The 49,691-nt window shown below is 66.1% G+C and carries 43 protein-coding genes and 3 pseudogenes; 20 read left to right on the forward strand and 26 right to left on the reverse strand.

Translation table 11 applies throughout. The features are described 5' to 3' along the window. On the forward strand, positions 1-629 hold a 629-nt coding region (locus M511_RS15325; RefSeq protein WP_139824608.1), incomplete at its 5' end, for a biotin/lipoyl-containing protein. A gap of 4 nt (positions 630-633) precedes the next feature. Here the strand turns inward: M511_RS15325 and M511_RS15330 are convergent. Continuing rightward, positions 634-825: a hypothetical protein gene (locus M511_RS15330; protein WP_139824609.1), complete on the reverse strand. Its 192-nt coding sequence runs from the start codon at positions 823-825 to the stop codon at positions 634-636. 121 nt (positions 826-946) lie between these two features. On the opposite strand from M511_RS15330, the pseudogene M511_RS15335 reads away from it, so the two are divergent. Beyond that, positions 947-1,504: pseudogene (locus tag M511_RS15335) on the forward strand (amino acid ABC transporter ATP-binding protein); the annotation flags it as partial. A 140-nt stretch (positions 1,505-1,644) separates the two neighbouring features. On the opposite strand, the gene M511_RS15340 reads toward M511_RS15335, so the two are convergent. Further along, positions 1,645-2,160 carry a DUF1697 domain-containing protein gene (locus M511_RS15340; RefSeq protein ID WP_085502658.1) on the reverse strand — a complete coding sequence of 172 codons (516 nt, stop codon included), beginning with the start codon at positions 2,158-2,160 and terminating at the stop codon, positions 1,645-1,647. A gap of 162 nt (positions 2,161-2,322) precedes the next feature. Here M511_RS15340 and M511_RS15345 point away from each other — a divergent pair, with 162 nt between their 5' ends. The 8 genes and pseudogenes from M511_RS15345 to M511_RS15380 form a co-directional block, all read left to right on the forward strand. Continuing rightward, positions 2,323-3,465 carry an ABC transporter ATP-binding protein gene (locus M511_RS15345; RefSeq protein WP_010397881.1) on the forward strand — a complete coding sequence of 381 codons (1,143 nt, stop codon included), beginning with the start codon at positions 2,323-2,325 and terminating at the stop codon, positions 3,463-3,465. Further along, positions 3,456-4,424, forward strand: coding sequence for an ABC transporter substrate-binding protein (locus M511_RS15350; RefSeq protein ID WP_010397883.1), 969 nt, complete (start codon positions 3,456-3,458; stop codon positions 4,422-4,424). The genes M511_RS15345 and M511_RS15350 overlap by 10 nt, the downstream gene beginning before the upstream one ends. Positions 4,425-4,430: 6 nt before the next feature. Further along, complete coding sequence (locus M511_RS15355) at positions 4,431-6,152, forward strand: ABC transporter permease (protein WP_085502659.1); 1,722 nt, start codon at positions 4,431-4,433, stop codon at positions 6,150-6,152. Continuing rightward, complete coding sequence (locus tag M511_RS15360) at positions 6,140-7,258, forward strand: MBL fold metallo-hydrolase (protein WP_085502660.1); 1,119 nt, start codon at positions 6,140-6,142, stop codon at positions 7,256-7,258. Before M511_RS15355 ends, M511_RS15360 begins: the two co-directional genes overlap by 13 nt. Continuing rightward, a complete protein-coding gene (locus M511_RS15365) occupies positions 7,191-7,775 on the forward strand; it encodes a protein-tyrosine phosphatase family protein (RefSeq protein WP_010397890.1) in 585 nt (194 codons plus the stop codon). The genes M511_RS15360 and M511_RS15365 overlap by 68 nt, the downstream gene beginning before the upstream one ends. Before the next feature lie 39 nt (positions 7,776-7,814). After that, positions 7,815-8,063, forward strand: a complete 249-nt coding sequence (locus M511_RS19300; protein WP_254901066.1) for a plasmid pRiA4b ORF-3 family protein — start codon at positions 7,815-7,817, stop codon at positions 8,061-8,063. Positions 8,064-8,131: 68 nt separating this feature from the next. Beyond that, positions 8,132-9,118, forward strand: a complete 987-nt coding sequence (locus M511_RS15375) for a serine hydrolase domain-containing protein (RefSeq protein WP_085502661.1) — start codon at positions 8,132-8,134, stop codon at positions 9,116-9,118. A gap of 174 nt (positions 9,119-9,292) precedes the next feature. Beyond that, positions 9,293-9,433 (forward strand): annotated as a pseudogene (locus tag M511_RS15380) (VirB8/TrbF family protein); the annotation flags it as partial. Between the two features lie 416 nt (positions 9,434-9,849). On the opposite strand, the gene M511_RS15385 reads toward M511_RS15380, so the two are convergent. The 7 genes from M511_RS15385 to M511_RS15415 all read right to left on the reverse strand — a co-directional run bounded on the left by M511_RS15385 (position 9,850) and on the right by M511_RS15415 (position 18,860). Next, positions 9,850-11,355, reverse strand: coding sequence for a GMC oxidoreductase (locus M511_RS15385; protein WP_085502662.1), 1,506 nt, complete (start codon positions 11,353-11,355; stop codon positions 9,850-9,852). Positions 11,356-11,362: 7 nt separating this feature from the next. Further along, entirely contained in the window at positions 11,363-12,460 is a 1,098-nt protein-coding gene (locus M511_RS15390) for an ABC transporter ATP-binding protein (RefSeq protein ID WP_074991250.1), read from the reverse strand. A 5-nt stretch (positions 12,461-12,465) separates the two neighbouring features. Continuing rightward, the gene (locus M511_RS15395; RefSeq protein WP_074991252.1) at positions 12,466-13,344 is read right to left on the reverse strand and encodes a carbohydrate ABC transporter permease; all 879 of its coding nucleotides are present in this window, start codon (positions 13,342-13,344) and stop codon (positions 12,466-12,468) included. Next, positions 13,334-14,230 carry a carbohydrate ABC transporter permease gene (locus M511_RS15400; RefSeq protein ID WP_074991253.1) on the reverse strand — a complete coding sequence of 299 codons (897 nt, stop codon included), beginning with the start codon at positions 14,228-14,230 and terminating at the stop codon, positions 13,334-13,336. Before M511_RS15400 ends, M511_RS15395 begins: the two co-directional genes overlap by 11 nt. Before the next feature lie 84 nt (positions 14,231-14,314). Continuing rightward, positions 14,315-15,514, reverse strand: coding sequence for an ABC transporter substrate-binding protein (locus M511_RS15405; RefSeq protein ID WP_240547668.1), 1,200 nt, complete (start codon positions 15,512-15,514; stop codon positions 14,315-14,317). 122 nt (positions 15,515-15,636) lie between these two features. Continuing rightward, the gene (gene hisD, locus M511_RS15410) at positions 15,637-16,944 is read right to left on the reverse strand and encodes a histidinol dehydrogenase (RefSeq protein ID WP_085502664.1); all 1,308 of its coding nucleotides are present in this window, start codon (positions 16,942-16,944) and stop codon (positions 15,637-15,639) included. Positions 16,945-17,057: 113 nt separating this feature from the next. Beyond that, complete coding sequence (locus tag M511_RS15415) at positions 17,058-18,860, reverse strand: thiamine pyrophosphate-binding protein (RefSeq protein ID WP_085502665.1); 1,803 nt, start codon at positions 18,858-18,860, stop codon at positions 17,058-17,060. Between the two features lie 152 nt (positions 18,861-19,012). Here M511_RS15415 and M511_RS15420 point away from each other — a divergent pair, with 152 nt between their 5' ends. The 4 genes from M511_RS15420 (at position 19,013) to M511_RS15435 (ending at position 23,087) form a co-directional block, all read left to right on the forward strand. Next, positions 19,013-19,855, forward strand: coding sequence for a helix-turn-helix domain-containing protein (locus M511_RS15420; RefSeq protein ID WP_085502666.1), 843 nt, complete (start codon positions 19,013-19,015; stop codon positions 19,853-19,855). 123 nt (positions 19,856-19,978) lie between these two features. Further along, complete coding sequence (locus tag M511_RS15425) at positions 19,979-20,674, forward strand: hypothetical protein (RefSeq protein WP_085502667.1); 696 nt, start codon at positions 19,979-19,981, stop codon at positions 20,672-20,674. 19 nt (positions 20,675-20,693) lie between these two features. Next, on the forward strand, positions 20,694-22,061 hold the full coding sequence (locus tag M511_RS15430; protein ID WP_085502668.1) for an aspartate ammonia-lyase: 1,368 nt from the start codon (positions 20,694-20,696) through the stop codon (positions 22,059-22,061). Between the two features lie 24 nt (positions 22,062-22,085). Further along, positions 22,086-23,087 (forward strand): glycoside hydrolase family 3 N-terminal domain-containing protein, encoded by a 1,002-nt coding sequence (locus M511_RS15435; protein ID WP_085502669.1) that lies wholly within the window; start codon positions 22,086-22,088, stop codon positions 23,085-23,087. A gap of 318 nt (positions 23,088-23,405) precedes the next feature. Here M511_RS15435 and M511_RS15440 read toward each other — a convergent pair whose 3' ends face one another. After that, entirely contained in the window at positions 23,406-24,995 is a 1,590-nt protein-coding gene (locus M511_RS15440; RefSeq protein ID WP_085502670.1) for a GMC family oxidoreductase, read from the reverse strand. A gap of 191 nt (positions 24,996-25,186) precedes the next feature. On the opposite strand from M511_RS15440, the gene M511_RS15445 reads away from it, so the two are divergent. Beyond that, positions 25,187-26,068, forward strand: coding sequence for a sugar phosphate isomerase/epimerase family protein (locus tag M511_RS15445; RefSeq protein ID WP_085502671.1), 882 nt, complete (start codon positions 25,187-25,189; stop codon positions 26,066-26,068). Positions 26,069-26,196: 128 nt separating this feature from the next. Here the strand turns inward: M511_RS15445 and M511_RS15450 are convergent, their stop codons facing one another. Genes M511_RS15450 through M511_RS15475 form a run of 6 tightly spaced genes read right to left on the reverse strand, consistent with a single transcriptional unit; the run spans position 26,197 to position 32,131 of the window. Continuing rightward, positions 26,197-26,955 (reverse strand): FadR/GntR family transcriptional regulator, encoded by a 759-nt coding sequence (locus M511_RS15450; RefSeq protein ID WP_010397930.1) that lies wholly within the window; start codon positions 26,953-26,955, stop codon positions 26,197-26,199. Next, positions 26,955-27,971 carry a four-carbon acid sugar kinase family protein gene (locus M511_RS15455; RefSeq protein WP_028714566.1) on the reverse strand — a complete coding sequence of 339 codons (1,017 nt, stop codon included), beginning with the start codon at positions 27,969-27,971 and terminating at the stop codon, positions 26,955-26,957. Before M511_RS15455 ends, M511_RS15450 begins: the two co-directional genes overlap by 1 nt. Before the next feature lie 11 nt (positions 27,972-27,982). Continuing rightward, on the reverse strand, positions 27,983-29,092 hold the full coding sequence (locus M511_RS15460) for an iron-containing alcohol dehydrogenase (protein WP_176224566.1): 1,110 nt from the start codon (positions 29,090-29,092) through the stop codon (positions 27,983-27,985). Further along, on the reverse strand, positions 29,089-30,000 hold the full coding sequence (locus M511_RS15465) for a dihydrodipicolinate synthase family protein (RefSeq protein WP_028714568.1): 912 nt from the start codon (positions 29,998-30,000) through the stop codon (positions 29,089-29,091). Before M511_RS15465 ends, M511_RS15460 begins: the two co-directional genes overlap by 4 nt. After that, the gene (gene pdxA / locus M511_RS15470) at positions 29,997-30,947 is read right to left on the reverse strand and encodes a 4-hydroxythreonine-4-phosphate dehydrogenase PdxA (RefSeq protein ID WP_028714569.1); all 951 of its coding nucleotides are present in this window, start codon (positions 30,945-30,947) and stop codon (positions 29,997-29,999) included. Before pdxA ends, M511_RS15465 begins: the two co-directional genes overlap by 4 nt. Beyond that, positions 30,944-32,131: a sialidase family protein gene (locus tag M511_RS15475; protein WP_085502672.1), complete on the reverse strand. Its 1,188-nt coding sequence runs from the start codon at positions 32,129-32,131 to the stop codon at positions 30,944-30,946. Before M511_RS15475 ends, pdxA begins: the two co-directional genes overlap by 4 nt. Before the next feature lie 245 nt (positions 32,132-32,376). Between M511_RS15475 and M511_RS15480 the strand changes: the two genes are divergently transcribed. Genes M511_RS15480 through M511_RS15500 form a run of 5 tightly spaced genes read left to right on the forward strand, consistent with a single transcriptional unit; the run spans position 32,377 to position 38,290 of the window. Beyond that, positions 32,377-33,258 carry a DMT family transporter gene (locus M511_RS15480; protein ID WP_240547669.1) on the forward strand — a complete coding sequence of 294 codons (882 nt, stop codon included), beginning with the start codon at positions 32,377-32,379 and terminating at the stop codon, positions 33,256-33,258. Between the two features lie 28 nt (positions 33,259-33,286). After that, complete coding sequence (locus tag M511_RS15485) at positions 33,287-34,789, forward strand: ABC transporter substrate-binding protein (protein ID WP_010397940.1); 1,503 nt, start codon at positions 33,287-33,289, stop codon at positions 34,787-34,789. Between the two features lie 53 nt (positions 34,790-34,842). Beyond that, on the forward strand, positions 34,843-35,757 hold the full coding sequence (locus M511_RS15490; RefSeq protein ID WP_010397943.1) for an ABC transporter permease: 915 nt from the start codon (positions 34,843-34,845) through the stop codon (positions 35,755-35,757). A 3-nt stretch (positions 35,758-35,760) separates the two neighbouring features. After that, a complete protein-coding gene (locus M511_RS15495) occupies positions 35,761-36,675 on the forward strand; it encodes an ABC transporter permease (RefSeq protein WP_085502674.1) in 915 nt (304 codons plus the stop codon). Beyond that, a complete protein-coding gene (locus tag M511_RS15500) occupies positions 36,668-38,290 on the forward strand; it encodes an ABC transporter ATP-binding protein (RefSeq protein ID WP_085502675.1) in 1,623 nt (540 codons plus the stop codon). The genes M511_RS15495 and M511_RS15500 overlap by 8 nt, the downstream gene beginning before the upstream one ends. 280 nt (positions 38,291-38,570) lie before the next feature. On the opposite strand, the gene M511_RS15505 is transcribed toward M511_RS15500, so the two are convergent. The 10 genes and pseudogenes from M511_RS15505 to M511_RS15550 form a co-directional block, all read right to left on the reverse strand. Continuing rightward, a complete protein-coding gene (locus M511_RS15505) occupies positions 38,571-40,529 on the reverse strand; it encodes a GmrSD restriction endonuclease domain-containing protein (protein ID WP_085502676.1) in 1,959 nt (652 codons plus the stop codon). A gap of 112 nt (positions 40,530-40,641) precedes the next feature. Beyond that, the gene (locus M511_RS19480; RefSeq protein WP_254901065.1) at positions 40,642-40,773 is read right to left on the reverse strand and encodes a hypothetical protein; all 132 of its coding nucleotides are present in this window, start codon (positions 40,771-40,773) and stop codon (positions 40,642-40,644) included. Positions 40,774-40,795: 22 nt separating this feature from the next. Next, a complete protein-coding gene (locus tag M511_RS15515; RefSeq protein WP_441339022.1) occupies positions 40,796-41,041 on the reverse strand; it encodes a hypothetical protein in 246 nt (81 codons plus the stop codon). Beyond that, positions 41,038-41,712: a YcbK family protein gene (locus M511_RS15520; RefSeq protein WP_085502678.1), complete on the reverse strand. Its 675-nt coding sequence runs from the start codon at positions 41,710-41,712 to the stop codon at positions 41,038-41,040. Before M511_RS15520 ends, M511_RS15515 begins: the two co-directional genes overlap by 4 nt. Before the next feature lie 122 nt (positions 41,713-41,834). Continuing rightward, complete coding sequence (locus M511_RS15525) at positions 41,835-42,143, reverse strand: hypothetical protein (RefSeq protein ID WP_043132951.1); 309 nt, start codon at positions 42,141-42,143, stop codon at positions 41,835-41,837. A gap of 32 nt (positions 42,144-42,175) precedes the next feature. Beyond that, the gene (locus M511_RS15530; protein ID WP_085502679.1) at positions 42,176-44,101 is read right to left on the reverse strand and encodes a DUF2793 domain-containing protein; all 1,926 of its coding nucleotides are present in this window, start codon (positions 44,099-44,101) and stop codon (positions 42,176-42,178) included. A gap of 21 nt (positions 44,102-44,122) precedes the next feature. Next, a pseudogene (locus M511_RS15535) lies at positions 44,123-48,121 on the reverse strand (baseplate multidomain protein megatron). Positions 48,122-48,130: 9 nt separating this feature from the next. Continuing rightward, positions 48,131-48,565 carry an NlpC/P60 family protein gene (locus M511_RS15540; protein ID WP_085502680.1) on the reverse strand — a complete coding sequence of 145 codons (435 nt, stop codon included), beginning with the start codon at positions 48,563-48,565 and terminating at the stop codon, positions 48,131-48,133. A gap of 112 nt (positions 48,566-48,677) precedes the next feature. Beyond that, positions 48,678-49,382, reverse strand: coding sequence for a DUF2163 domain-containing protein (locus M511_RS15545; protein WP_240547670.1), 705 nt, complete (start codon positions 49,380-49,382; stop codon positions 48,678-48,680). Positions 49,383-49,528: 146 nt separating this feature from the next. Continuing rightward, a partial coding sequence (locus M511_RS15550) for an ATP-binding protein (RefSeq protein WP_176224555.1) occupies positions 49,529-49,691 on the reverse strand: 163 nt, incomplete at its 5' end.

Genomic DNA, 49,691 nt, shown 5'->3' on the forward strand with positions numbered 1-49,691 from the left:
AGGCCCCGCTGACCGCCCGCCCGGGCGCGGCGATGCCGCCCGTGGATCTGGAGGCGACGCGCGCCGATCTGAGCCGTCAGCTAGAGGGCAAGCATGTCGATGATGAGGACCTGAACGGTTACCTGATGTATCCCAAGGTCTTTCTCGACTACATGGGCCGTCACCGGCAATACGGCCCGGTGCGGGCCCTGCCGACGCGGACCTTCTTCTATGGGATGGAACCCGGCGAAGAGATCGAGGCCGAGATCGATCCCGGCAAGACGCTGGAAATCCGCCTGCAAGCCATTGGCGAGACTGACGAACAGGGCGAAGTCAAAGTCTTTTTCGAACTGAACGGCCAGCCCCGGGTAATCCGGGTGCCGAACCGTCTGGTCAAATCGCAGACCACCTCGCGACCCAAGGCCGACCCGGCGAACGAGGGCCATCTCGGCGCCCCGATGCCCGGCGTCGTCGCCTCGGTCGCGGTCACCCAGGGGCAAAAGGTCAACCCCGGCGACCTGCTGCTGACCATCGAGGCCATGAAGATGGAAACCGCCATCCACGCCGACAGAGAAGGCCTGATCAAGACCCTCCACGTCCGGCCGGGAGAGCAGATCGACGCGAAGGACCTCATGGTCGAGGTGGAGTGAGCATTCAATGATCCGAATAACGGGAGATAGAACAATGTCGAAGGTTGAAGCTTTCAACGACCTTTTCGGCACTGTCGTGCTGCGGATTTCGGGTGATGCCCCAATGCCGAACCTCACCTCCTCGCTCACCACGCGCAACGGCGACAGAGATCGACGCCTTATGGACGTCCAGCCCGATAAACGTGTTATTCTCCATGTGGTCTCTCCCCCATTCTTGAGGCTCGGCGCCAGCCAATCTGGTGCAACCCTCGAACGGAGAATGCCGCGGGAGAGGCCGCCGACCCACTCAGCTCACACAGAGATCATGGGGGTGGATCAAAATCCTGGTCGACGGCCACCGCCTGACCGGGGACACCAAGGATGTCGCCGCCATTCGCCGCGAGGTCGGCATGGTCTTTCAGAGCTTCAACCTGTTCCCGCATATGACCATCCTGGAAAACTGCACCATCGCCCCGCGCAAGTCGCGCGGCCTGGGCAAGGCCGAGGCGGAAGAGCGCGCCATGCATTACCTGACCAAGGTGCGCATTCCCGACCAGGCCGGAAAATATCCCGGCCAGCTTTCCGGCGGCCAGCAGCAGCGCGTCGCCATCGCGCGGGCGCTGTGCATGCAGCCGCGGGTGATGCTTTTCGACGAGCCGACCTCGGCGCTGGACCCCGAGATGGTCAAGGAGGTGCTCGACACCATGGTGGAACTGGCCGAAGAGGGCATGACCATGCTTTGCGTCACGCATGAGATGGGCTTCGCGCGGCAGGTCGCCGACCGGGTGATCTTCATGGATCGCGGTGAAAAGATCGAGGAAGCGGCGCCCGGCGCTTTCTTCACCAACCCGCAAAGCCCGCGCGCGCGTGAGTTCCTGCAACAGGTCATTCACTGACCTGAGCGACCACTGCCGATCCGCGCCTTCGCGATCGGCCCCGAAGCGACGACGTGCAGGCATCGGCCGGCCCCGGCACCGGAAAGCGGCGGACAGGGAGGCCCGAGCCTGTTCCGTCGTTGGCGGCTGGTCCGGGCATCTTATATCGAAGCCGCAAGTTCGGCGAGTTTTGCGATGGTATTCATGTTGCGAGCGGTGCCATCCGCGGCTGCGGGAATCGCCAGCTTCGAGCGGCCCATGCCCGCCGCGCCATAAGCCACATAGATTTCCCGCTTGCCCAGCCGAACCTCTTCGTCCTTCCGGTGCTTCATCGTTTCGAGCGTGCCGGCGGGTGGCGGGCTGTCCAGAAATATGGCGACAGTCCCGCTGGGCGGGGCGTCAGGAAACGGGTTCGCCTTGAGAACGTCCGCCATCTCTTTCGCGGTGCGCAGGATGACGCCGACCGGCTTGCCGGCATGGTCTTCCAGACGTTTCTCAAGCGCCCGCTTGACCTCCAACGCGGGCCGGTCGGACGAGAATACGACATTGCCGCTGGCGATATAGGTGCGGACCTTGCCGAAACCCTCGGCGGCGCACATCGCCTTCAACTCCGTCATCGGCAGCTTGCCTGTTCCGCCGACATTCACGGCGCGCAGCAGTGCAACGTATGAGACCATCCGATCTTCTCCCCAGCGTCGGCAAGGCAGTGGCTGGCTGAATGCGCCAGCATCGTGCATCCGAACCGCAAGGTTCATCAAGATTTTACAGAACGGCCACGCTCATGTCATGCCGCCGCTGCATCAGTCGCGCCGGAAATGACAGGAAAGGGACAGCGCGGCATGACGGGTTTGCGGCTGTCGAACATCGGCAAGAGCTATGGCGAGACCAGGGTTCTGTCGGGTATCGACCTCGACATCGCGGTGGGCGAATTCGTGGCCGTGCTTGGCCCCTCGGGCTGCGGCAAGAGCACGCTGCTGCGGCTGGTTGCAGGCTTTGACCGTCCCGATGAAGGCACGATCACCCTGGGCGACCGGCAGGTGGCGGGTGGAAATGTCATGGTGCCGCCCGAAGGGCGCGGCATCGGCATCGTGTTCCAGAACTACGCGCTGTGGCCGCATATGTCGGTGGCGGAAAATGTCGGCTATGCGCTGAAGGTGGCGCGCCTGCCCCGGGCCGAACGCGAGGCCAGGGTGGCCCGGGCGCTGGACACCGTCAACCTGGCGCCCTTTGCCGGCCGTCGCCCGGCGGATCTGTCGGGCGGGCAACGCCAGCGGGTCGCGCTGGCGCGCTGCCTGGCCGCCGGTTCGGATCTGGTGCTGCTAGATGAGCCGCTGGCCAACCTGGATGTGCATCTGCGCGCCACGATGGAAGACGAGTTCCACCGCTTCCACCGCGAAAGCGGGGCGACGCTGGTCTATATCACCCATGACCAATCCGAGGCGATGGCCCTGGCCGACCGCATCGCGGTGATGGACAAGGGCCGCCTGCTGCAATGCGCCAGCCCCCGGCAACTGTATCGCGAACCTGCCGACGCCACGGTGGCCGGTTTCATCGGGGGCGGGCTGGTGCTGCCGGTCGAGGGCCTGCGCCCCATGGGGAACGGGCTTGCCATGGCCGATCTTCTGGGAACGCGCGTCCGGCTGCGCTGCCATGCCGGGGAAACCGCACGGCCATTGGCCATGGCCTCCACCCATCCCGCCGATATCCAGCCCGTCCATCCGGGCGAGGCCGGCATCCCCGCCCGTGTCACCGCCCGCAGCTATCGCGGCGGCAGCTGGTCCTACGAACTGCGCCCCGAGACGGACCCGTCCCTCCGGCTGCCCATGGTGCTGCCCGACACGGCCACGCCGCCCGAACCGGGCGCACGCCTCGATCTGGCGTTCCGCGACCTCTGGGCCATCCCGCTTCCCGGCGCCCCCGCTCCCGGCGCGGCACCGATCCCTTCCTCCTCGCATCTCACGGAGCAATTCCAATGCGCCTGACTGTCACCACCCTTGCCCTGATGCTGTCCGCGACCGCGGTGTCGGCGCAGACCACGCTGACGCTCTACACTTCGCAATCGCCGGAAATCGCGCAGCAGACCGTCGATGCCTTCATGGCCAGGCATCCCGACATCACCGTGGAATGGATGCGCAACGGCACCTCGCAGCTGATGAACATCCTGACCGCCGAGCAGCAGGCCGGTGGCATCAAGGCCGATGTGCTGCTCGTTGCCGACAGCATCAATCTGGGCACTCTGAAAAGCCAGGGCCTGCTGCTGGCCTGGCCCGAAGCGCCGGTCGAAGGCATCGACCCGCTGATGTACGATGCCGACAAGACCTTCTTCGGCACCAAGATCTCGTCCACCGGCATCGTCTACAACACCAAGATCGCCGCGCCCGTCGCGGGTTGGGCGGACCTGTTCCAGGATGCCAATGCCGGCCAGATCGTCGCCCCGAGCCCGCTTTATTCCGGCGCCGCGCTGGTCCACATGCATTCGCTGCTGCAGGATGCCAGCCAGGGCTGGGACCATTACGAGCGTCTGAATGCGCTTGGCGTGGTGCCCGAGGGTGGCAATGGCCCGGTGCTCAAGGCCGTGGCCGGGGGCCAGGTGAAATATGGCGTCAACATCGATGCCGATGTGCTGCGCGCCAAGAAGGCGGGCTCGCCGGTGGAATTCGTCTATCCGGCCGAAGGCGCCACCTTCTTCACCGAGCCGGTGGCGATCCTCGCCGGCACCGATCAGGTCGAAGCGGCCCAGACTTTCGTCAGCTTCGTGCTGTCGGAAGAGGGCCAGAAACTGGCCGCCGAACAGGGCTACATGCCGGTCGACCCCAAGGTCGCCTCGCCCGAGGGGATGCCGGCGCTGTCCGAGATCAAGCTGATGCCGCTGGATGCCGACCGCGCGGTGGCCGAGGATGCCGAGGCCCGCGCCAGGTTCACCGAAATCTTCGGCGGCTGACCGGGAATGACCGTCATTCCGCAAAGCAAGGGGGCGCCGCGCGCGCCCCTTTTCCGGCTTTCCTCGGAAAGCATTGTGCTGGCCCCGCTGACCGTGCTGATCCTGTCAGTGTCCGTCGCGCCGATGCTGCGGCTGGCGCAGGCGGCGCTGTTCGATGACGGCGGGCTGGCGGTCGAGCGGCTGGCAAAGCTGTTCTCGCGCCCGCAGACCGGGGCCGCGATCTGGAACACCGTCCAGATCTCGCTGGCCTCGACCCTCGTTTCCGTGCTGGTCGGGACGATCTTCGCGGTCATCATGGTGCAGACCGATCTGCGCGGCAAATCGGCGCTGGTCTTTGCCTTCGTGCTGCCGCTGATGATCCCGCCGCAGGTGACGGCCATGGCCTGGATCCAGGCCTTCTCGCCCTCAAGCCCGGTACTGGGCCTTCTTGGCCTGTCTATGGAGGCGGGCACGCGGCATCCCCTGTATTCCAAGGCCGGGATCATCCTGCTGCTGGGGATCTACAATGCCCCGCTGGTCTATCTGGCGATGCAGGCCAGCCTGCGCCGCATTCCGCTGGACCTGGCCGAGGCGGCGCGGGCAGCCGGCGCCAGGCCGGGCCGGGTGCTGCTGACCGTGATCCTGCCCCTGGCGCGCGGCGGCATGGTGGCGGCGGCCAGCCTTGCCTTCGTCTCGGCCATCGGGAATTTCGGCATTCAGGCCATGCTGGGCATTCCCGCGCGGGTGCCGACGCTGATCACCCAGATCTATCAGCAGATCAACGGGCTGGGGCCAAGCGCCCTGCCGAACATGGCGGCATTGTCCCTGGTGCTGACCGCGCTGACCGTGGCGGGCGTGCTGCTGGCCGCGCGCGATCGCAGCGATACCCGCGTCGATCTGGGCAGCCGGCCCCTGATGCTGCCGCTGGGACGAAGCGGAGCCGTGATCGCAGCGCTGCTCTGGACCTATCTCGTCGTCTCGCTGCTGCTGCCGCTGTCGGCGCTGATGCAGACGTCGCTGGTCACCGCCTACGGCCTGCCGCTGACGGCAGAGACGATGACGCTGAAGAACTACGTCTCGGCGCTGTTCCAGCAAGTGTCACTGCGCGATGCCTTCGTCACCTCGCTGTGGCTGACGCTGGTCACCATGGGCTTTCTGATGCTGGCCTCGGTTTTCCTTGGCTATTTCCTGACGTGGCGGCGCGGGCCCTTGGTGCGGCTGCTGCATTTCGGGTCCGAGGCCGCCTATACCCTGCCCGGCATCACCCTCGGCGTCGCGATGATCCTGCTGTTCCTGCGGCCGTTGCCGGGGATCGGGGTTTCGATCTATGGCACGCCCTGGATCATCCTGGCGGCCTATGTCGCGGGCTTCTTTGCGCTGGCGCTGCGCCCGGTGCTGTCGGGCTATGCCCAGATCGACCGCGCGCTGGAAGAGGCCGCCCGGGTCGCGGGCGCGGGCTTCCTGCGCCGGATGCGCGACGTGATCTGGCCGCTGATCGCCCCGACCGCCATCGCCGCCGCTGTAATCGTCTTCATGACCGCGATCAACGAGATCCAGACCTCGATCCTGCTGATCTCCTCGGGCACCCGCACCATCGGGCCGATGATCATCTTCCTCGAGGAAGGCGGGGCCTCGACCCTTGCCGCCGCCGTTGGGTGCCTGATGATCCTTGGCGTGCTGGCGCTGATGCTGCTGTCGACGGCGCTGTCGCGCTTTCTGCCGAAAGGCGTGTTGCCATGGCAGTTCTGACGGCATTCAGCGGGTTGGGCGGCAAATCCCCGGCGGCCTTCCTGCTGGAGATCGCCGGGCGGCGCATCCTGCTGGACCTGGGCGAGGGGCCGACACCGGGCCAGCGCCCGGATATGGACGGCATCGGACGGGTCGATGCGATCTTCCTGTCCCATGCGCATATCGACCATGTCGGGGCCATCGACCTGTGGCCGCGGCTGGGCTGTCCGCCGGTCTTTGCCAGCCGAGCCACCTTCGACGCCCTGCCACTGCTGGGCCGGCATCTGCCGCCCGAAGCCTGCCGCGCCCTGCCGCTCCAAGGCCCTGCGCAATTGCTGGGCCTGCCTGTCTTGGTCGGGCGCAGCGGACATGCTATCGGCGGCATCTGGCTGCATCTGCCGCAGGAGGGCGGCGCGCTTTACATGGGCGACTGGAGCCGGGAATCCGGGCTTCTGCCCTTCGATCCCCCGCCCCGGGCAGATCTGGTGATCACCGATCTTTCCTATGGCGACCGCGATCAGGCGTTGGCCGAGCAGGGGCCGGCGCTGGCGGACAGCATTGTCCCCGGCACGGTGCTGCCGGTCCCTATCCTCGGGCGCGGCGCGGATATGGCGCTGCGACTGTCCGCCCTTGGCCTATCGCCGGTTGTCTGCCCGCAGGTCCGGGCCGAGCTGCGGGGGGCGTTGCCCGATCTGCGCAGCGTCACCACCCCGTCGGAGGCTCGCGAGGGCGATGTGATCATTGCCGCAGATACCGAGCGACTCGGCGATCTGGTGTCATGCCTGATTGCCGATCCGCGAGGCTGGCGCGTCATCTTCACCGGTCATGTCGCCCCCGGCAGTGCGGCGGCGGGGCTGATCGCCGAGGGTCGCGCCAGCCGGCATCCCTGGAACGTGCATCCCCGTGCCCGCGACCAGATCTGGCTGGCCGAAATCACCGGCGCGAGGCATCTGGTTCCCGCCTTCGGGGCGTTGGACGATGCCCCTGAGCTTGCGCTGGCCCTGGCCCCGATCTGGCGACCGGACCGGATCTGTCCCCCGACAAAAGAAAGCCCAATCCATGCTGATCAAGGAAACCACCCGCGAGCGGGCCGAGAACGACACCACGATCCTTGTCCCGGTCCATGACCTGGTCCTGCCCCAGGGCCGGATCTGCCGCCTTTATGTCGGCAACCTGACCGGCGCCAGCGACGGCGCCGCGCTGCTGGCCGCAGGCATCACCTCCTCGCTGAATGTGTCGTTGAACATCGACGTCGCGCCCCTGCAACTGTCCGACGGCACCCATATGCGCCGCGCCAAGGTGGGCCTGATCGACGGGGCGGGCAATACGCCCGCCCACCTCGCCGCCGCCGTGCTGGCGCTGGAAGGGTTGGTCACGCAGACCAGCCCCGGCAAGCCGAACTATCCCGCCCATCGCGCTGGGCATGTGCTGGTGAATTGCCGGGGCGGGCGGTCGCGATCGGTTATCGTGCTGGCGATATACCTGCATCTGCGCGCGCCCGGGACGTTCCCGACACTCGACAGCGCGGTGTCCCATATCCGCAGGGCGCGCGGCAATTCGGACACCTACCCGCTGCCCCCGATGCTGGATCTGGCGCGTGCGGTTCTGGCCAGCGGCAGCCTGCCCGCCCTGCTGCGCGGTTAGTCTTTCTCGTCTGAGATCATTGCCGGAGTTTAGGGGCGCCTGGTCGCTCCCTCCGACTGGACGCTGGACCGTCTGCATCCGGTCCTGCAGGCGGCGTTCGGCTGGATCGACAGCCATCTGCACGAATTCCGCATCGGCGGGTTGCGCTATGGCGATCCGGCCCTGCTGGACGATGGTTTCGCCGGACCCTGCACATTCGGCTATACTGAGGTCCGGTTGCAGGATTCGTCGGGCGCAACGACAGTTTCAACCATGTCTACGATCTCGGAGATGACTGGCAGCAGTTGATCTGGATCGAGATGGCTGGCGCTCGATCCGCCTGACACCTGCACGGTAAACGCGAGGGACGATTGCCAATGCTGAGCCGACGGGCCTTTTCGACCGCTCTTCTGACCACACTGGCCGCCCCGCTCGTCAGTCGGGCGGCCGCTCAGACCGCAAGCGATATGGGTTCGCTCGCCGGAGAGCTGCCTCAGCTGCATGCGATCATGGTGCAGCGGGGCGAGGATATCGTCCTTGCGGAGGCCTTTCGCGGCCCCGGCCTCGACCGGGTCGCGAATATCAAGTCCTGTTCGAAAAGCATCGTCGCGCTGCTTGCCGGCAGTGCTATCTCGCAAGGAGCGATTGCCGGCGTGGATGCGACGCTGGGTGCGGTCGCGCCCTCGATCATTCCATCGGATGCGACTCCCGGTGCCGCGGACCTGACCATCGAGGATCTGGTCACGTTGCGCGCCGGCCTTGAGGGGACATCGGGCGGCAATTACGGCGCCTGGGTCAATTCCGGCAATTGGGTTGCCTTCGCCCTGCGCCGGCCGATGGTCGCCGCGCCGGGCGGGCGCATGATCTATTCCACCGGCACCACCCATATCCTTGGCGCGGCCCTTGCGGTTGCGACGGGCGACAGCCTGCTCGAGCAGGCGCGCGCGGTTCTCGGCCGCCCGCTTGGCATTGAGATCCCCGCCTGGACCCGTGATCCGCAAGGCTTCTATTTCGGTGGCAACGAGATGGCGCTGACGCCGCGCGCCATGCTGCGCATCGCCGTTCTCATGCGTGACGGCGGACGGTTCGAGGGCCGGCAGGTCGTTTCGACCGACTGGATCCGGGCCTCGGTCCGGCCCCGTACCCGTTCACCCTGGTCAGGGCTCGACTACGGCTATGGTTGGTTCCTGAGCGAGAGCGGCTTCATCATCGCCCGCGGCTATGGCGGCCAGATCATCGCCGCGCATCCCGAACGCGATCTGGCTGTCGCCATCACCTCGGACCCGAATGCGCCTGCCCGGTCGGACGGGCATTTCGGGCGTCTGATGGAGCTGCTCGAGGGACCGCTGCTTGCAGCGCCCTGACCGACGGTTGACGAGGGAAGCGCTCGCGGTGAGGCCGTGCGAGGCATCGAGACGGGCTTGATCCGGAGGAGCTGGGGACGCGACCCCGACAATTGTCAGGACTGACGGAAACGTCACTGCGAGTGTTCCGGTGGAAGATTCAATGTGCCTGCGGGTATCCGACTGCTTGTTGTCGGCCCGCTGTCTGCGACGGAACGCTGGACCGCCATCCTGACCGTGATGCTGCAGACGTCCCGCAGCGCCGAGGCCCTGCGCGCCAATCCGCTCGGCATCTACGTCAATGCGATCTCATGGTCGCGGGAGATAAGCCAATGACCGTTGTTCTCTTCGCAGGAATGATCGGCAACCCGGCGAGAAGCTTGCCCGATCCATGCTGGCCGTTGTCCTGCTATCGGTCATCGTGCTGGCGGGCTGTGCCACTAAGAACGCGCCGTAGTTCAGCTATGACGACCATGTGCCGCCGCTGCCCTCGCCTCCCGCTGCCGTCACCGAGCCGGAGCCAAAGCCGCTGCATGTGCCGCCGGACTGGATGCCGGCGAAGGGCGGCAATGCCGCGCAGAGCTGCAACCCTCTGCCATTCCCTATTCTATTGTTTCCTATACATATCCTTACTTTACCCGGACGCAATAAAGCTCATAGCTTGCCGGGGCCAGAGCCTGCACCGGAATGCGCTAAGTTGCGATAAACGCAGCATGGAGCAACGCTTCGTTGGCATATCCGCAGCACGCTGATCAGATTATCTCATTCTTCATCGCCTCGCCTGCCTTGAGGGCTAGCGCGGCGATCGTCAGGGCCGGGTTTACCGCGGCCGAAGTGGGAAGGACCGAGGCGTCGGTGATCCATAGATTGGGAATGTCATGGCTCCGGCAGTCCAGATCGACAACCGACTTGTGCGGATCGGCACCGAGGCGCGCGGTGCCGCATTGATGCGAGGTGGTCTTGTTGCCGAATATCCGCACCATCACCACCGGGAATCCCGCGCGTTTCATCACCTGCCTGGCGCGCTTGATCAACAGGTGATGCGCATCCATGTTGGAGCGCTGCCAGTCCATGACGATATTCTCGCCCCGAACCAGAACACGACTGTTCGGATTGGGCAGGTCCTCGCTGGTCAGAAACCAGCCGAAGGCGCGGTCGGCCATCAGCCTTGCCAGGAAACGCGGCATGGCCGGCACCTGCGCCTTGAGGATGTTGCCTGTGATCCGTCCCAAAAGCTGCACATTGCCAAGCGGCGCATGAACCTGGGGATCGTCGTTGTAGAAATCGTTGAAGAACAGCGTTTTCTGATAGATCGAGTCATTTCGCAGAAACGGGTTCAGCGTGATCATCGCGCTGGTGTTGTGGTTCATGAAGTTCCGGCCAAGCTGGTCCGAGCGGTTGCCCAAGCCGGTCGGATGCGCCGCGTTGGCCGAGCGCAGCAGCAGCGCCGCCGATTGCACCGCCCCCGCCGCCACGGCGAAATGCCGCGCGGTCAGGCGCTCTTCGCGCCCGTTGCGGCGAAGGACCGCCGCGACCACCTCGTGCCCGTCGGCACCGGTTTCCAGCCGCATCACCTGCGCGCCGGTCATCAGCCGTACGTTGGGATGCTTCAGCGCATCGGCCAGCGGTCCGACCTCGGCATCGATCTTGCCGGCGCCGCCGGTATTGGGGAAGGCGTCCCATCCGGTCCGGCCGCGCTTCAGCCAGGCATCGATGTCGATGGCCAGCGGCAGGCTTGCGGGATGGACGCCCGCCCGCTTCAGCCGCTCGCGCACCCGTTGCAGCGCCGGCTCGTCCGGGACCGGCGGAAAGGGAAACGGACCCGACCGGGGAGGCTCGGTCGGGTCCTGCCCGGTCGCGCCGCGCACCTTGAACAGCGCCTCGGCCCGGGCATACCACGGCTCCATGTCGTCATAGGACATATCCCAGCCGGGCGAGGTGCCCTGCAGATGCGGTCGCGCCCTGAAATCCTCGACGCGGTAGCGATACATCACCGCGCCGTAGAATTTCGAGTTGCCGCCGACGTAGTAATAGTTCCCCGGCAGGAATTTCTTGCCGTCGGAGCCGATCCATTCCTCGTCCGAGCGATAGAAGCCCCGCTCGAAGATCGCCACATCGTCGCGCGCCTCGGGCGTGTCGGCCAGATGTTCGCCGCGTTCCAGGATCAGGATACGCGCACCCGTTGGAGCCAGCGCCGAAGCGAGCGTGGCGCCCCCGATGCCCGAACCGATGATGATGACATCGCTGTCCGTGCTCATGGTCACCTCAGTCGATGCGGATTTCGGTCTGCGGATCGAACAGAACCACCTTGGCCATCTCGACCGCAAGCCGGGCGGTCTGGCCCGCTTGCGCGGTGCGCGGTGCAAGCCGGGCGATCACCTCGACACCGCCCAGGGTGAACATGGCAAGCGTATCGGGACCGGTGGGCTCGACCACCTCGATGGCGGCCTGCACGGCCTGCTGGCCCGGCTCGGCGACGGAAAAACCCTCGGGTCGGATGCCGACCAGCACCGGCTTGCCGGCATATTGCCGTCGCGCGGCCTCGCTGAGCGCCACGCCGGAAATGCGCGACCTGCCGCCATCGGGCTGGTCCATCTCCAGCTCCGGCCCCGCGGCACCCTCGATCAGGCGGCCCGGGATGATGTTCATCGCCGGCGAGCCCACGAAACGCGCCACATAGACATTGGCCGGCCGGTCATAGACCACCTGCGGCTCGTCCAGATGCTGCACGATGCCGTCCTTCATCACCGCGACGCGGGTGGCGAGCGTCATCGCCTCGATCTGGTCATGCGTCACATAGACGATGGTGGTGCCCAGCCGCTGGTGCAGGCGCTTGATCTCGGTGCGCATGTCCACGCGCAGCTTGGCGTCCAGGTTCGACAGCGGCTCGTCGAACAGGAACAGCTTGGGATGACGGACCAGCGCGCGGCCCATGGCGACCCGCTGTCGCTGCCCGCCCGACAGTTGCGAGGGGCGGCGATCCAGAAGGTGCGCCATCTGCAACAGCTCGGCCGCCTCGCGGGTGGCCTTGTCGCGCTCGGCTGGCGGCACGCCGCGGATCTTCATGCCGAACTCGATGTTCTGGCGCACCGTCATGGTGGGGTAGAGCGCATAGGACTGGAACACCATGGCGATGTCGCGGTCCTTGGGCGAGAGGTCGTTCACCACATCGCCGTCGATGCGGATCTGGCCGGCGGTGATGCCCTCAAGGCCCGCGATCATGTTGAGCAGCGTGGACTTGCCGCAGCCCGAGGGGCCGAGCAACACCAGGAAGTCCCCGCTGCCGATCGAGATGCTGACCTCCTTGAGCACCTCCATGCTGCCATAGGCCTTGCGGACGCGATCGATTTCAAGAGTAGCCATATCGGTCAGCCTTTCACTGCGCCGGCGGTCAGCCCACGGACGAAATAGCGGCCCGCGACGACATAGACGACAAGGGTGGGAAGAGCGGCGATCATGGCGGCGGCCATGTCGACGTTATACTGTTTGCGGCCCATGGTGACGTTCACCACGTTGTTCAGCGCCACGGTGACGGGCGAGGATTCCCCGGCGGTGAAGGACACGCCGAACAGGAAATCGTTCCAGATCTGGGTGAACTGCCAGATGCACGAGACGACCATGATCGGCAGCGCCGCCGGCAGCATGATCGAGAAGAAGATGCGGAAGAAGCCCGCACCGTCGATCTGCGCCGCCTTGGTCAGCTCGTCCGGGATGGTGACGAAATAGTTGCGGAAGAACAGCGTGGTGAAGCAGATGCCATAGACGGTATGCACCAGCACCAGGCCCGGGATCGTGCCCGACAGCCCAAGCTTGCCCAGCACCTGCGCCATCGGCAGCAAGACCGCCTGGAAGGGCAGGAAGCAGCCGAACAGGATCAACCCGAAGACCAGGTTGGCGCCGCGAAAGCGCCATTTCGTCAGCACATAGCCGTTCAGCGCCCCGATGCCCGTGGACAGCAGGACCGCCGGGACGACCATCATCAGCGAGTTGATGAAATAGGGCTTCAACCCCGTGCAGGCGGTGCCGATGCAAGCCTGGCTCCAGGCCTTGCCCCAGGCCTCGAACGTGACCGCCTCGGGCAGGCCGATGAACGAGCCGCCATAGATCTCGTCCAGCGATTTGAGCGAGGTGGTGATCATCACCCAGAGCGGCATCAGGTAAAGCGCGGCCAACAGCGCCAGGCTGCCATAGATGAAGGTCCGCCCGATCATGCGCGAGCGCGGGGCAGAGCCGTATTCACTGGCCATGGCGACCCTCCTTCAGCTCGGAATAGAGATAGGGGATGATGATCGCCGCGACGGTCATCAGCATCATCATGGCGCTGGCCGCGCCGACGCCCATCTGGTTGCGCCGGAACGTGGCCGAGAACATGAAGGTCGAGGGCACCTCGGTCGCATTGCCCGGCCCCCCGTTGGTCATGGCCAGCACGAGGTCGAAGTTCTTGATGGCGATATAGCTCAGCAGCACGATCACCGACAGGAAGGCGGGGCGCAGCATCGGCACGATGATGCTGGCATAGATACGGGGCAGCGTGGCGCCCTCGATCTGCGCGGCCTTGATCACCGAATTGTCGATGCCGCGCAGCCCGGCCAGGAAAATGGCCATGGCGAAGCCCGAGGATTGCCAGACCGCGGCGATGACGATGGTGTAGATGGCGAATTTCGGCTGGGTGATCCAGTTGAAGACGAAGCTTTCCCAGCCAAGCCCGTTGACCACCTTCTGGATGCCGAGGTCCGGGTTCAGGATCCATTTCCAGGCCGTGCCGGTGACGATGAACGAGAGTGCCATCGGGTAGAGATAGACGGCGCGCAACGCGCCCTCGGCCCGGATGTTCTGGTCCAGGAGGATCGCCATGACCAGCCCGACACCGATGGTCACGACCAGGAACAGCGCCGAGAAGATGAACAGGTTCGCCACCGCCGTGTGCCAGCGCGGCGTGGCCCACAGCCGGTAATACTGCTCCAGCCCGACGAAATCGTATTGCGGCACCATCCGGGACGAAGACAGCGAGATCCAGCCGGTCCAGGCGATGAACAGATAGACGCCGACAAGGATCACCAGCAGGCTGGGCGCCATGACTAGGCGCGGCAGCCAGTCGGCCAACCGGTCGGAGAAGCTTTTCTTTCGGGTCATGGCGATCCTCTCCAGAAAATGGGGACAATGCGGAAGGGCCTGCCGGGTGCGGTCGCCGGCAGGTCCAGGACGCGGGGGGCGCGATCAGCGGGCGTTGTCGATTCCGCTGACCAGCATCTGCACGGCGTCTTCCGAGGCCATGTCGCTGACGAAGAACTTCGACACGACATCCCCGAACACGGTGGCGAACTGGGGCTGGCTGGCGAAACCATGCGCGGAGGCCCCGAGCATGGCGCCGTTCTCGATCGCGACGGCGCGATCCTCGAAGCCCTTCTTCGCGCAATCGTCGAAATCGTCCACCGGCAGGTCGGTGCGGGCCGGGATCGAGCCCTTGATCAGGTTGAAGTCATGCTGGACCTTGGGGTCCATGACCACTTCGGCCAGGGCGTCCTGCGCCTTGGTCACCTCAGGATCGGTCACCTTGAACATGCCGAAACTGTCGATCAGCCATTGGAAGGACGGGGTTTCCGAAGGCGTCGCGAAGCACAGGAAATCCTCGCCCGGCTTCAGGCCCTTGGCCAGGAATTCGCCCTTGGCCCAGTCGCCCATGATCTGCATCCCGGCCTGGCCGTTGATGACCATGCCCGAAGCCACGGCCCAGTCGCGGCCGGTGAAACCGTCGTCGACCAGCCCCCGCACCTGGCGCAGCGTGTCGAAGACCTGTTTCATGGTGTCCGAGGACAGCGCCTCGGGGTCCAGTTCGACCAGCGCCTTGTTGTAGAACTCCGGCCCGCCGATATCCGCGACGAGCGCGTCGAATATCACCTGGATCTGCCAGGGCTCGTCGCCCATGGCCAGCGGGATGACGCCGGCCTCCCTCAGCTTCGCCCCGTCCTCGATCAGTTCGGCCCAGGTGCCGGGCTGCTCGATGCCGGCCTTGTCGAAGGCGGCCTTGTTCGCCCAGACCCAGTTCTGGCGATGCATGTTGATGGGCACCGCGATCAGGTCGTCGCCGTTCTTGACGAAGGGCAGCACCTGCGGCGCAATGGCGGCCTCCCAGCCATTCGCCTCGTCAAGCGCGTTGAGCTCGCGCATCACGCCCTCGGCCGACCAGTCGATCCCCTCCCAGCCGATGAATTGCATGGCGCCGGGCGGGTTGCCAGAGGCCAGGCGCGAGCGCAACGCCTGCTGCATGTTGCCGCCGGACTGTCCGCCCACGGCGCTGTCCTGCCAGCCGTAGCCCTTGGCAGCCAGTGCTTCCCGGACGACGTTGAGCGCGGCGGCTTCGCTTTCGGCCACCCAGTGATGCATGACCTCGAGCTTTACCTCGGCCTGAGCGGGCATCGCGGCGATCAGCGATGCCGAGCTGGCGAGAAGGGCGGGAAATAGGTTCTTCATGGGGATACTCCCTGTTGTCGGTGGGGTGAAGGCTCGGTGGCGTTCCGCTCGTCTCGGGCCGGTCGGTTTCAGGCCTGGACGGCGGCGCCGTATTCCACGTTTCGGCCGCCAAAACGGCGGACACGGATATTGGCTTGTTCGGCATGGCCGACGAAGCCTTCCATGTGGCACAGGCGCGACGCATAGGCGCCGATCATGGCCGAGGCTTCGTCGGTAAGGATCTTCTGATAGGTGCAGGTCTTGAGGAACTTCCCGACCCACAGCCCGCCGGTATAGCGCGCGGCCCGCAATGTCGGCAGCGTGTGGTTGGTGCCGATCACCTTGTCCCCGAAGGCGACATTGGTGCGCGCGCCAAGAAACAGCGCGCCATAGTTCGTCATGTTGTTCAGGAAATGGTCGGGATCGGCGGTCATCACCTGCACATGTTCCGAGGCCACGCGATCACCCTCGGCCACCATCTCGTCCAGCGTGTCGCACAGGATGATTTCGCCGTAATCCACCCATGCCTTGCGGGCGATCTCTGCGGTGGGCAGCAGTTGCAGCAGCCGCTCGATCTCGCGCAGCGTGTCGCGAGCCAGCTTTTCCGAATTGGTGATCATCACCGCCGGCGAGTTCGGGCCGTGCTCGGCCTGGCCCAGCAGGTCGGTGGCGCAGATCTCGCCGTCCACGCTGTCGTCGGCGATGACCAGCGTTTCGGTCGGGCCGGCGAACAGGTCGATGCCCACCTTGCCGAAGAGCAACCGCTTGGCTTCGGCGACATAGGCGTTGCCGGGACCGGCCAGCATGTCCACCGGGGCGATGGTCTCGGTGCCGTAGCCCATGGCGGCGATGGCCTGCACGCCGCCGAGGCAATAGATCTCGTCCGCGCCGGCCAGCGCCTGGGCGGCCACGATCTTGTCGGCGATCCTGCCCTTGAAGGGTGGGGCGCAGGTGATGACGCGCTGGCAGCCCGCGACCTTGGCGGTCAGCACGGTCATATGTGCCGAGGCCAGCAGCGGATATTTCCCGCCCGGGACATAGCAGCCAACATTCTGGATCGGCACGTTTCTGTGGCCCAGGATGACGCCCGGCAGCGGCTCGACCTCAAGGTCCAGCATGGTGTCGCGTTGCGCCTGCGCGAAATTGCGAATCTGTTCCTGTGCGAAGTCCAGGTCGTGGCGTTCCTGCACGCTCAGCCCGTCGATGCAGGCGGCGATCTCGGCCTCGGTCAGCCGATAGCTGTCGCGGTCGAGCCCGTCGAACCTGACGCTGAGTTCGCGCACGGCCCTGTCGCCGCCCTCGGCGACCTGCGCCAGCAGCTTCTCGACGGCTTCGGTGACGGCGGGGTCGGTCTGGTCGCCCTGCTGCAGGCGCGGGGTCTTCACATGCCGGATCATGGCAAATCTACCTCTGGGGGTGAGCCCTCGCGGCCACCCGTGCTGGTTTCGGAAAAAGGGTGAGGGCAGGAAAGGTGGGATGCGGGGGCGGCGTGCCGCCCCCCGCCGCGCGCTCAGAGCATCTGCTCTTTCGCGCGCATTTCGGCATAGGCTTCCTGCTCTTTTTCGTAATAGGCGGGCGAGGGGAAATCCCACCAGCCGGTGGCGAAGGGGCCGGCGGCGTCGCGCGACACGATTACCTCGACCAGTGTCGGGCCGTCGGTGTTCAGCGCTTTTTCCAGCGTCGATTCCAGATCTTCGTCCTTCACCACTTTCCAGGCCTCCAGGCCAAAGGCCTTGGCGGTGGCGGTGAGATCGGCAGAATAAGGCTCGCCGTTACCGGCATGGTGGTTGAACTCGGACGCGATGTGACGACCCATGAACTTGCGCTGGCCGCCGCGGATCGACATGTAGCCCTGGTTGTTCAGCACCAGGAAGACCACGTTGATGCCGTTCATCACGGCGGTGCCCATTTCCGGCAAGGACATCATGAAGTCGCCGTCGCCGACGATGGCAACGACCTTCTTTTCCGGGCAGGCCAGCTTGGCGCCCATGGCCGCCGGCACCGCCCAGCCCATCGGCGAATAGGAGCCCGAGGTCAAATGCGTGCGCGGCTCATAGACGGGGAAGCTCTGCTTGACCGAGCCTTGGGTGTTACCCGAGCCGACCACGACGATCCCGTCGCGCGGCAGCACCTTGCGCAGCGCGACCAGCGGCCGCTGCGAGGTAAAAGGGGTCTCGCGGCTGTTCTCGCGCGGTTCGACCTGTGCGTGCCAGTCGGCCTTGGCCTTTTGCACCTCGGCGTGGAAATCGGCGTTGCGGTCGCGCAGCGCAGTGGCGTCGGCATCGCTGATCGCCTCCAGCAGCTGGCCAAGCGCGATCTTCGCGTCCGAGACGATGCCGACCTCGGTCGGATAGTTCTTGCCGATCTCGCGCGGGTCCAGGTCGATATGGATCAGCTTGCCGGGCGGGAAGCTGAAGGACACGCCCTTGGCATAGGACGAGGCCGACCAGTCGGTGAAGCGGCAGCCCACCGAGACCACCACATCGGCCGAGGCGGTGATCTGGTTGCCGCAGGTGGTGCCGGTCTGGCCGACGGCGCCGATGAACAACTCGTTGTCCTCGGCGATGGCACCCTTGCCGTTCCAGGTGATGGACACGGCTGCGCCCAGCTTTTCGGCCAGCGCGGTCAGTTCGGCCGACGCATCGGCGGTGATCGCCCCGCCGCCGGCGACGATCACCGGGCGGCGGGCCGACAGCAGGACCTTGGCGGCCGCCTCGATCGCCTTGGGATCGGGATAAGCGACTCCGACGGGCAGGCGCTTGTCCAGCGGGTGGATGGTGACCTCCTCGGCCTCGACCTGAACATCCATCGGGACTTCGACATGAACCGGGCCGGGGCGGCCGGTCAGCATCTCGCTGAAGGCGCGGTGCATGATCGAGGGCAGCGTCCTGACCGAATGGGCCTGCCAGGCGCGCTTGGTCACCTGTTCGGTGATGCGCGGGAAGGCGTTGTCCTGCTGACGCTCGATCTCCTGCATGGTGCCGTGGCCCTGCATGTAGGTCTGCGGCGAGCCGGAGACATAGAACACCGCCGTCGAATCGGTATAGGCGGTCGCCAGGCCGATGATCGTGTTCGCCGCCCCCGGCCCGACCGAGGTCGAGCAGGCCATCGGCTTGCCGCAGGCGCGATAATAGCCATCCGCCATATGGACGGCACTCTGCTCGTGCATGACCTGGATGAAGGGGATCTCGGAGCCTTCCTGCAGGAAGGCGTCGAACAGCGACCAGATGCCGTGGCCCGGCACGCCCGCGACATATTCGACGCCGTATTCCTTCAGCGCACGCGCTACGACTTGTCCACCGGTAAGCTTCATGAGATTCCCCGTCTGGTTGCTGCACCCTTGGCATGGCGGTGCAAATCTGCGTTCAACTGCCAGCATGCTGCGGCCTTGACGAATTTGTCGCAATTTCGCATTCATTCGTTTCATGACGCAGACTGACGCACGGCTTGCGCAAGGATCTGGAGATGACCCGGTCAGACCTCACCCACGACCCCGCCGACCGCATGGCGAATTTCGCCGCAAACCTGCGCCTGCTTTGCGACCGGCAGGGCTCGATCTCGCAGATCTGCCGCAAGCTCGGCATCAATCGGCAGCAGTTCAACAAATACCTGTCGGGCCGCCACATGCCCTCGTCGGGCAACACACGCTTGATCGCGAATTTCTTCGGCCTCGGCCCCGACGTCCTGTTCAGCGAACATGAGCGTTTCCGCGCTCTGGTCGACGGCAACTTCTTCGACGTGCTGGACCATCTGCGCCGGGCGCCGCAGGTTGCGCGTTTTCTCGACACGGTGGCGGTCTCGACCAAGACCGACATGGGGGAATATGTCGGCTGCTATGACCGCTACCAGTATTCCTCGATCTACGCGCGCAAGATCCTGCGCTCGGCCTTCTGCATCTTCCAAAGCGGGGATTTCCTGAACCACTATTACGTCGAGCGTTTTCCCAGCTACGACGACCCGTCGCGCACCGAATACATCTTCAAGTATCACGGCTTTACCTTCCCGGTAGAGGATCGCGTCTTCACCATCGACTTCGAGACGGTGCAGCGCAACGAATTCACCTTTGGCATCTTCTCGACCGTGCAGCGCAGCGCCAAGCGCTTCATGTTCGGCATCGTCAGCGGTGTCGCGGCGACGATGTTTCGCCAGCCCTTCTCGACCCGTGCGGTGCTGCATTACCGCCGCCCCGGTTTGCTGAGCCGGGCGGAACTGCAGGCCACCACGACGCTGGACATGAACGACGCCTCGATTCCCCGCGAGGCGCGTGAATATCTGGGCGAAAGCCCCGACATGATCAAACCGGTATGAACCGACGCGCGCGATGCCCGAAATCGCGCCAGTCTGCGTCAGTTTTGCGGTGGTCGCGCAATGGTCTGGAAGGTCTTTCCGTGCTGTCCTTGCGCCATATCCAGCATCCCCGGGGACATCACCATGCACAACCAGATCCGCGACCTTGCCTTTGCCGACGAGTTCATCAAGGCGCAGCTTGTTGAAAATCCTGAGGATTACATGGTCGAGGACGCCGTCGTCGTCAACCTGTCGCCCGAACCGCTGGTGACCGGCACCGATCACCCCGGCATCGTCCCGGCGTGGAAGTCGACCTGGCTCAGGGGTGGGACGATTCGCTCGGGCGAGCGGGCGGCGATCATCAAGGTGCTCAAGCCCACCAACCTCGGTGGCTGCATGTTCCGTGGCTGGGACTGGCTCGGCAACCGGATCAAGAGCTTTCCGCGCGACACGCCGCTGTTCATCTCGGCCCAGGACAGCATCGGCCTAGTCACGATCGACCCCCATGTCTTTACCAACGAACGCCGCACGGCCGAGGAACCGCAGGAGTTCGAGCTGAAGCTGAACCTGTGGTGGTCGCCGGGCGATACGGATTGCTTCATCCATAACGAGCATCCCTTTCTTGAGGTGCATACCCAGATCCACGGTCTCGGCCGGATGCAGAAATTCGCCGAACGCGACGAGAATACCCTCTACGAGGATGTGATCATGCCGACCGGCTATTCGCATGATCCGTTCTGCCGCGTGACCGGCAGGAACCAATGGACCTATCCATGGCACCGCTACTACGCCGACACCGATTCCGTCTGGCTGGCGGTCGAGCTGCACCCCAAAGGCTGACAGGCACCAAGGAGGCGCAATGATTCCCGGCGAATCCTGGACCCGCATCGAAAGCGATGAGCTGGGCAGCCGCCGGCTGCCGGGCGAGGCGCTCTATGGCATCAACACGCTGCGCGCGGCCGAGAACTTCCCGGTCTCGGGCATGAGGATCGGGTCGCTGGCGCCGCTGATCCGCGCCATGGCGCTGACGAAAAAGGCTGCGGCAGCGGCGAATTACCGGCTGGGCAAGCTGTCGGCACGCAAGACCGAGGTGATCGGCCGGGTTTGCGACGAGCTGATGGCCGGCCAGCATGCCGGTCATTTCGTCATCGACGTGTTCCAGGGCGGCGGCGGCACCTCCAGCCACATGAACCTGAACGAGGTGATCGCCAATCGCGGGCTGGAACTGATGGGTCGCGCCTGCGGCCAGTATGAGCACCTGCACCCGATCCGCGACGTCAACCGCTCGCAATCCACCACCGACGTCCATGCCACGGCGCTACGCATCGCGCTGATGCAGGGTGCGCCGGGGCTGGAACGGGCGCTGCTGGCGCTGGCCGAAGCCTTCGCCGGAAAAGCGCAGGAATTCGGCGGCATCCTCAAGCTAGCGCGCACCCATCTGCAGGACGCGGCGCCGATGACCCTGGGCGAAGAGTTCCACGCCTTCTCGACCGCGCTGCGGCACGAGGCGGCACGGATCTGGCCGGCATCGCAAGGCCTGGCGGGGCTGAACCTGGGCGGCACCATGGTCGGCACCGGCCTGGCCGCGCAGCCGGATTTCGCCGAGACGGTGATCGCCGAGTTGCAGCGCCTGACCGAACTGCCCCTGCGCCGCGACGACGATCTGGTCTGCGCGGCCTGGAACAGCGCTGGCCTGGTGCAGTTCTCGTCGCTCTTGCGCGGCATCGCGGTGACGCTTTCCAAGATCGCGAACGACTTGCGCCTGCTGTCCAGCGGCCCGCGCGGCGGCATCGGCGAGATCGCGCTGCCCGCCGTCCAGCCCGGCTCGCCGCTGATCGCGGGCAAGGTCAATCCCGTGATCCCGGAAATGGTCAGCCAGGTTGCCTTTCACGTTGCCGGGGCCGATGTCGCCGTTGGTATGGCGGCCGAGGCCGGGCAGTTGCAACGCAACGCCTTCGAGCCGCTGATGGCGCATTGCCTGTTGACCAGCCTGGGCATGATCGAGAGCGCCGCCCGCATCTTTGCCGAACGCTGCGTGCAGGACATTCGGGCGGTGCCCGAGGCTTGCGCCGGCAATCTGTCGGCACCCGGCACCCTTGCCGCCGGGCTGGTGCCCCTGGTCGGGCACGAGGCCGCCGCCGATATCGCCGAGGCGGTCGCCAGAGGCGAGGATCTGGACGCGCTCTTGCGCGCGCGAGGCTTGGCGCCGGGCGATCCGGCCGACTGAATTCAACCCGCAAAGAAACCTGAGATGTGCCTGGAGGCCGATGCCCATGCCGTGCTGTTGCCGGCGATTGACGACCTGATGCTGACCGATCCGATGGCGCGTTTCCTGGATCAGGGCGGCCGCGCCCTTCTGATCGGTGAAACGCGGGCGGAATATGTCGCGCGACGCATGTCGGATGCCCGCTGCCGGGGTGAAAGCGCCGACAAGTTGCGCGCACTGACCGACCGGATCACCGGCCTTGCCGGCCCGGCGCTGGTGGCGCTGGATCAGGAGCCCTCGGGCATCCGCCGGCTGCACGGGCTGGTGCCGCAACTGCCCGACAACCAGGTGCTGTACGCCATGGCCTCGGAGGAGATCGAGCGGGTCGCGTTCCGCATGGCCCAGGCGGCGCGCGGAATGGGCGTGACCATGTTCCTGTCGCCGGTCATCGACGTGGTGACCGGGCGCAATCCCTGGCTGCAGGGCCGGACATTGGGCACCGATGCGGCCGAGGTGGCGCGGATCGGCTGCGCCTTTATCCGCGGCGTCGAGGCGGCGGGCGTCGTCGCCACCGCCAAGCACTTCCCCGGCCATCACGACATCGACGGCGATCCGGCGGTGGATGCGGCCACGGTCAGCGGCGGAGCCGACGCATTGGCGCCCGGCATGGTTCCCTTTCGCGCGGCCATCGCCGCGGGTGTGCGCGCGGCGATGACCGGGCCGTCGCTGGTGCCGGGGATGGACGCCGTAATGCCCTCGTCGCTTTCTGCCACCACCATCGCCGCGCTGCGGGGGCTGGGTTTCACCGGGATGGTGGTCAGCGACGACCTCGACGCCATCGGCACCCTGCGCGGCCAGCGCGACGTCCCGACGGCGGCGGTCGAGGCCTTGCGCGCAGGGTCCGACCTGCTGCTTTTGTCGGCGGCGAACGATCTGGAACAGGTCCGCACTCGCATCCTGTCGGCCGTCGCCGAAGGCAGCCTGCCCGAGGAACACCTGACGGAAGCCGCCGTCCGCGTTCGCGCGCTTGCCGGCAGCATGGGTTAAAGGCAGGATGCGACGGCGGGCAGGGCGACGCCAGCCGCCACCGGGTTACAGGTTGGTTCTGAACCCTTCGACGGTTGCCGGAGATGGGCTGCGGGGTGACGATGGTTTCCTTCGGCCCACGATGACGCGCAACTGTCCCGGGCAGGAGGCAATGGCCTCCGCCGCCGACATCAGTGGCAGTTCGTGAAAGAAGCCGCCGTTCAGCGTGGTCCGGCCGCCCCAGGAAAGATCGGCAATGATCGCCTCGTCCTTGCCCGTGGCCAGGTCGGCGAGGGTGCCGGAAATCTCTCCTCGGGGAGGCGCCGAGAAACGCCGCCGTCAGCGGCGGCGCATCATGTCCGACAGCTTCTCGCCGATCATGATGCAGACAGCGTTCGGGTTGCCCGAGATCAGCGTTGGCATGATCGAGGCATCGGCGACCCTCAGCCCCTCGATGCCATGGACGCGCAATTGCGGATCGACGACCGCCATGTCATCCACTCCGGCCCGGCAGGTGCCCGCCGGGTGCAAAGCCGCATGGGCCGTGGTCTGGCAGAAGCGCCGGATCTGATCGCGGGTGACAGGTCCGGCCTCGGGCAATTGGCGGCGCTCGACATAGCGGCTGATCGCGGATTGCTCCATCACCTGCAGCGCGAACATGGTGCCGTCGGTGATGGTTTCCAGGTCATGGGGATCGCTGAAATAATTCGGGATCACACGGGGGAAGGCGGCGGGATCCGCGCTGGTCAGCCGCACCTCGCCGCGCGAACGCGGGCGGATCTGGCCAAGGTTGATCGTGCAGCCATTGCCGCCTGGGACGGCCTCGACCCCTTCCTCGACCCCCGCGCCGACGACCATGAAATATTGCACGTCGGGATGCCTTTCCGCCCGGTCGGCCCACCAGAAGGCGCCGCCCTCGATCAGGTTGGAGGAAGCCGGGCCACCCTTGAACAGCAGGTAGTTCAGTCCCGCCAGCGCCTTCCAGTGCAGCTTCTTGTACTTGTCATAGCTATGGGGGCCATTGAGCTGATAGATCAGCGAAATCTCGATATGGTCCTGAAGGTTCTGCCCGACGCCCGGCAGGTCGTGGACGACTTCGATTCCATGGCGGCGCAGTTCGTCCGCCGGACCGATGCCGGACAGCATCAGGAGCTTGGGCGTGTTGATTCCGCCCGCCGACAGGATGACCTCGCGCCGGGCGCGGATCGTCCGGGTCCGACCCTTGGCGACATATTCGACACCCGTCGCGCGACCGTTCTCGACCAGCACCCGCAGCACCCGCGCCCCGGTGCGCACCGAAAGGTTCCTGCGTTTGCGCGCGGGCTTCAGATAGGCGACCGCCGCGCTGCTGCGGCGTCCGTTCCGCGCGGTGATCTGGTAGAGCCCGCAGCCGGCCTGATCGCCCGAGTTGAAATCCGGGTTCAGCGGCAGCCCCTGCTGCTGGCAAGCTTGCAGCCAGGCGCGGGTCAGCGGATGGATATGGTCGATGTCCGAGACCCCCAAGGGCCCGTCGATGCCGTGGGCCTCGTTGCAGAAGCGGTTGTTGTTCTCCGCCTTGCGGAAATAGGGCAGGACGTCCTGATAACCCCAGCCGGACGCCCCCAGGGTTTCCCATGTCGCGTAGTCGTCTGGATTGCCCCGGATATAGATCATCGCATTGACCGAAGAGCCGCCGCCCAACACGCTGGCCTGCACCATCGTCGGCTGCTCCTGGCGGCTCTGGCCGTCCGTCGGCTCCCAAGGGAAGCGCTTGAGCAGCGGGCCCTGCGCGGTTTTGTAATAGGCGCCGGGGATATGGATATAGGGGCTGAGGTCGCGCGGCCCTTCCTCCAGCAGGACGACCTGCGCGTCTGCGTCCTCGCTGAGGCGTGCCGCCATGACGCAGCCGGTCGATCCTCCACCGACGATGACATAGTCCGCCCAGTCCATCCCGTATCTCCTTCCGGCCTGTTGACGCAGTAAGCCGGGAGGCGGTGGGGTTGGCAATTTCGCAAGCATGACGCCAATGACGCAACAGCGCGTGGCGATTGCGTCAGGTTGCGCAAGAATTCGTCGGACTGCGCAATTGCCGGGGCGGCGGCTCGCGCGGAAACTCCGTATATCCTAGGAAAGGAAAACCCATGTCCGCCGAACGCCAGACAATCGTCCTCCATTCCCTGATCGCCAAGGACGCACCCATGGCGATGGACCTGAAGATCGCCGCCGATCTGGGCTATGACGGCATCGAGATCTCCGCCGCCAAGATGCGCGCCTTCCTTGCCGCCGGATGGACCGAGGCCGACCTGGCCGAGCGCCTGCGCGGTTACGACATTCCGGGCACCGGCTTCCTGATGGATATCGAGCGGCATGGCGGGGCCGAAGAATCGCTGTGGCGGGATGCCGCCGAGCTTTTCCATCTGGCGCAGATCGCGGGGGCGAAGGCCGTGCAGGCGATCACCGGTCCGGTCTCGGTCGCCACGGTCAGGGCGCATGCCGCTGGCCGGCCGGTGACCGGCTATTCCGGCGTCCTTGGCCTGTCCCGTGACGAGCAGATGCGGATCACCGCCCGCAACTTGGCCCGGCTGGCCGACATGGCCGCCGAGAGGGGGCTGATCCTTTACTTCGAGGCGCTTGGCTGGTGTCCGCTGAACACCGTCTCGGACCAGCTGGAGCTGATCGACCGGGCGGGGCGGAGCAATATGAAGATAGTGGTGGATTTCTGGCATTGCTATGTCTCGGGGGATACGCCCGAGCGGATCGCGCGGATCGAAAGGAATGCGATCTATGGCGTGCATGTCTGCGATTCGCTGCGCCACGACGGCGGCATCCCGGACGAGGCGGTGCTGCGCGACGTGCCCACCGGCGGTGGCGTGCTGAACCTTCAGGAATGGGTGGATGCGGTGAAGGCGACGGGCTATGTGGGCTGGTGGAGCGGCGAGTTGTTCTGCCGCAAGCAGCATCAGGACGACAGTTTCAAGGTCGCGGCAGGGATGAAGGCGCGTCTGGAACGCCTTATTCTCTAGCTGAGGAGCGTCCGGGGCTCTGTCTGCCCGATTTGCTTTAACTGGCGCTGCGCTCTTGCTGCGGGGTCTGGGCGAGGAAAAGCAGGTCGAGGAATTTTGCGAACAGCGGAAACACGGCATGCCCGCTGTCAGGGCTGGCCTTGGGTGGCCAGCGGCGGGCCGTTGCCGGCGTCGGAGACGAGGGCGGGCTTGCGCCTTGTGAACAGCCGGTCGCGCGAATGGGTCAGGTGATCGCGCATCAGGTCGCGCGCGCGGGCACCGTCCTGCAGCCGGATCGCCTCGAAGATCCCCGCATGCTCGTCGAAGACCCGCGCCAGCCCGCTGGCCTCGCGCTTGACCGAGGCGCCGTGGAAGCGCATTCCGACGGCGATATGGTCCTTCAGCGCCTCCATCGCGATCGAGAAATAGCTGTTCTCGGACGCGATCGCGATGGCCAGGTGGAACTGGAAATCGGCATCCTCGCGGTGGCTCTGGCGGTTGGTGGCGTCGCGCATCAGCTCCAGCGCGGCGGCGATCCGTTCCAGCGCGGCGTCGTCGCGCCGCTCGGCCGCGCAGGCGGCGGCGGCGGGTTCCAGCGTCAGGCGGAACTCATAGCAGCTGAGCAGGTCCGAGACGTTTTCCAGCGGCCCGAAGCCGAGCGGCTGCTTCAACCCGATGGTGCGCACGAAACTGCCCGCGCCCTGGCGCGAATAGATCAGGCCGCGCTCGCGCAGCTTTTTCAGCGCATCGCGGATCACGGGGCGCGAGACCTCGAATTCGGCGGCCAGGTCATGTTCGGTCGGCAGTCTTTCGTCGGGGCGATAAGAGCCCGACTTGATCGCCCGTTCCATCCGTTCGAAGACGATCTCGCTGAGGGATTTCCGCGCCCGCTTTTCCGGCTCCGCCATCAGTTCTGCCCCCGAAACATCTCCAGCAAGGTGGCGAGGGTATCGGCCGCGCCGAAGCCCCCAGATTTGGCGATGATGCTGATTTCGCCCCCATATGCCACAGCTAACCCAGGCAGGCATTCGCCCGCAAGCCGCAGCGAGGTGATGCCCATATGCGCCAGCACCGCCTCGGCAGTCGCGCCGCCGGACAAGAGCAGCGCCTGCCGACCGGCGGTAAGCCGGGGATGGACGCTGCGGGCCAGGGCTTCGGCGACCTGCGATCCGGTTCGCGTGGCCTGCCCCGCCACTGCCTGCACCAGCAGATGCGGCGCGGTGGCGTCTGGTACCGCTTCGCCCGCGGGGGCGGGCAGGACCGCCGCCAGTCCCGAGGCCTGCACCTGTCGTGCCTGTTCCACCGTGATCGGATCGCGAGAGCCGATGACCAGCAGGCTGCGCGCGGCGCGCGGCAGGACCGGTGTGGCTGCGGGCTGCCCGGTCATGCGGATCGCCAGCGCCTCGGCCAGCCCGCGCGCGCCGACCAGCAGGTCGCCCGGTTGCGTCCTGTCCAGCGCGGCGGCCAACTCAGTGGCGCTGGTCACGTCGGGGATGACGGCGCGGCCGGCCAGCGGGCCAAGGGCTTCGGCGATGGAAAGGGGCCGGGCGACGCCGTAGCCCCCGACATGGCCGGCCTGCGTGATCCGCCCGAAATCGGGAATGGCGGGGGCGACCAGCATCCGCGCCGGGTCCAGCACCGCGAGTTCGGCGGCGACATGCCCCTTCAGCCGCGAATCGATCTTCTTCAGGACTGGCACGCCTGCGGGCAGCGCCGCCACGACCTGCGCCATCGCCTTGCGCGCCGCGTCCTTGGTGCCATCGCGCGAGCGGGTGCTGACCGCCATCACCTGCGCGCCGCTTGCCGCGACCGAGGCCACCGCCTCGGGCGACAGCGCGACCTGGACCGCCAGCCCGCGCCCGGCGAAGGGCGCGGCGCTGTCCAGCGCGCCGGTCAGGTCGTCGGCGATGATGCACAGCTTCATCGGCGCGCGCCCTAGAAAGCGGCGCGATAGATGGCCAGAACCTCCTTGGGCGTCATGTCGCGGGGGTTGTTGTCCATCAGGCGGCGGATGGCATGGGCGTCACTGGCGAAGCGGGGCAGCTGGTCCTCGGTCGCGCCATGCGCGGACAGCCGCATCTCGACCCCCAGATCCGCGCAGAAGGCATGGGCGCGGGTCAGAAGATCGCCTTCGCCAAGTCCCAGGGCGGCCACGATCTCGGCGGTCTTGGCCTGGGCCACGGGTTCGTTGAAGGCCAGCACATGCGGGAAGATGATCGCATTGGCCAGCCCGTGCGGCAGGTGCAGCAGCGTGCCAAGCGGATAGGACAGCGCATGTCCCGCCGCGGTGTTGACCGGGCCAAGGCAGATGCCGCCGTAGAAGGATGCCAGCATCATCCCCTCGCGCGCCTCGGTGTCGGAACCGTCGCGGACGGCGCGTGCAAGGTAGCGGCCGACGAGGCCGATCCCCATGCGGGCGAAGCCGTCGATCACCGGATGGGCGTTGCGGTTGGTGAAGGCCTCGACGCAATGGGCCATCGCGTCGATCCCGGTCGCGGCCGTCACCGCAGGCGGGACCGAGAAGGTCAGCTCGGGGTCCAGCACCGCCAGGTCGGCGATCAGATGCGGGCTTTCCACCGCGATCTTGTTGCCCTTGCCGGGATCGGTGATCAGCGCGCGGATGCCCGCCTCGGACCCGGTGCCCGCCGTGGTCGCGACCTGCACAAGGCCGGAGCGGCGCCCCGAGACCCGGTTCGGGCCGGCGACATCGGCCAGCGACTGCTCGCCGTCCCACATCGCCGCGACCAACTTGGCCACGTCCATGACCGAGCCGCCGCCAAGCCCGATCACCAGGTCGGGCCGGGCCTCGCGCGCGGCGGCGATGGCGGCGTCGAAGGTCGCGATGTCGGGCTCGCCCGGAATGGCGTCGAAGACCGAGACCTGGCCCGCAAGCCCCAGCCTGTCCGCGAAACCGGCGGTATGCGGGCTGGCGATGACCAGGACATTCCGCGCGTCATGCGCCCATGCGCCGGTGCGGGCCGAGGCGCCCGCACCGATTTCCAGCCGTTTCGGCTGATGCAGGGTGATGATGCGGCTCATGCTCATGCCTTGCTCTCCAATTCGTCCATGACGGCCCAGACCTTCGCGGCCTCGCCCTCGGAGAGGGGCGAGAAGGGTGGGTGCACGTTCATCCAGCCCATGTCGCCGCGGCGCCGGGCCAGCATGGTCTTGACGGTGGGAAGCTGGGTGTAGCTGTTGGTCAGGTTGCGCCACGCGACGATCACGTCCTGCGCGGCCTTCACCTCGGCGGCCTTCGCCGGGTCGTTCCAATGGTCGTAAACCACCCGCAATTCCCGCGCGACGAGGTTGGAACTGGCGGTGATGCAGCCCGCGCCGCCGCCTTGCAGGACCGGCAGCAGCAGCGGATCGGCCCCGGCCAGCACGGCGAAACCGGGGAAGCGGGCGGCCATCGCGTGCATGTTCTCGATCTTGCCGTCGCTGTCCTTGATGCCGATGACGGTATCGGGGAAGGCCTCGACCAGCATCGCGATCAATTCATGGCTGATCGGTACGCCGGTCAGCATCGGGATGTGGTAGAGGATCACCTTCAGCCGATCATCCGCGACCTTTTCGATGATCGAGGCATAGAAGCGGAACAGGCTCTCATCGCTGAAGGCAGTGTAATAGAAGGGCGGCAGCAGCACCACGCCCTTGACGCCCGCCTGCACCGCGTGGCGGGTCAGCTCGACCGCATCCGTCACCGCGCAGGACGAGGTGCCGGGCAGCATCTGGTCGGGCCGGGTGCCGCCGGCGATCGCGGCTTCCAGCAGGTCCATGCGCTCGCGCACGGAGAAGCTGTTCGCCTCGCCGGTCGAGCCCAGCATGGCGATGCCGTGGCAGCCTTCCTCGATCAGTGCCTTGGCATGGGCGCCGAACAGGGGCAGGTCGGGGGTGCCGTCGGCTTTCAGGGGCGTGGCGGCGGCGCAATAGACGCCCTCGATGGCGAAGCTCATCTCGATCCTCCGGAAACCAGTTTGCGGGCATAGGCGATGGCGGAATTCATGTTGCCGTGATCGGCGACGCCCTGGCCCGCGATGTCGAAGGCGGTGCCGTGATCGACCGAGGTGCGGTCGATGGGCAACTCGACCGAGACGTTCACCGCCGTGTCGAAAGCCACCAGCTTGATCGGGATATGGCCCTGGTCGTGATACTGCGCGACCACCAGGTCGAATGCGCCGGAATAGGCGCGGTGGAACACGGTATCGGCCGAGATCGGGCCGTAGGCGTCGATCCCCTCGGCGCGGGCGGCGGCGATGGCGGGGGCGATCTGGTCGGCGTCCTCGGTCCCGAACAGCCCGTTCTCGCCGCAATGGGGGTTGATCCCGGCGACCGCGATGCGTGGCGCACTGACGCCGATGCGCTTCAGATGGGCGTTGCCCGCGCGGATCGTGGCCAGCACCCGCTCGGTCGTGGCGCGGGCGATGGCGTCCTTCAGCGAAACATGGGTCGAGACATGGATGACCTTCAGCCGCTCGGACGCCAGCAGCATATAGGCGGCCTCGGCGCCTGTCAGGCTGCGCAACATGCCGGTATGGCCGTCATAGTGATGGCCGGCGGCGTTCAGCGCCTCCTTGTTGATGGGCGCGGTGACGATGCAGCCGATCCGGCCGGCCTGCGCGTCCTGGACGGCGCGTTCGATGAAGCGGAAGGCCGCGTCGCCCGCGACCGGGGACAGTTGCCCCCAGGGCAGGGGGGCGCCGTCATAGTCGATGTTCACCACCCGCTCGGCCAGGTCCAGCTCGATGCCTGCGACCGCCTTCGCGGCCTCCAGAGTGGCGCGGTTGCCATAGATCAGCGTCCGCGCCCGGTCCTCGGGCGACATGTCGGCCAGCGCCCTGACGCTGATCTCGGGGCCGACGCCGGCGGGGTCGCCCATGGTGATGCCGATGATGTCGCTCATGTCAGAGCCTCCGAAAGGCGGCTTTCCCAGCCAGGTTGCAGTTGCAGGTATTTGATGGCGCGGCGGTGGTAGGTATAGGCGAGGTGCAGGGTGCCGTCCGGGCCTTCCAGCAGCCAGGGATAGGACATTTCCTTGTTGCGCCCGTCCGTCGAATCGTTCGAGGTGCAGGTGCCCGGCCCGTCCTCGACCAGGTAACGCCGCGGGAAGGTTCGCCCGCCGTCGCTGGATATGCAGATCGCCACCGGCGCGCGCCGCACACCCCAGACGGGCACGCAGCCGCCTGTGGGGTCGGCGTCGGGGCGGTCGTCATCCTCGCCCAGCTCGTCATACAGCGAGGCGCGGCGGTCGGGCGACATCGCGGCATTGACCGGGTTGCAGATCATCGCGATCCGCCCGTCGCGCAGGGTGATGGCGGCGATCGAGGAATTGTTGTTCGGCACGTCCGTCGCCACCGGCGCGGCCCAGCTGTGCCCGCCATCCGCGCTGTCCGAGCGGTGGACGAAATCGGACTGGCGGCGGCGATAGAAGGCGGCCATGCGCCCTTCGCCCAGATCGACCGGGCTCATATGGACCGAGCCGACAGAGTCCGGCACGTCCTCCAGCCGCCAGCTTTGCCCGCCATCCATCGAGACGCCCATCGCGGCGGTGTCGTGGCTGCCGTTCCATTTCTGGCCGGGGCGCTGAACGCAGCGGAAGATCGGCAGCAGCCAGGCGCCGTCGTCGCGCAGCCGGACCGGGGCGCGCACGAAACAGCCGCGCGGCAGGTCGAGGAAGCGCCCCTCCTCGGCGGTGATCGCCACCCCGTTACGATGCAGCGCCGCCATGCGGATGCGGCACTGGTCCTGATTGCCCGAGGGTTGCGAGGTGTGGAACAGCCACAGCCCGCCATTGGGTGCAGCGAAGATCACCGGGTTCTGTTCCGAGTGATCGGGATCGTGGCTGAGCCTTTGCGCGGGTCCCCACGCATCCGCGCCGGGCAGCAGCACCGAGGCATGGATCGAGATGTCCGACTTGCCCTCCAGCGTGCCGCCGAACCAGGCGCAGATCAGCGCGCCGTCATCGGCCAGCGACAGGAAGGCGGCATGATTCTGCACCATGGGCGAGGGCAGGAATGCCTGCTGCATCCCCTCCGCTGCGCTGGTCAGGCGCCCGTCCATGCGCCGCGCGATATCCTCTGGTCGCATATGCTTCTCCTGCGTCGAATTGACGGGAAGACAGCGCATAACGAAAGCAGTTGTCAAGTTGAAAGATAAGAAACTGAGCAGATAGATTGTTCGTAATGTAAATTAATACAGTAAAAACAAATATATAAATGCAAGCATCCTGAGGCCATGATCTTATGGAGATTTTTTATTGACAAAATTGATGGCCTGCCCGATGGTTCGGCAACCGTGCTGGAGGAGTGTCGGCGCGGGTTTTCGGAGGGGGCATGGCTTGGACGGTTGCACGAGGCGGGACAGCGATGCTGGCGGTCGGGCTGGCGGCGATGGGTGCCGCGCTTTCTGCCGTCGATGCCGCCATCGTGCGGCAGCTGGACGGCGGCGTTCATCCGATGATGATTGCCTTCACCCGCGCCCTGTTCGGCGCGCTGGTGGTTCTGCCGATGGCGGTGATGCGGCCCTCGGTGCTGGAATCGGCCTATCCGCTGCGCCAGCATCTGATCCGTGCGGCGCTGAAGCTGGTCGCACTGGTCGCATTCTTTGCCGCCTTCGCGCAGGGACCGCTGACGGATGTGACGGCCATCGCCTTCACCTCGCCGATCTTCGTGGTCCTTGGCGCATCGCTGATGCTGGGCGAAAGGCTGGGCGGGTTGAAGATCCTGGCCGTCGCCACCGGCTTTTGCGGGGCGTTCCTGGTGGCCGGACCGGTCGGTGCCGGCCTGACGCCGGCGATCGGCTTCGCGCTGATCGGGGCCGTGGTGCAGGCGGTGATCCAGCTGATGCTGAAAAGCATGTCCTCGGGCGACCGGACGGCGACGCTGGTGATCTGGAACCTGCTGCTGACCGTCCCGCTGGCCTTCCTGCTGGCGCTGCCGTTCCTGACCATGCCGAGCGCCGGACAGCTGGGCCTGCTGGCATTACAAGGCGTTCTGGGCGCGGGCTGCATGGCGCTGATGACCCATGCCTTCAGCCTGGCCGATGCGTCCATCGTCGCGCCGGTCGATTTCCTGCGGCTGCCGCTGGTCGCCGTGCTGGGCTATCTGCTGTTTTCGGAAGTGGCGAAGCCCTCGGTCTGGATCGGCGGCGTGCTGATCTGCCTTGCGGCCCTGATCGCGTCCCGCGCCTCGCGTCGCGCAACAGCCGTCGAATGAATTGATCCGATATCCACGGGAGGAACGAATGATCAGAAGATCCTTGATATGGGGGACGCTTGCCGCCGCGACGATGCTGACCCCCGCTTTCGCGCAGGACAGCACCGTCCGCATCGTGCTGAACGAAGAGGTGGACCTGCTGGAACCCTGCATGTCCACGCGCTCGAATATCGGGCGGGTGACGCTTCAGAACATCAACGAGACGCTGGCCTTCCTGGACCTGCGCGAGGGCGGCGGGTTGCAGCCGAAGCTGGCCGAAAGCTGGGAACAGCTGGAGGATGGCTCGTGGCGCTTCCACTTGCGGCAGGGCGTGACCTTCTCCGATGGGACGGGTTTCGACGCGCGCGACGTGAAGCATTCCTTCGACCGGGCGATGGACCCCTCGATCACCTGCGAGGTGCCGCGCTATTTCGGCGGCATGACCATCGAGGCCGAGGTGGTGGACGACCATACCATCGACTTCAAGGCCGATCCCCAGCAGCCGATCCTGCCCCTGCTGCTGACCCTGATCTCGATCGTGCCCGAGGAAACCCCGATCGAATTCGTGCGCGAGCCCATCGGCACCGGCCCCTATACCCTGACCGAATGGACGCCGGGCCAGCGCATCGTGCTGAGCCTGCGCGACGATTACTGGGGCGAGACGCCTGCGGTGACCGGGGCAACCTATCTGTTCCGGGCCGACCCTGCGGTGCGCGCGGCGATGGTGGCGACGGGCGAGGCCGATATCTCGCCCTCGATCGCAGCGCTGGATGCGACCAATCCGGCGACCGATTTCTCCTATCTGGACAGCGAGACGGTCTATGGCCGGCTGGATCACTCGGTTGCGCCCTTCGACGACCTGCGCGTGCGCAAGGCGATGAACCTGGCCATCGACCGCGAGGCCTTCATCGGCACGCTGGTCCCCGAAGGCGCGCTGCTGGCCACGGCCGTCTATCCGCCCCCCACGCTTGGCTGGAATGAAAACGTCGAGGTCTGGCCCTATGACCCCGAAGAGGCCGCGCGCCTGCTGGAAGAAGCCAAGGCCGACGGCGTCGCCACCGATACGCCGATCACGCTGATCGGGCGCACGGCGAATTTCCCCAACAACGTGGAGATCCTGGAAGCGGTCCAGCAGATGCTGCAAGAGGCGGGCTTCACCGTCGAGCTGCAATTCTACGAAGTGGCCGAGTTCGAGAAGCTTTACTCCAAGCCTTACCCGGAAGGCCGCGGGCCGATGGTGGTCGTCGCCATGCATGACAATTCGCGTGGCGATCCGTCCTTCTCGATGTATTTCAAATATGCCTCGGACGGGCGGCAGTCGGGGATCAGCGATCCCAAGGTCGACGACCTGATCAACCGCGCCCAGGCCGCGACCGGGGATGAGCGCGAGGCGCTGTGGAAGGAGCTTCACGCCTATCTGCACGACGAGGTGGTGGCCGACCTGCTGCTGTTCCACATGGTCGGCTTCAGCCGCGTGAACGAGCGCCTGGACTGGAAGCCGACGATGGCGACGAATTCGCAGCTTCCGCTGGCGGATATCGCCTTCAAGTGACCTGACAGCCGGGCGGGGGCCATCCCCGCCCAAACCGACCGGAGCCTTCGGCCATGATGAGTTTCATACGCAAACGCGCATTCGCCAGCCTGATCTCGCTGATCCTGCTGGTCGTCGCCGTTTTCTTCCTGTCGCGGCTGACGGGCGATCCGGCGGCGCTTTACCTGCCCTCGGAAGCCTCCGAGGAGATGCGCCAGCAGTTTCGCGAGATATACGGGCTGAACGATCCGATCCTGGTGCAGTTCGGCCGCTATGTCTGGGACCTGCTGCATCTGGATTTCGGCGATTCCGTGCGCCGCGCGCGCCCGGCCTTCGAGGTGGTCAGCGAAGCCTTCCTGTGGACGCTGCAGCTGGCCGTCATCACCATGACGCTGGTGACGGTGGCGGCCATCGTCGTCGGCTCTATGGCGGCGTTCCGGGTGGGCGGGTTCTTCGACCGCATCGCCTCGCTGACCTCGCTGATCGGGGCGTCGGCGCCGGATTTCTGGGTGGCGATCGTGGCCATCGTGGTCTTTTCCGTGGGCCTGGGCTGGCTGCCGACCTCGGGGACGGGCAGCGTCTGGCACTGGATCCTGCCCATCGGCGTGCTGTTCATCCGCCCCTTCGGGCTGATCGTGCAGGTCGTGCGCGGCTCGATGATCAACGCGCTGTCCTCGGCCTATGTAAAGACCGCGCGGGCCAAGGGCGTGAAGACGCGCCCGATCATCTTCGTCCACGCGCTGCGCAACGCCATGCTGCCGGTCATCACCGTGATCGGCGATCAGGCGGCGGCGCTTCTGAACGGCGCGGTGGTGATCGAGACGATCTTCGGCTTTCCCGGTGTCGGCAAGCTGATGATCGATTCCATTCTGCAACGCGATTTCAACGTCGTGCTGGCCGCGATCATGATCACCGCCATCGCCATCTTCCTCATGAACCTGCTGATCGACCTGGCCTATGCGCTGCTCGATCCGCGCATCCGGTATTGAGCCATGACCAGCATCGACATCATTCCCGACGAGCCGAAGCCGCTGGTCCGCTTCGCCCGGATGCTCTGGGCCGACAAGTTCGCGCTGGCGGCGGTGCTGTTTCTGCTGCTGGTGCTGGTTCTTGCGCTGATCGGGCCGACATGGCTGGACGAGGTGGCGCAGAAGCAGAACCTGCGCGGGCGCAACGCGCCGCCGTTCGAGTGGGAACGCGGCTGGCTGTGGATCCTCGGCGCGGATGCGCTTGGCCGCCCGCTGCTGGCGCGGATCATCGTCGCCACCCAGAACACAATGATGGTGGCCGGGGGCGCGGTGTTCTTCTCGGCCCTGATCGGGACGGTGCTGGGGCTGATCGCGGGCTATGCCGGCCCGCGCACCGGGCAGGCGATCATGCGGCTGGCCGATGTGATCATGTCGTTTCCGTCGCTGCTTCTGGCGGTGGTGGTGCTGTATATCCTGGGACCGTCGATCCTGAACCTGGTGATCGTGCTGGCGATCACCCGCATCCCGGTCTATCTGCGCACCACCCGCGCCGAGGTGCTGGAGGTACGCGAGCGCATGTTCGTGCAGGCCGCCAGGGTGATGGGCGCCTCGCCCCGGCGGATCGTCTTCCGCCATATCCTGCCGGTGGTGCTGCCGACGCTGATGACCATCGCCACGCTGGACTTCGCCTTCGTGATGCTGGCCGAAAGCTCTCTGTCCTTCCTGGGCATCGGCATCCAGCCGCCGGAAATCACCTGGGGGCTGATGATCAGCCAGGGGCGGCAATACCTGACGACTGCGTGGTGGCTGTCCTTCTGGCCGGGCCTTGCGATCATCCTGACCACGCTGTCCCTGAACCTGCTGTCGGGCTGGATGCGCATCGCGCTGGATCCGACCCAACGCTGGCGGCTTGAAATGAGGGGGCGCAGGAATGGCTGAGCCGATGTTGCAGGTCAGGAACCTGTCGGTCGAATTCCACACGGCGGCCGGCACCGTCCGGGCGGTCAGGAATGTCAGCTTCGATCTGGACCGGGGCGAGACCCTGGCGATCCTGGGCGAAAGCGGCTCGGGCAAGTCGGTGTCCTCCTCGGCGATCATGGACCTGATCGACATGCCGCCGGGCATGATCACCAGCGGCCAGATCATCTTCGAGGGTCGCGATCTGCTGAAGCTGAGCGCCTCGGAACGCCGCAAGGTGAATGGCCACAAGATCGCGATGATATTCCAGGACCCGCTGAGCCATCTGAACCCGGTCTATACCATCGGCTGGCAGATCGTCGAGACGATGACCGTCCATGGCATGGCCCGCCCGCAGGCGCGGGCCGAGGCCTTGCGGCTGTTGGGCCGCGTCGGCATCCCGGACCCCGAGGGCTCGATGGGGAAATATCCGCATCAGTTCTCGGGCGGGCAGCGCCAGCGGCTGATGATCGCGATGGCCTTGGCGCTGAAGCCCGACCTGTTGATCGCCGACGAGCCCACCACCGCGCTGGACGTGACCGTTCAGGCCGAGGTCCTGGCCCTGCTGGAGGAATTGCAGCAGGAAACCGGCATGGGCGTTCTGATCATCACCCACGACCTTGGCGTCGTGGCCGAGATCGCCGACCGCGTTGTGGTGATGAATGCGGGCGAGGTGGTCGAGACCGGCGACACCCGGCAGGTTTATCGGTACCCCGCCCATCCCTATACCCGCAAGCTGATCGGCGCGGCGCCCGGCAAGGGCGCGATGCACGAGCCCCTGCCGCCCGCCGAGCCGGTGCTGTCCGTGCGCAATGCGCGCAAGGTCTATGGCGATTTCGCCGCCGTCGAGGATGTCTCCTTCGACCTGATGGCGGGCGAGACCCTCGCCATCGTCGGCGAAAGCGGCTCGGGTAAATCGACCGTGGCCAAGATGCTCTTGCGGCTGGAGGAACCGACCGGCGGCGAGGCCCACTGGAAGGGACAGGACCTGTTCGCCATGTCGGAACGCCAGCTGTTCGCGCTGCGCCGCGACTTGCAGATGGTGTTCCAGGATCCGACGCAAAGCCTGAACCCGCGCATGACCGTCTGGCAGCTGATCACCGAGGGCTGGGTCATTCATCCCGGCATCCTGCCCCGGTCGAAATGGAAGGCCCGCGTGGCCGAATTGCTGCATCAGGTCGGGCTGAAGCCCGAGATGGCCGGGCGATACCCGCATCAGTTCTCGGGCGGGCAACGCCAGCGCATCGCCATCGCCCGCGCGTTGGCGCTGGAGCCGGAGCTGATCATCTGCGACGAGGCGGTCTCGGCGCTGGACGTATCGGTCCAGGCGCAGGTGATCGAGCTTCTGGACGGGCTGCGCAACTCCCTGGGCATCGCCTTCATCTTCATTGCCCACGACCTGCCGGTGGTGCGCGACTTCGCCGATCACGTCATGGTCATGCAGAAGGGCAGGGTGGTCGAGGCAGGCACCGTGCGCCAGATCTTCGACAACCCGCGCCAACCCTATACGCAGGCGCTGCTGGCGGCGGGACTGGACCCCGACCCGGACGTGCAGGCCGAACGCCGGGCCGCGCGCCTGGCGATGGCGGCAGGCTGAAAGGTCGCGCGGAACGGCTTACTCGGGCCGTTTGACCTGATCGGCATCGTCCCGATGCCCAGTGCGGATATGCTACGCGGCAAGTTTTGGCACCTGCTGTTCGACCAATCGCAAGTATCGTTGGTTGCATGCCCCCGCAACCAAAAAATCCAATACTATCAAAGACTTCAAAGCCGAGCATAACGCTCGGCTTTTGTCATTCCGAATTCTTGTCAACACCTGGTCAACGTTCGACGAGCCCCCCTGAAAAGCGGTGCCCGCAGTGTCCCCTCCTATGCTGCTACTCCGCCGCAAGGCCGGTGTTCGGCGCATTGAGCCCCCTGACGTAGGACTTGAAGGCGGCGGTCGATGTGAAGCACCGAAACCCCGCGGCGCTGGCCATCGAAATGAGCTCCGCGCTTTCGCCCAGCAGGACCGCCACCGGCTCCGTCAGTTCCTCTTGAACTCCACTCGGCCAGACCAGATCGAAGATGGCACGCTGCTCTCCCGTCTCCGGGTCGACGAAGTCATATGCCATCTGCCCATGCGCAAGCCCCTGAGCTGCCACCCAATCGTTCAGCGTCTCCAGTTCTTTAGCTTCATCTTCGCTCGCGATGCCGCCCAGAAGCACCCGATCAGTGATCTTGGCTGCCCGAGAACCATCAAGCCATGATGTGTCGTCGTGCAGCAGGGATGCGAGGCAAGCGTTCGTGGCTTCGGCCAGCAATGCTTTGCGCGCTTCCATGAAGTCGCGGTAGTTCTCGATCCGCCAAAGCGTCGGATCATCGGGGATCCATTGCGACCGCAATGCGCCGGGATGTGAGGCCTCGATCTCGGGGAAGTAATCTTCCGGTCGGCGGTCGGAAATCGCGAGATTCGTGTCCTTGGTCAGGAAGCAGAAATTCGCCAAGGCATTCACCTCAGCTCGAGCGTACTTCGCCTCGTACAAGCGCGCGCGGGGGAAGATGTGATGGACCTCGAGACGGCTCATCTTGCCTAGAAGATTGTTCTTCAACGGCAGGCCAGTGCCCCAATCCCGGGCTTCGGTCATGCGTGTGAGCATATACAGCACCGGATAGAACCGCGCGCCGACACTCCACGAATGGAAATGACCAGGCTCGACCCGCAGTCCGCCCTGTGCCAGCCGCAGTTCGCCGATCAGCTTGTCCAGATCACCGCCGCTCTGCTCGAGGATCCCGAGGTCCTTGTCGATGAAGCTCTCAACCGATCCCGAAAAGCGCCCCCACATCCCCGTCTGGACGAACCAGAAGAGCAGTTTGTCGCGAGTCTTCGCATCGAGATGGCCGCCCTTGCTATCCAGATAACGAACCATGACCGGCACGGCGAACTTCGAAAATAGCACGCGGTCGTGGTCGAGACCCAGCCGCCCGCCAATCATGTTCAGCGCAGTGTCGATGTGCTTGACCGCACGCTTCAGGGCGCTGGCGATCTCGTCAGCGCCCTGCGAGTGGAGATAGAGGAACTTTGCCTCGCCCGTCAGGACCGTGTTCACCGAGCGTAGCAGCCAATCGAGGGTGAAGTCGTAGCCCTCCGAGCGCCAGCGCGCGATGCTGGTTTTCATCGTGTCGCGCGCTTCAGGCCAGTCTGCGCAGATCTTGGCGAGCGCCAGATCGCCCTTCGACAGCTTGGTTCCGCCGCTGTTTACCCTGTTGAAGATGTCGACCACCACATCAAGGGTCTTGTCGGCACCCGTAACCTCCTCGATGTGGAACGCCTTGTCGCGGATCCCGAGAAGCTGGTTCAAGCGCCCGACATACTCGCCGATCTTCGGCAGATTCTCCGGATTCTGGCTGAGCGTGGTCAGGAACACGCCGATGCCAGCGTTCCCCTTCTGCATGACCTCGGTAACGTCGATCCAGAGCGGATCGTCCCGCATTTTGATCGGCTGGAAGAACTCGAAGTCTTCGCTGGCGAGGTTGAACCTGAGATCCGTGAACGCCTTTGCGTTTCCATCGAAGAAGCGCGGTGGTTTGCCTCGGATCACACCATAGAGCGAGGTGATGCGCTGTTGGCCGTCCAGGAGGAGCTTGACGACCCCTGGCGCGAGCTTGCCGTCGCCGCGATGCGTGGCTGTGGACGCGTCCGTCGCCCATACCAGAAGGCTCCCGACAGGATGCCCGCGATACAGCGACTGGAAAAGTCCTCGAACCTGTTCTCGTCCCCAGACATATCCGCGCTGGAATTCCGGCAGCGCCATGTGGCCATTGTCAATGTAATCGAGGATCGAGGAAATCTGCATCGAACGCCTAGCGAACAGTGAAACCTTTCGCCTAGGATGACCCCGGGCGCATCTTCGTCGCAAGAGGGCTAGCGCCAGAATCTCGAACCTATTTCGGTGCGTGAGTTAATCATTACCTGCATGCCCGCGCCTGATCGCGCAGCACGGCGTAGTCACTGAGCATCCGGACGACGACGGCACCTTCCGGCAGGGCTTCGACCTCGTCAGCCGCGCGGACCTGATCTGCCGCGGTATAGTCGACCACGGGTGGACATGGTGCCCTAATGTCAGAACCGACCATCGCGCAGCCGGTGAGCCAGAGCATCGCGATCATGAGGGCGGCGGGCGGCGGCGTCGAGCATCTGGCGGTGGACGGCATCGTTTCTCTCTCTGGCATCAAGCCGTTCGGCGGCACGCCCAGCGCGCTCACCGGCGCGACGCAGGTTCATCAGGAACAGCAGGATCGCTCCCGCGGCGAGAAAAAGGCCCAGCGCCTTCCGCGCCGGGCCATAGGTGAGGAGCCAGCCGATCACCGCTGGCCCCGCTTCCAGTCGTCCAGCCGGGCGTGGATGATGATGGCGATGCCGATCAGCGCGATGGCGATCAGCACCCAGCGCAGGGTGTCGAGGTAGGGCACAAGCGGCTGGATCGTGGACTGTGTTTCCGCGAGGACGTCCTGCAGCACTTCAACACCGGCGGCGCCGACGGTGGCGGCGCCCGCAGCACCCCCGCCCCGGAGCGTGCGGCTTTCCGACAGGGCTTCGCGCGCAGGCGGCAGTTCCGGCGCGAAGGGCACAGGCCGCACCGGGAAGGGATCGCCCCAGGACCGGGCAGGCCCGAGGTCGATGTGCATGAAGCCCGAGCGGGGATAGGTGCCGAAGCCAAGGAAGCCGACGGCACGGGCGGCTTCGGCGAATGTGACCGGATCGTGGTTCGCCATGGCGATGTCGAAGGCGGTGCCCTGCATGTGTTTCGAGGCCGGGGCCCCGCCGACAGCACGGTTGTGCTCCGGACTGCGATAGGCAGAGCGGATGATCAGCGGCTTGCCGAGGCGGTCGCGCAGGGCCTGCAGCTTGTCCATGGCTTCCGTGTTGATCTTGATCGCGCCGGTGCCGCGGCAGGCGATCTCGGCGGCCGAGAAGTTCGGCCAGCGCCAGGTGTTCGCGGGTACATCGCGCCAGTGGGAGTAGGTCAGGGTGGGCATGGTGGATCCTCCAGATGAAAAAACCCGCCCCCGCGCGGCAAGGCCCCGCAGACTTTAGGTTCTGGCGGGCATTGCCCGCCGGGGGCGGGGGATGTGATCGTGGTGATGTGGTCGCCAGGCGGTCAGTCGGATCGACCGCGCTGGAAGGCGTCGAAGAGCATGTCGCGCATCGAGCGGATGTCGGTTTCGATCCGGTCGAGGCGATCGCCGTCGGCCTTGCGATCCTCGCTGCGCTGACGGTCGATCCGGTCCCGATCGGCGATCAATTCCCGGTCGAGGCGGTCCAGCAGGGCCTCGTTGGTGAAGGCCTTGCGGGTGATCGCCGCGATCAGGGCCATGGTGCCACCGATCAGGGCGGTGAGCGCGGCCGTGATCCCGTGGTCCCGAAAGGCCCGCGCGACCTCCCCGGCAAGAGTGGTCTGGTCGTTCATCATGGTCCTTTCCGGCCACGGGGCGTGGCGCTTCAGTAATCGGTCTCGACGTAGACGCCCGAGCAGTCGTAGGCGACGGCCGCGGCGGTGCTGCCGTTGTTGAGGTAGTTGCGTGGGCTCAGAAGCTGGGTCGCCGCGGGCATGTCGGTGGTGATCGTGGCTTCGGCCACCGCGCCCGAGACCTCCTCGACCACGCGGATCCCGACTGCGCTGTCGTTCGGGGCCGCCGCGATGTAGAGGGTCAGGACATTCGTCGTGCTGGCCACAGGGAAGCCCGCGCCGAGATCGATCAGTGTCGGTGCGCCCGCGCCGTCGTTGTGGACGATCTGCCAGTTCGCATGGGTGCCACGCTCGAACCCGATGCCCAGCGCGTTGACGACGGCCGAAAGGGTGAGGGTCGTGGAGAGCGCCGCGACCGATCCGATCAGGCCGAAGAAGCCCATGCCGGTCGGTTGCAGCGTGACCATCGACAGCCGGTTCACATAGGTGAAGCCGCCAAGGCCATCGGCATTGCCGCGCCAGCAGACCCATCCCGCGGATCGCTCCTCGGCCGCTGCCCCGGCCGTGGCTGCGGAGGTCATCCGCCAGCGACGCATGGAGCTGGAGAGGTTGGTCGTGGCCAGCGTCGGCGTGGCTGCAGTTCCGACCGCCGTGCGCGGCATGCCGTTGGTGTTGATCGTCGTGCTGGTCGATGGCGCCCATGTCGCGATGCGGTTGACCCCGAAATGCGGCTGGAGCGGGAAGTGGCGGCCCGAGGGGCGTTCGACATCGAGCCATCCCATCCCCGCCCGGTCACGGGCATAGAGCGCCAGCTTTCCTGCGGGCGGTGGTGAAGGAACAGCATCATGGGCGGGCAGGACGACCGGTTCGGCCAGTTCGACGCGGCCGTTGGTGCGGTCGACCCTGAAGACATCGAAGAAGGCGGACCCGTCCGGACTGACCTTGAAGCTAAAGTCATCGTTGCCGAGGAGGCCGATCAGCGCCCGCGCTGAAAACCCGGTCTTGAAGGCGAAGGCCGCGTCATTCCCGGCGGCGGCCTTGTTCACGGTCGCCTCGATCCCCGCGCCTGCGTTGTTCAGCAGCACGGCCGGTGTGTTGACCGACATCCGGTTGTAGCTGTCGGCGGTCGCACCACCGAGGCCGAGAAGCTGCGCGGTCAGATTCGCCTGGGGCATGCCGACCTGCGTCACCGCATTGGCGAAAGTCACGGTCGGCGTGTTCACCACCGTGGTGCCACCCGCGCCGGCCGTCGTGGATCCGATGTTCACGACCGTGGTGGATCCGGAGGCGCCGCCAGTGCCGATGTTCACGGTCTTGGTGACGCCGGTCGTCGTGGCCCCGGTGCCCATGCCGTAGGTGGCGGTCGTCGTCGCCGTGCCGATGGTGGCACTGGCGGCCGAGACCGTCACGGTCCCCGAGGCTGTCAACGTACCCGAGAATGTCTTGTTGCCGCTGAAGGTCTGCGTGCCCGCCAAGATCGCCAGTTCCGAGGAGGTATTCGGCAGTGTGAAGCTGCGCGTCGTCCCGGCGCTGATCCCCGCGAGAGAGAAGGTCGCCTTCTTTGTGGGGTCCGCATCGTTGACGAGGCTGAAGACTGCGTCCGAGACGTCGCGCGGCTCGCCCTCGACCTCCCAGGCGCTGCCGGTCCAGACGAGGAACAGCCCCTCGGCCGCGACCCAAGTGAGCCAGCCGGTGCGTGGCACCATCCGGATCCACGCGCCGTCGATCCAGAAGGCGATGTTCAGGTCCCATCCCGCCCAGAGGCCGGTGGCACCCGCAGCCACAAGATGCCGGTTGCCGTCGGCCGGGCTGGCCGGGGGCGCAGTCCGCGTGCGGTCGAGGACCGAGAGTTGGACCATGGCGTCGAGGAGGCGCAGGGCCTCGTTGTGCGTGACATGCTTCTGCGCCTGCGCCGCCAACAGGTAAGGTAGGCCCAGATGGGTCGTGGTGTCGGACATTTGGGTTCCCGTGGGTTGGGATCAGAATTGCAGCGTGACCGCGGTGGGCGTGCCGCGGCCAAGGCGGTTCGAAAGCTGGAAGATGCGGATCGCCAGCGTCTGGCTTGGCCCGAGCGGCGCACCCCAGTCCGCGGTCTGCTGGGCGGATGTGTAGAGGACGGAGGTCGTGGTGCTGGGCAGCGTCCGCTTGACAGCGGCGCCATCGAGGATCTGGACGTCGTAACTTTCCATGTCCTCGGCCAATGGCACCTCGACCTGTTCCCAAGCATCGGCCACGAGGGCCCGGGACCGGCGCGTCCAGCGGATCGTCAGATCGCCGGGGCTGCGCGCCGTTCGCCACGGCTGTTCGACATGGACCGGGGCAAAGGGGACAAGGCCGCGCCCGGATGGGGTGAAGGCGAGCGATGCATAGCTTGCGTCGCTGACCGACCGCGCGGCAGGACCGACACGCCAGTTCCACGGCAGTCCGAGATCGGCCTCGGCGATGGGTAGCGAGGCCAGCGTTGTGTCAAGCACCACGACCCGCGCGCCAGCCGGGGCCGGGTTGCCCATCGCGTGTTCCGTCCCGCGCTGGCCGCGCAGGAGGCGGGTCAGCCGGTAGCGGCCAGGCGCGATCAGTTCGGCCGCACCAGCCTGGACGATCTCCCAGGCCCCGTCCGTCGCCTCGACCGCCAGTGCGTTCGCCCCACCGCACAGTGCGACGTCCGTCACGCTTTCCAGGGTTCCGGACAGGAGATCGACCACCAGCGCATTGCCCAGATCGAAGCGCGAGGTGGGACCGGGAAAGAAGTCGAAGGCCAGCGTCCCGATCCGGGCCCGACTGCCGAATGTGGTCAGGAGGATGAACCGATCCGTCGAGGCGCTGCGAAACACTGCGATCTCGCCCGGCCAGGGGCTAGCATGGGCGGCGATCAGGGGGCGATGCGCGGGCTGGTCCTCGCTGATCTGCGGCAGGTCCAGCATCACCACCTCCGGCGTCCCAAAGACGACGGGGCTGGCGAGCGAGGCTGGCCGCGGATCGCCGGGCGGCAGGTCATAAGCGGCGCGGTCCTGGCGCACCGCCTCGATCCCGCGCGCTTCGGCATCGGCGACGGAGACGAGGCGGAACTCGACCTCGCGACCATCATGCGCGAGCCGGATCACGTCGGCGGGATCGAGGGCCAGCCGCGAGGGCGGCAGGCGGAAGGTCGCACTCTCGCGACCGATCCAGGCTTCCAACAACGCGCGGCGGCAGCGACGTTCGGCCTCCTCGGGCGGGATTGCCATCGGGAAGGATTCGGAGGCGATGCGCGCCGTATCGACAGTGATGCGGCGGGCCTCGACGAGCGCCGCGTCATAGTCCTCATCCGCCCGCGCGACTTGCCACTTCAGCGCCTGGGGCAGTTCGGTCTCCTGGCCCCGGGTCAGTTCGAACGCCTCGCCTTCCCGGCTGGCCGCCAGATCATCGATGGCCAGCGTGGCGACCGAGCCGCGGCCGCGCATGACGAAGCGGATCACGCCTTCGGTCTCTATGGCATCAAAGCCGAAGTGGCGGGCCAGCGTGGAAATCGATGACCGAGGGCTTTCCAGCGCGCCGATCACATAGCCCTCGACCGCGCCCCAGAGGCCGGAAACGTCGATCAGGCTTTCCGCCAGCCCAGCGCGCAAACAGAGGTGGCGCACGAGGGCTGCCAGTGACACCGCGCCCAGCCGTCCGGTTAGCCAGTGGCCAAGCCGCCAGTTCGGGCCATCGGTCCAGATACCTGTCAGTTCCGGAAAGAACGGATAGGGCCGCGCGTCCCAGGTCCAGGCCGCGCATTCCGGAACATGCACCATCCGGCCACCGTAGATCACGGAGGTCGGGTTGTTCGCCCCTTGGCCCTACCAGAGATAGCTGGCTTCCAGATAGGCGCGCTGGATCGCATCGTCCCGCCAGCCGCGCGAGAAGTAGGGCGTGAAGCTCTCGGACGACTTCGGGTCGAAGAAAACGTTCGGCTGGTTGGTGCCCCGGTCGATGGCGGGACAGCCAAGCTCGGTGAACCAGATCGGCTTCGACTGCGGCACCCATGCGGTCGGCGTGCCGCTTTCCACCCCGCCCGGCCGGTTGAAATGCGGGTTCGACCACCAGGCGCGCAGATCCTTGTAGCGGAAGACCCATGGCTTGCCTGCAGCGCCATCCGTGATCGGCGTCCGGATCTGGGCCGACCGGTCGGCGGCGCTGGCATAAAACCAGTCGAAGCCCTCGCCGCCCGCTATGTTCGCCTGCAGGTATCCCCGGTCATGGATCGCGGGCCAGCCTTGCAGCGCATCAGCATGGTCGAAGCCGTCGCGCCAGTCGGAGAGCGGCATGTAGTTGTCGATGCCGATGAAATCGATGTTGGCATCGGACCAGAGCGGATCGAGGTGGAAATAGACATCGCCGCTGCCGTCCCCGGGCTGATGACCGAAATACTCGGACCAGTCCGAGGCGTAGCCGGCCCTGGTGCCCGGCCCGAGGATCGCCTTCACATCCGCCGCCAGCGCCTTGAAGGCCGTCACGGCCGGGTAGGCGCTGGCGCCGGACCGGATCGTCGTCAGGCCGCGCATCTCGGTGCCGATCAGGAAAGCGTCGACCCCGCCTGCCGCCGCGCAGAGATAGGCGTAGTGCAGGATCATCCGGCGCAGGCCCCAATCGCCCGAGGGGCCGGTCCAGGAGACAGTGTCGCCCGACACCGCGAACTGCGCCGGGGTCGCCGCGCCGAAGAAGGCCGAGACCTGCGTCGCCGCGGCGGCGGTCTTGTCAGCGGTCCCTGCGAAACCTGCCGCCGGGGAGCAGGTGATACGCCCGCGCCAGGGAAATGACGGCTGGCCCGGCGTGGCAGCGTTGTTCGAATAGGGGTTCGGTAGCGTGTTGCCGGGCGGTACGTCCATCAGCAGGAAGGGATAGAACGTCACCCGCAGCCCGCGCGCCTTCATCTCGCGGATCGCCTGCACCACCGCGAAATCCGCAGGCGTGCCGCCATAGACCGGGCGATTTTCGGCATCGCGACTCACGAGGTGCGCATTCGCCCGAGCCACGCCATTGACCGTCCAGGTCTTGGGGCTGGTGACCTTGGCCGCCACCTCAACGCCGGGCTTGATCGTGCAATTGCCCGCGCGCAGGTCATTGCCGAACCAGGCAACGACGAGGCTGACGCTTTCCACCGCCGGGGCCATAGCCTGCAGCCGATCGAGGGCCACGACGATATCGGCCTCATCGGGCAGCGCGTTCAAGTTCTCGGCCGAAGTCGTGCCGCCCGTGGTCTGGCCGAAGACCGTGGTCGTGGCGCCGACCGTCTTCCGGACAGCCTCGGTCGCATAGGTGAACTCGCCCGAGGCGGGGATCATCGTCACCGCCTTGACCAACCCCTCGGCGGTGTCGGGGTCAGCCAGCGGTCGGAACACCTCGAAGGACAGCTGCGGCAGGCGATTGCCGTAGGTCACAAGCGGCAATTCCTCGAAGACGACATAGGCGGTGCCGCGATAAGCGGGGGTTTTGGCGGCCCCCATCTTGGCGGCGATGAATGGATCGGCAGTCTGGCTCTCGTTCCCCGGATACCAGCGCCATGTAATGCCCGTCATGTCGAGAGGCTTGCCGTCGGCCCAGATGCGGCCGATGCCGGTGATCGGTCCTTCACACAGGGCGACTGCGAAGCTGGCGTAGTACAGATACTCGGTCGTCCGGACCTTGCCGCCGCCACCGCCTTTGCCGCCACCTTGGGTGGTGGTCTTTGTCTCCTCGCGGAAATCGGTCGCCCAGATGATGTTGCCGCCAATGCGCATACGGCCGTAGAGGCGCGGGATGATCGCGCCTTCCGTGGCCGAGGTGATCCGCAGGCTGTCGAGGCGTTGCCCCTCGATCTTCTGCGCCGGGGCCAGCGAGGACACGATCCAGCTGTCCACCACCGAGCCGATGGTCGAGCCGATGAAACCGCCGATCGCGGCGCCGGAAAAGCCGAGGATCGCGCCGCCAAAGGCCCCGCCGATGGCGGAACCGACGGCACCGAGGACAAGCGTCGCCATGGGAAAAACTCAGCGTGCAGGGAACAGGAAGGCAAAGGCGATCTTGCGCGCCCAAGTCGGTGTCAGCGGTTCCTCGATCACGCCAAGGCGTTCATGGGCGTGAAGGAAGGTGTCGGGACCGGTCAGGATACCCACATGCTTGGCGATGGCGCGGGGCACCATTCGGAACAGGATCAACGCACCGGGTGGGGCGTCGGCTGGTGCGATCTCCGGCATCATCCGTCGCGCGCCGTCAGCCAGCACCTCGCTCGGACCGGTCTCGCCCCAGTCCCGGCTGTAGGGCGGGATCGGGAACGGCTCCGGCCCCACTACCTCGCGCCAAACACCGCGCGCGAGGCCGAGGCAATCGCAGCCGACCCCGCACAGACTGGCCTGGTCGTGGTAGGGCGTGCCAAGCCAGGTCCGGGCAGTCGAAATGACGCGGGAGGGATCGGCGGTCTTCACAACACCGCCTCCTCATGTCCGCCATCCTTCGTTGCGTAGCGCAGCACGTTCGGCGGGCAGACAGTCCCCCGGACTGTCTGCTTGTCCGCCTCACCCTGACCCGGAATGTACGTCACAACACAGCTCCTTCATGGCCACCGTCTTTGGTGGCGTAGCGAAGGACTGCGTCTTGCCCTGGGATATGTGGAAAGCCGCGAAAGCTGGCGACATTGGCGAACTTCGCGCTGCAGGTCGCCATCCGCTTGTCGCAACCCGCCCGGACCACGAAGGCGTCCGTCGCCATTAGCGGCCGCACCGGCGCTTCCAGCAGGGTGAGGATCGCCACCCCGTCGACGAGGTCATGCGACAGCACCTCGACCCGCCGCCCGGCGTTCGCGCCATTCGACCATTCCACCAGCCCGAAGGCGAACCAACCTGCCGCAAATGCACCGAGGCCGGATGCGGTGAACGCCCGGTCCCGCAGCACATCGATGATCGCGCCGGTGCCCTTGAAGGCCGGGGCCTCAAGGTTCACGCCGCAGCGCGCGTCGCCCAGCGCAGCGTCGCAGCTGGCCTGAAACGTCCGCCCCACCGTCTGGCCGAGGACATGAGCCAGCGACCGGACCTCCGCCACGAAGGCGAGCCGCCCGCGCCGAATCTGGCCGATGGCCCCGCGACGCAGCAGCACACGCTGAGCCGGTGCCGACCAGTTCACCCGCCAGACCTCAACCGCTGCATTGTCCCATCGGCCATCGAGGATGTCGGTCTCGGTGATCCGGTCCGACGACAGCACGCCTTGCGCGTCCTGCGCGTCGACGGAGAGGTCAGAAAGTGTCAACGGCGGAGCAAAAGTCGGCCGGGGCGGCGGCGTAAAGTCCGGCCAGTTGGGGGGTGCGCCATGGCGCGCGCGCTGGCCACATAGCTGGCGCGAGCCATGGCGCACTGGCCCCTTAGGGCCAATCGTGGGTAGATATTTTATGGTGATCAGCGCTGTTTACGGGCTGTGCTGTTGGCGAGGCGATAGCTTTCGCCGTTCATCTCGATGATGTTGACGTGGTGGGTCAGTCGGTCGAGCAGCGCGCCGGTGAGACGCTCGGAACCGAAGGTTTCCGTCCATTCATCGAAGGGCAGATTGCTGGTGATCAGG

This window comes from Paracoccus sp. J56 (assembly GCF_019633685.1).
Taxonomy (GTDB): domain Bacteria; phylum Pseudomonadota; class Alphaproteobacteria; order Rhodobacterales; family Rhodobacteraceae; genus Paracoccus; species Paracoccus kondratievae.

Bases quoted from the DNA above. Each gene is read 5' to 3' on its own strand.
- M511_RS15330 (WP_139824609.1), bottom strand. From the start codon at position 825: ATGGAGAATAACACGTTTATCGGGCTGGACGTCCATAAGGCGTCGATC.
- M511_RS15340 (WP_085502658.1), bottom strand. From the start codon at position 2,160: ATGGTCTCATACGTTGCACTGCTGCGCGCCGTGAATGTCGGCGGAACA.
- M511_RS15345 (WP_010397881.1), top strand. From the start codon at position 2,323: ATGACGGGTTTGCGGCTGTCGAACATCGGCAAGAGCTATGGCGAGACC.
- M511_RS15350 (WP_010397883.1), top strand. From the start codon at position 3,456: ATGCGCCTGACTGTCACCACCCTTGCCCTGATGCTGTCCGCGACCGCG.
- M511_RS15355 (WP_085502659.1), top strand. From the start codon at position 4,431: ATGACCGTCATTCCGCAAAGCAAGGGGGCGCCGCGCGCGCCCCTTTTC.
- M511_RS15360 (WP_085502660.1), top strand. From the start codon at position 6,140: ATGGCAGTTCTGACGGCATTCAGCGGGTTGGGCGGCAAATCCCCGGCG.
- M511_RS15365 (WP_010397890.1), top strand. From the start codon at position 7,191: ATGCTGATCAAGGAAACCACCCGCGAGCGGGCCGAGAACGACACCACG.
- M511_RS15375 (WP_085502661.1), top strand. From the start codon at position 8,132: ATGCTGAGCCGACGGGCCTTTTCGACCGCTCTTCTGACCACACTGGCC.
- M511_RS15385 (WP_085502662.1), bottom strand. From the start codon at position 11,355: ATGAGCACGGACAGCGATGTCATCATCATCGGTTCGGGCATCGGGGGC.
- M511_RS15390 (WP_074991250.1), bottom strand. From the start codon at position 12,460: ATGGCTACTCTTGAAATCGATCGCGTCCGCAAGGCCTATGGCAGCATG.
- M511_RS15395 (WP_074991252.1), bottom strand. From the start codon at position 13,344: ATGGCCAGTGAATACGGCTCTGCCCCGCGCTCGCGCATGATCGGGCGG.
- M511_RS15400 (WP_074991253.1), bottom strand. From the start codon at position 14,230: ATGACCCGAAAGAAAAGCTTCTCCGACCGGTTGGCCGACTGGCTGCCG.
- M511_RS15405 (WP_240547668.1), bottom strand. From the start codon at position 15,514: ATGCCCGCTCAGGCCGAGGTAAAGCTCGAGGTCATGCATCACTGGGTG.
- hisD (WP_085502664.1), bottom strand. From the start codon at position 16,944: ATGATCCGGCATGTGAAGACCCCGCGCCTGCAGCAGGGCGACCAGACC.
- M511_RS15415 (WP_085502665.1), bottom strand. From the start codon at position 18,860: ATGAAGCTTACCGGTGGACAAGTCGTAGCGCGTGCGCTGAAGGAATAC.
- M511_RS15420 (WP_085502666.1), top strand. From the start codon at position 19,013: ATGACCCGGTCAGACCTCACCCACGACCCCGCCGACCGCATGGCGAAT.
- M511_RS15425 (WP_085502667.1), top strand. From the start codon at position 19,979: ATGCACAACCAGATCCGCGACCTTGCCTTTGCCGACGAGTTCATCAAG.
- M511_RS15430 (WP_085502668.1), top strand. From the start codon at position 20,694: ATGATTCCCGGCGAATCCTGGACCCGCATCGAAAGCGATGAGCTGGGC.
- M511_RS15435 (WP_085502669.1), top strand. From the start codon at position 22,086: ATGTGCCTGGAGGCCGATGCCCATGCCGTGCTGTTGCCGGCGATTGAC.
- M511_RS15440 (WP_085502670.1), bottom strand. From the start codon at position 24,995: ATGGACTGGGCGGACTATGTCATCGTCGGTGGAGGATCGACCGGCTGC.
- M511_RS15445 (WP_085502671.1), top strand. From the start codon at position 25,187: ATGTCCGCCGAACGCCAGACAATCGTCCTCCATTCCCTGATCGCCAAG.
- M511_RS15450 (WP_010397930.1), bottom strand. From the start codon at position 26,955: ATGGCGGAGCCGGAAAAGCGGGCGCGGAAATCCCTCAGCGAGATCGTC.
- M511_RS15455 (WP_028714566.1), bottom strand. From the start codon at position 27,971: ATGAAGCTGTGCATCATCGCCGACGACCTGACCGGCGCGCTGGACAGC.
- M511_RS15460 (WP_176224566.1), bottom strand. From the start codon at position 29,092: ATGAGCATGAGCCGCATCATCACCCTGCATCAGCCGAAACGGCTGGAA.
- M511_RS15465 (WP_028714568.1), bottom strand. From the start codon at position 30,000: ATGAGCTTCGCCATCGAGGGCGTCTATTGCGCCGCCGCCACGCCCCTG.
- pdxA (WP_028714569.1), bottom strand. From the start codon at position 30,947: ATGAGCGACATCATCGGCATCACCATGGGCGACCCCGCCGGCGTCGGC.
- M511_RS15475 (WP_085502672.1), bottom strand. From the start codon at position 32,131: ATGCGACCAGAGGATATCGCGCGGCGCATGGACGGGCGCCTGACCAGC.
- M511_RS15480 (WP_240547669.1), top strand. From the start codon at position 32,377: ATGGCTTGGACGGTTGCACGAGGCGGGACAGCGATGCTGGCGGTCGGG.
- M511_RS15485 (WP_010397940.1), top strand. From the start codon at position 33,287: ATGATCAGAAGATCCTTGATATGGGGGACGCTTGCCGCCGCGACGATG.
- M511_RS15490 (WP_010397943.1), top strand. From the start codon at position 34,843: ATGATGAGTTTCATACGCAAACGCGCATTCGCCAGCCTGATCTCGCTG.
- M511_RS15495 (WP_085502674.1), top strand. From the start codon at position 35,761: ATGACCAGCATCGACATCATTCCCGACGAGCCGAAGCCGCTGGTCCGC.
- M511_RS15500 (WP_085502675.1), top strand. From the start codon at position 36,668: ATGGCTGAGCCGATGTTGCAGGTCAGGAACCTGTCGGTCGAATTCCAC.
- M511_RS15505 (WP_085502676.1), bottom strand. From the start codon at position 40,529: ATGCAGATTTCCTCGATCCTCGATTACATTGACAATGGCCACATGGCG.
- M511_RS15520 (WP_085502678.1), bottom strand. From the start codon at position 41,712: ATGCCCACCCTGACCTACTCCCACTGGCGCGATGTACCCGCGAACACC.
- M511_RS15525 (WP_043132951.1), bottom strand. From the start codon at position 42,143: ATGAACGACCAGACCACTCTTGCCGGGGAGGTCGCGCGGGCCTTTCGG.
- M511_RS15530 (WP_085502679.1), bottom strand. From the start codon at position 44,101: ATGTCCGACACCACGACCCATCTGGGCCTACCTTACCTGTTGGCGGCG.